Annotated in this window: 45 protein-coding genes (1 of these 45 running past the window's edge); 24 read left to right on the forward strand and 21 right to left on the reverse strand. The window is 44.0% G+C overall.

Annotated elements, in window-relative coordinates; translation table 11 throughout:
- The 4 genes from nagA to asnB all read left to right on the forward strand — a co-directional run.
- Positions 1-480 carry the 3' end of an N-acetylglucosamine-6-phosphate deacetylase gene (gene nagA / locus R7Q39_RS16315; protein ID WP_025766987.1) on the forward strand. Its footprint begins 657 nt before the window's first position, so the window shows 480 of its 1,137 coding nt (coding positions 658-1,137); its start codon lies off the left edge, out of view; it ends in the stop codon at positions 478-480.
- Between the two features lie 2 nt (positions 481-482).
- Entirely contained in the window at positions 483-1,697 is a 1,215-nt protein-coding gene (gene nagC / locus R7Q39_RS16320; protein WP_053307520.1) for a DNA-binding transcriptional regulator NagC, read from the forward strand.
- Positions 1,698-1,778: 81 nt separating this feature from the next.
- On the forward strand, positions 1,779-3,368 hold the full coding sequence (locus R7Q39_RS16325) for a cation:proton antiporter family protein (protein WP_318076451.1): 1,590 nt from the start codon (positions 1,779-1,781) through the stop codon (positions 3,366-3,368).
- 230 nt (positions 3,369-3,598) lie between these two features.
- The gene (asnB, locus tag R7Q39_RS16330; protein ID WP_005384979.1) at positions 3,599-5,263 is read left to right on the forward strand and encodes an asparagine synthase B; all 1,665 of its coding nucleotides are present in this window, start codon (positions 3,599-3,601) and stop codon (positions 5,261-5,263) included.
- Positions 5,264-5,392: 129 nt separating this feature from the next.
- Here the strand turns inward: asnB and rfaH are convergent, their stop codons facing one another.
- The gene (gene rfaH, locus R7Q39_RS16335; protein ID WP_005382098.1) at positions 5,393-5,893 is read right to left on the reverse strand and encodes a transcription/translation regulatory transformer protein RfaH; all 501 of its coding nucleotides are present in this window, start codon (positions 5,891-5,893) and stop codon (positions 5,393-5,395) included.
- A gap of 333 nt (positions 5,894-6,226) precedes the next feature.
- On the opposite strand from rfaH, the gene R7Q39_RS16340 reads away from it, so the two are divergent.
- A complete protein-coding gene (locus R7Q39_RS16340; protein WP_005382097.1) occupies positions 6,227-7,615 on the forward strand; it encodes a peptide MFS transporter in 1,389 nt (462 codons plus the stop codon).
- 49 nt (positions 7,616-7,664) lie between these two features.
- Here R7Q39_RS16340 and hemH read toward each other — a convergent pair whose 3' ends face one another.
- The 3 genes from hemH to htpG form a co-directional block, all read right to left on the reverse strand.
- The gene (hemH, locus tag R7Q39_RS16345) at positions 7,665-8,627 is read right to left on the reverse strand and encodes a ferrochelatase (RefSeq protein WP_005384976.1); all 963 of its coding nucleotides are present in this window, start codon (positions 8,625-8,627) and stop codon (positions 7,665-7,667) included.
- Positions 8,628-8,794: 167 nt separating this feature from the next.
- Positions 8,795-9,439: an adenylate kinase gene (gene adk, locus R7Q39_RS16350; RefSeq protein WP_005382094.1), complete on the reverse strand. Its 645-nt coding sequence runs from the start codon at positions 9,437-9,439 to the stop codon at positions 8,795-8,797.
- A 320-nt stretch (positions 9,440-9,759) separates the two neighbouring features.
- Complete coding sequence (gene htpG, locus R7Q39_RS16355) at positions 9,760-11,664, reverse strand: molecular chaperone HtpG (protein WP_017819957.1); 1,905 nt, start codon at positions 11,662-11,664, stop codon at positions 9,760-9,762.
- Between the two features lie 270 nt (positions 11,665-11,934).
- On the opposite strand from htpG, the gene R7Q39_RS16360 reads away from it, so the two are divergent.
- Genes R7Q39_RS16360 through R7Q39_RS16375 form a run of 4 tightly spaced genes read left to right on the forward strand, consistent with a single transcriptional unit; the run spans position 11,935 to position 14,442 of the window.
- Positions 11,935-12,813, forward strand: a complete 879-nt coding sequence (locus tag R7Q39_RS16360; protein ID WP_064353705.1) for a transcriptional regulator — start codon at positions 11,935-11,937, stop codon at positions 12,811-12,813.
- Between the two features lie 11 nt (positions 12,814-12,824).
- Positions 12,825-13,340, forward strand: coding sequence for a transmembrane regulator ToxS (gene toxS / locus R7Q39_RS16365; RefSeq protein WP_005382091.1), 516 nt, complete (start codon positions 12,825-12,827; stop codon positions 13,338-13,340).
- Between the two features lie 46 nt (positions 13,341-13,386).
- Entirely contained in the window at positions 13,387-14,142 is a 756-nt protein-coding gene (locus R7Q39_RS16370) for a sulfite exporter TauE/SafE family protein (protein WP_031781351.1), read from the forward strand.
- A 21-nt stretch (positions 14,143-14,163) separates the two neighbouring features.
- On the forward strand, positions 14,164-14,442 hold the full coding sequence (locus tag R7Q39_RS16375; RefSeq protein WP_005382088.1) for a SelT/SelW/SelH family protein: 279 nt from the start codon (positions 14,164-14,166) through the stop codon (positions 14,440-14,442).
- A gap of 39 nt (positions 14,443-14,481) precedes the next feature.
- On the opposite strand, the gene yfcE is transcribed toward R7Q39_RS16375, so the two are convergent.
- The 6 genes from yfcE to R7Q39_RS16405 form a co-directional block, all read right to left on the reverse strand.
- Positions 14,482-15,027, reverse strand: coding sequence for a phosphodiesterase (gene yfcE, locus R7Q39_RS16380; protein ID WP_005389637.1), 546 nt, complete (start codon positions 15,025-15,027; stop codon positions 14,482-14,484).
- Positions 15,028-15,102: 75 nt separating this feature from the next.
- Positions 15,103-15,312, reverse strand: a complete 210-nt coding sequence (locus R7Q39_RS16385) for a hypothetical protein (protein ID WP_005382086.1) — start codon at positions 15,310-15,312, stop codon at positions 15,103-15,105.
- Positions 15,313-15,461: 149 nt separating this feature from the next.
- The gene (locus R7Q39_RS16390; RefSeq protein WP_031781352.1) at positions 15,462-15,869 is read right to left on the reverse strand and encodes a CBS domain-containing protein; all 408 of its coding nucleotides are present in this window, start codon (positions 15,867-15,869) and stop codon (positions 15,462-15,464) included.
- A complete protein-coding gene (locus tag R7Q39_RS16395; protein ID WP_005382084.1) occupies positions 15,866-16,216 on the reverse strand; it encodes a P-II family nitrogen regulator in 351 nt (116 codons plus the stop codon). Before R7Q39_RS16395 ends, R7Q39_RS16390 begins: the two co-directional genes overlap by 4 nt.
- Positions 16,206-16,997, reverse strand: a complete 792-nt coding sequence (locus tag R7Q39_RS16400; RefSeq protein ID WP_005389639.1) for a DUF1538 domain-containing protein — start codon at positions 16,995-16,997, stop codon at positions 16,206-16,208. The genes R7Q39_RS16395 and R7Q39_RS16400 overlap by 11 nt, the downstream gene beginning before the upstream one ends.
- Positions 16,994-17,728, reverse strand: a complete 735-nt coding sequence (locus R7Q39_RS16405) for a DUF1538 domain-containing protein (protein WP_005382077.1) — start codon at positions 17,726-17,728, stop codon at positions 16,994-16,996. The genes R7Q39_RS16400 and R7Q39_RS16405 overlap by 4 nt, the downstream gene beginning before the upstream one ends.
- 255 nt (positions 17,729-17,983) lie before the next feature.
- On the opposite strand from R7Q39_RS16405, the gene R7Q39_RS16410 reads away from it, so the two are divergent.
- The 3 genes from R7Q39_RS16410 to R7Q39_RS16420 all read left to right on the forward strand — a co-directional run bounded on the left by R7Q39_RS16410 (position 17,984) and on the right by R7Q39_RS16420 (position 21,097).
- A complete protein-coding gene (locus R7Q39_RS16410) occupies positions 17,984-18,898 on the forward strand; it encodes a TIGR01777 family oxidoreductase (RefSeq protein ID WP_169628603.1) in 915 nt (304 codons plus the stop codon).
- 44 nt (positions 18,899-18,942) lie between these two features.
- A complete protein-coding gene (locus R7Q39_RS16415; RefSeq protein ID WP_171344859.1) occupies positions 18,943-19,770 on the forward strand; it encodes an SDR family oxidoreductase in 828 nt (275 codons plus the stop codon).
- A 472-nt stretch (positions 19,771-20,242) separates the two neighbouring features.
- A complete protein-coding gene (locus R7Q39_RS16420) occupies positions 20,243-21,097 on the forward strand; it encodes a co-chaperone YbbN (RefSeq protein ID WP_318076452.1) in 855 nt (284 codons plus the stop codon).
- 60 nt (positions 21,098-21,157) lie between these two features.
- On the opposite strand, the gene R7Q39_RS16425 is transcribed toward R7Q39_RS16420, so the two are convergent.
- From R7Q39_RS16425 to R7Q39_RS16450, 6 genes are read right to left on the reverse strand one after another with little or no spacing between them, the layout of a single operon-like run.
- Positions 21,158-24,922, reverse strand: a complete 3,765-nt coding sequence (locus tag R7Q39_RS16425; RefSeq protein ID WP_318076453.1) for a cellulose synthase subunit BcsC-related outer membrane protein — start codon at positions 24,920-24,922, stop codon at positions 21,158-21,160.
- On the reverse strand, positions 24,913-26,019 hold the full coding sequence (gene bcsZ / locus R7Q39_RS16430; RefSeq protein WP_054575226.1) for a cellulose synthase complex periplasmic endoglucanase BcsZ: 1,107 nt from the start codon (positions 26,017-26,019) through the stop codon (positions 24,913-24,915). The genes R7Q39_RS16425 and bcsZ overlap by 10 nt, the downstream gene beginning before the upstream one ends.
- Positions 26,019-28,304 (reverse strand): cellulose biosynthesis cyclic di-GMP-binding regulatory protein BcsB, encoded by a 2,286-nt coding sequence (bcsB, locus tag R7Q39_RS16435; RefSeq protein ID WP_318076454.1) that lies wholly within the window; start codon positions 28,302-28,304, stop codon positions 26,019-26,021. Before bcsB ends, bcsZ begins: the two co-directional genes overlap by 1 nt.
- Positions 28,294-30,927 carry a UDP-forming cellulose synthase catalytic subunit gene (gene bcsA, locus R7Q39_RS16440; protein WP_318076455.1) on the reverse strand — a complete coding sequence of 878 codons (2,634 nt, stop codon included), beginning with the start codon at positions 30,925-30,927 and terminating at the stop codon, positions 28,294-28,296. The genes bcsB and bcsA overlap by 11 nt, the downstream gene beginning before the upstream one ends.
- Positions 30,928-30,930: 3 nt before the next feature.
- The gene (gene bcsQ / locus R7Q39_RS16445) at positions 30,931-31,710 is read right to left on the reverse strand and encodes a cellulose biosynthesis protein BcsQ (RefSeq protein WP_025767000.1); all 780 of its coding nucleotides are present in this window, start codon (positions 31,708-31,710) and stop codon (positions 30,931-30,933) included.
- The gene (locus tag R7Q39_RS16450) at positions 31,707-31,904 is read right to left on the reverse strand and encodes a hypothetical protein (protein WP_021034149.1); all 198 of its coding nucleotides are present in this window, start codon (positions 31,902-31,904) and stop codon (positions 31,707-31,709) included. Before R7Q39_RS16450 ends, bcsQ begins: the two co-directional genes overlap by 4 nt.
- A 469-nt stretch (positions 31,905-32,373) precedes the next feature.
- Here R7Q39_RS16450 and bcsE point away from each other — a divergent pair, with 469 nt between their 5' ends.
- The 7 genes from bcsE to R7Q39_RS16485 all read left to right on the forward strand — a co-directional run bounded on the left by bcsE (position 32,374) and on the right by R7Q39_RS16485 (position 38,091).
- Positions 32,374-33,957, forward strand: a complete 1,584-nt coding sequence (gene bcsE / locus R7Q39_RS16455) for a cellulose biosynthesis protein BcsE (protein ID WP_054576691.1) — start codon at positions 32,374-32,376, stop codon at positions 33,955-33,957.
- Entirely contained in the window at positions 33,954-34,130 is a 177-nt protein-coding gene (locus tag R7Q39_RS16460; protein ID WP_172797322.1) for a hypothetical protein, read from the forward strand. Before bcsE ends, R7Q39_RS16460 begins: the two co-directional genes overlap by 4 nt.
- Positions 34,130-35,755 carry a cellulose biosynthesis protein BcsG gene (gene bcsG, locus R7Q39_RS16465; RefSeq protein ID WP_318076456.1) on the forward strand — a complete coding sequence of 542 codons (1,626 nt, stop codon included), beginning with the start codon at positions 34,130-34,132 and terminating at the stop codon, positions 35,753-35,755. Before R7Q39_RS16460 ends, bcsG begins: the two co-directional genes overlap by 1 nt.
- A 153-nt stretch (positions 35,756-35,908) precedes the next feature.
- The gene (locus R7Q39_RS16470) at positions 35,909-36,826 is read left to right on the forward strand and encodes an SPFH domain-containing protein (protein ID WP_005382060.1); all 918 of its coding nucleotides are present in this window, start codon (positions 35,909-35,911) and stop codon (positions 36,824-36,826) included.
- 3 nt (positions 36,827-36,829) lie between these two features.
- Positions 36,830-37,291 carry an NfeD family protein gene (locus R7Q39_RS16475; protein ID WP_017634826.1) on the forward strand — a complete coding sequence of 154 codons (462 nt, stop codon included), beginning with the start codon at positions 36,830-36,832 and terminating at the stop codon, positions 37,289-37,291.
- 324 nt (positions 37,292-37,615) lie between these two features.
- Complete coding sequence (locus R7Q39_RS16480; RefSeq protein WP_086046573.1) at positions 37,616-37,795, forward strand: hypothetical protein; 180 nt, start codon at positions 37,616-37,618, stop codon at positions 37,793-37,795.
- 113 nt (positions 37,796-37,908) lie between these two features.
- Positions 37,909-38,091 (forward strand): hypothetical protein, encoded by a 183-nt coding sequence (locus R7Q39_RS16485; RefSeq protein ID WP_318076457.1) that lies wholly within the window; start codon positions 37,909-37,911, stop codon positions 38,089-38,091.
- Positions 38,092-38,131: 40 nt separating this feature from the next.
- Here the strand turns inward: R7Q39_RS16485 and R7Q39_RS16490 are convergent, their stop codons facing one another.
- The 3 genes from R7Q39_RS16490 to zipA form a co-directional block, all read right to left on the reverse strand.
- A complete protein-coding gene (locus tag R7Q39_RS16490) occupies positions 38,132-39,541 on the reverse strand; it encodes a hypothetical protein (RefSeq protein WP_005382055.1) in 1,410 nt (469 codons plus the stop codon).
- A gap of 510 nt (positions 39,542-40,051) precedes the next feature.
- On the reverse strand, positions 40,052-42,064 hold the full coding sequence (gene ligA, locus R7Q39_RS16495; RefSeq protein ID WP_017819968.1) for an NAD-dependent DNA ligase LigA: 2,013 nt from the start codon (positions 42,062-42,064) through the stop codon (positions 40,052-40,054).
- A 90-nt stretch (positions 42,065-42,154) separates the two neighbouring features.
- Complete coding sequence (gene zipA / locus R7Q39_RS16500; RefSeq protein WP_318076458.1) at positions 42,155-43,111, reverse strand: cell division protein ZipA; 957 nt, start codon at positions 43,109-43,111, stop codon at positions 42,155-42,157.
- Positions 43,112-43,362: 251 nt separating this feature from the next.
- On the opposite strand from zipA, the gene cysZ reads away from it, so the two are divergent.
- The 5 genes from cysZ (at position 43,363) to crr (ending at position 48,293) form a co-directional block, all read left to right on the forward strand.
- Positions 43,363-44,106, forward strand: coding sequence for a sulfate transporter CysZ (gene cysZ / locus R7Q39_RS16505; RefSeq protein ID WP_318076459.1), 744 nt, complete (start codon positions 43,363-43,365; stop codon positions 44,104-44,106).
- Positions 44,107-44,270: 164 nt separating this feature from the next.
- Positions 44,271-45,239 (forward strand): cysteine synthase A, encoded by a 969-nt coding sequence (gene cysK, locus R7Q39_RS16510; RefSeq protein ID WP_005382045.1) that lies wholly within the window; start codon positions 44,271-44,273, stop codon positions 45,237-45,239.
- 300 nt (positions 45,240-45,539) lie between these two features.
- Complete coding sequence (locus R7Q39_RS16515) at positions 45,540-45,797, forward strand: HPr family phosphocarrier protein (RefSeq protein ID WP_005382043.1); 258 nt, start codon at positions 45,540-45,542, stop codon at positions 45,795-45,797.
- A 140-nt stretch (positions 45,798-45,937) separates the two neighbouring features.
- Positions 45,938-47,662, forward strand: coding sequence for a phosphoenolpyruvate-protein phosphotransferase PtsI (ptsI, locus tag R7Q39_RS16520; protein ID WP_005389298.1), 1,725 nt, complete (start codon positions 45,938-45,940; stop codon positions 47,660-47,662).
- Between the two features lie 121 nt (positions 47,663-47,783).
- Positions 47,784-48,293, forward strand: a complete 510-nt coding sequence (crr, locus tag R7Q39_RS16525) for a PTS glucose transporter subunit IIA (RefSeq protein WP_005382041.1) — start codon at positions 47,784-47,786, stop codon at positions 48,291-48,293.
- Positions 48,294-48,389: 96 nt separating this feature from the next.
- Here crr and R7Q39_RS16530 read toward each other — a convergent pair whose 3' ends face one another.
- Both R7Q39_RS16530 and R7Q39_RS16535 read right to left on the reverse strand, forming a co-directional pair.
- Positions 48,390-49,514: a flagellin gene (locus R7Q39_RS16530; RefSeq protein WP_054730132.1), complete on the reverse strand. Its 1,125-nt coding sequence runs from the start codon at positions 49,512-49,514 to the stop codon at positions 48,390-48,392.
- A gap of 116 nt (positions 49,515-49,630) precedes the next feature.
- A partial coding sequence (locus R7Q39_RS16535) for a flagellin (protein WP_318076460.1) occupies positions 49,631-50,488 on the reverse strand: 858 nt, incomplete at its 5' end.

A 50,488-nucleotide genomic window follows, 5' to 3' on the forward strand; every position in this document is an offset into this window, starting at 1 on the left:
CCAATGGTTGGTCGTGAACCAGGAGTTGTTGGTGCAATTTACGATACTCCTGACGTATATGCTGGCATTATTGCTGATGGTTTTCACGTCGACTACGCAAACATCCGAATTGCTCATAAAATCAAAGGTGAAAAGCTTGTTTTGGTGACGGATGCCACAGCTCCAGCAGGTGCTAACATTGATCACTTTATTTTTGTCGGTAAGAAAGTATATTACCGAGATGGTAAGTGTGTTGATGAAAATGGCACGCTAGGCGGCTCAGCTTTGACAATGATTGAAGCAGTTCAGAATTCAGTTGAGCACGCGGGGATCGCTTTAGACGAAGCTCTACGAATGGCCACGTTATACCCAGCAACAGCAATTGGTGTTGAGGATCGCCTTGGCCGAGTTCGAAAAGGGATGGTTGCAAACCTGACTATTTTCGATCGTGACTTTAAAGTAAAAGCGACGGTTGTTAACGGACAATACGAGCAAAATTAAGCATGAATGGCGGACAGATTGGTAATGTAGATTTAGTAAAACAGCTTAACAGCGCTGCGGTATATAGGCTGATTGATCAGCAAGGTCCTATCTCCCGTATTCAAGTCGCGGACGTGAGTCAGCTCGCGCCTGCTAGTGTTACCAAAATAACCCGCCAACTTTTAGAGCGCGGCCTTATTAAGGAGGTCGCCCAACAAGCTTCAACTGGTGGTCGTCGTGCGATCTCTTTGACTACTGAAGTCAAACCTTTTCATTCGATTGCCGTTCGCTTAGGTCGAGATTACGTACAGTTCAGTTTATACGATTTAGGTGGTACCGCGCTGGCAGAAGATCAGCATGAACTGCACTACACTAACCAAGCAGACTTAATCGCAGGACTTATCGATTTATTAAAAGATTTCGTAAGCCGTTGCGAAGACAAAATTGATCAACTCATCGCTATCGGCATCACTTTACCGGGCCTTGTTAACCCAACAACTGGCGTGGTCGAATACATGCCTAATACCGATATCGATAATCTTGCTCTCGGTGAAATTGTTGGAGAGAAGTTTAATACAGCATGCTTTGTTGGCAACGACGTACGTGGCATGGCGTTGGCTGAGCACTACTTTGGAGCAAGCCAAGACTGCCAGGATTCTATTTTGGTTAGCGTCCACCGCGGTACTGGCGCAGGTATTATCGTTAACGGCCAGGTTTTTCTTGGTTTTAACCGCAACGTCGGTGAAATTGGTCATATCCAAATTGACCCGCTTGGTGAGCAATGCCAATGTGGAAACTTTGGCTGTTTAGAAACCGTAGCTGCAAACCCAGCGATTATTCAACGAGTGAAGCAACTGATTACTCAAGGATACGAATCAAGCTTAACCGACCTTGAAAACATCACAATTGAAGCGGTATGTCAGCACGCAATGAATGGTGATGAACTTGCGAAACAGAGTTTAGTGCGAGTGGGCAACCAGCTAGGTAAAGCGATTGCGATTACGGTTAACTTATTTAATCCACAGAAAATTGTAATTGCTGGCGATATTACTGCAGCACAAGATATTCTTTTCCCTGCAATTCAACGCAACGTAGAGAATCAATCTCTTAAAACTTTCCATAACGACCTCCCTATCGTGGCTTCTCACATTGATAAGCAGCCAACGATGGGCGCATTTGCGATGATTAAACGCGCTATGCTGAACGGAGTTTTGTTACAAAAGTTACTGGAAGACTAAGTTTATACAACCAATTGAGTTACAATCTCGGGCTGTGTTTTCACAGCCCGTTTTTGTATATCAGGAATACAGCTTAACAGTATGGAAATTATTCTAATTACAGCCGCTTTTTTAGCTGGTTTTATTGCGCTTAAATGCAGCCTCCCTCCCCTCGTTGGTTTTCTACTAGCTGGATTTGGCTTGCATGCATTTGGTTACCAAAGCAATGACGTTATCGTCACTCTCGCAGATCTTGGTGTTACTCTTCTTCTGTTTACTATTGGACTCAAACTCGATGTAAAAACCCTGCTGTCCAAAGAAATATGGGGAGGGGCAACCGCCCACAACATACTCTCTACCGCTTTTTTTGCCCTAGCGTTATCCGGCTTAAAACTACTGGGCTTGACTTCGCTAGCCAGTATGGACGGCAGCCAAATCCTGCTTTTAGCTTTTGCACTATCGTTCTCTAGTACCGTTTTTGCCGTAAAAGCATTGCAAGAAAAAGGCGAAATGAACGCGACCTACGGCACACTCGCGATCGGTATTTTGGTTATGCAAGATATTTTTGCCGTAGTATTCCTGACTGCTTCAACCGGAAAAGTCCCAGAATGGTATGCCATCGGTTTGTTCGCACTGCCTTTCCTTCGTCCCCTATTTTATAAGCTGCTCGATAAAGTTGGCCACGGCGAAATGCTGGTGCTATTCGGTATTTTCTTCGCGCTTGTTGTCGGTGCTGGGCTATTCGAGTTGGTCGGGATGAAACCAGACTTGGGCGCGCTAATTTTAGGCATGCTACTCGCAGGTCACCCAAAAGCCTCAGAACTATCCAAGTCATTATTCAATATGAAGGAGCTCTTTTTAGTCTGCTTCTTTTTAAACATTGGTTTATCCGCCTCATTGAGCGTGAATGGCGTCGTTCTCGCCCTGCTATTTATCTTACTGCTACCAATCAAAGGACTCTTGTACTTCGTCACTATTAATCATTTTAAGTTTCGAGTACGTACCTCTTTGCTCGCCTCTATATCACTATTTAACTACAGTGAGTTTGGTCTTATTGTTGCAGGGTTGGCCTATAAAATGGGCTGGATGCCAAGTGATATGCTTGCTGCGATTGCGGTTGCGGTGTCGGTATCCTTTGTAATTTCCGCGCCACTTAACCGCCTTAGCCATAAAATTTATCAACATTCAGGTAAGTGGCTGCAAGAGACAGCGGTAGAAAAGCTCAATCAACGCGACCAACTCATCAACCCAGGTCATGCCCAAGTATTGATCTTAGGTATGGGGCGTATTGGAACGGGCGCTTATGATGAGCTACGCTCACGCTATGGCAAAATTTCATTGGGTATAGAAATTCGTGAAGACGCTGCACATCATCATCGTTCAGAAGGAAGAAATGTGATTTCTGGTGATGCCACCGACCCGGATTTCTGGGAGCGAATTTTAGATACAGGTCATGTAAAACTGGTTCTGCTTGCAATGCCACATCATCAAGGTAACCAAACAGCACTTGAGCAGCTTAAACGCAGAAAATATAAGGGGCAAATTGCCGCTATCGCCGAATACCCAGATCAATTGGAAGGCTTACTTGAAAATGGCGTTGACGCAGCATTCAATATTTATAGTGAAGCTGGTAGCGGTTTTGCTCGACACGTCTGTAAACAACTTCAACCTAAATTCACACCAATTAAATAAGCAACAGCACTGATATTTTTCGGAAGGCTTTCTATTGATAGAAAGCCTTTTTTGTATAGTTTTTATACCAAACCTTGATCTCATTCACCAAAACAACGGTTGAGTTAAATATTCTCCATACAACAAGGCCTTTTATCATTTTTTTAATCACAAAACGTTGCTTTTTTTATTAGTAATGGCAAATTTAAACCATACCGATTAGAAATTGTTTAGTTTAGTAAGGATGTAGTATGTGTTCAGTATTTGGCATTTTAGACATTAAAAGCGATGCAGCCGCATTGCGCCCTATCGCATTAGAGATGTCGAAAAAACTTCGTCACCGTGGCCCAGACTGGTCTGGGATTTACTCTTCAGAGCGTGCTATTTTAGCGCACGAGCGCTTGGCGATTGTTGGTCTAAATAGTGGTGCACAGCCGCTATACAGCCCTGATAAGAAGCTCATCCTTGCCGTCAATGGTGAAATCTACAACCATAAAGAAATTCGTGCTCGTTACGAAGGAAAGTACGAATTTCAAACCGATTCAGACTGTGAAGTCATTCTTGCACTTTACCAAGATATGGGTGCAGATCTCCTTGAAGAACTAAACGGTATTTTCGCTTTTGTGCTCTACGACGAAGAAAAAGATGAGTATTTAGTCGGACGTGACCATATTGGTATTATCCCTCTTTATCAAGGTCACGATGAGCATGGTAACTACTATGTGGCATCAGAGATGAAGGCTCTTGTTCCAGTATGTAAAACAGTAAGTGAATTCCCTCCTGGTAGCTATTACAGCTCTAAAGATACTGAGCCAACACGTTACTATGTTCGTGACTGGAACGAGTACGCAGCAGTACAAGGTAACAGCACTAGCAAAGAAGAATTGACTGAAGCGCTAGAAGCGGCTGTTAAACGCCAACTAATGACTGACGTGCCTTACGGTGTACTTCTTTCGGGCGGTCTAGATTCTTCTATTACATCTGCGGTAGCAAAACGCTTTGCAGCGATGCGTATTGAAGATGATGAAAAGTCTGAAGCTTGGTGGCCTCAACTGCACTCTTTTGCTGTTGGCCTAGAAGGCGCGCCTGACCTGAAAGCCGCTCGCGAAGTTGCCGACCAAATTGGTACCGTTCACCACGAAATGACGTACACGATTCAAGAAGGTTTGGACGCGATTCGTGACGTGATTTACCACATTGAAACGTATGACGTGACGACTATCCGCGCATCAACACCTATGTTCTTAATGGGTCGTAAGATCAAAGCGATGGGTATCAAGATGGTATTGTCTGGTGAGGGCGCTGACGAAATCTTTGGTGGCTACCTTTACTTCCACAAAGCGCCAAACGCGAAAGAGTTCCACGAGGAGACTGTGCGTAAACTGCTTGCTCTGAACATGTTCGACTGTGCTCGTGCTAACAAGTCGCTGGCAGCATGGGGAGTTGAAGGACGCGTACCTTTCCTAGATAAAGAGTTCATAGATGTAGCAATGCGCTTGAACCCAGCAGACAAGATGTGTGGCAACGGTAAAATGGAGAAACACATCCTTCGTGAGTGCTTCGAGCACTACCTGCCAGAATCGATCGCATGGCGTCAAAAAGAGCAATTCTCTGATGGCGTTGGCTACAGCTGGATCGATACGCTGAAAGAAGTAGCGGAACAGAAAGTGACAGACCAGCAGATGGAAACAGCTCAATATCGATTCCCATACAACACGCCAACGACAAAAGAAGGCTACGTGTACCGTGAAATCTTTGAAGAGTTATTCCCACTTCCATCAGCAGCAGAGTGTGTACCAGGAGGCCCTTCAGTAGCGTGTTCTTCAGCGAAGGCGATTGAATGGGATGAATCGTTCCAAAACTGTGTTGACCCATCAGGTCGTGCAGTACAGACCGTTCACAACGATTCATACTAATTCTCTACGATACAGATAAGGGTTGGTTCGTCCAACCCTTTTAAAACAGACAAAAAATTAGATACGATCAATTAGATACGATCAAAAAGAGGTGCTTTTGCACCTCTTTTTATGTTTGATGGAATTAGGCTATTTTAAATCTAAATCACTATTGTCTATGCTGACAGGCACACGCTTGGTGATCATCTGAACTAGCATAATTGAGCGTTTCTCACCATCTTGTTCTTGGAAGATGGCATCTATGCCCGCAAATTGACCGCTTTTAACTCTAATTTGATCGCCTGGTTTTGGCATGCATTCAGAAACGGTATTGTCATTACAACACTTTTCTAGCTGCATCAATTCGAAGACCAAGTCACCTTGAACTTCTTTCGGTTGAGCACCAAAACGCACAAAGTCAACAACACCTCGAGTAGAGCGGACTGAGGTGAAGTTTGGCCCTTGCTCATAATCAAAGTAAGCGAATACGTAACAAGGAAACAGCGGTTCCTCGACTTTTTGTCTTTTCCCGCGCAAAATCTTCTCAACTTCTACAGTTGGATAAAAGCACTCTACACCTTGATTTTCAAGGTGTTGTTTCGCCCTAACCTGCTCCCCACGTTTACAATAAAGTAGATACCAACGTTTCATCTTTTTACTAGCCAATTCTATTTTGTTTTTATCCTAGCATTAAGCCAAAGTTGAGTCATTGATATTCAGTTTATCTATAAAAGTATGATTATACATCGCTCGCATTAACGACATTTTTCAGTAACTTACGATAAAGAAGTCCATAGGCAAAAATGGAAATTAAGTTTGTAACACAACCAATACACCATCATATAATCTGCAAATCCAATCAAAAACAGCCACTTAACAAACAAAAATAGTTGAATGGCAAAATTTTATTATTTGTCACTCGTTGAATTGCATTGTATACGTAGAAGTCGTTAAAAAATGTAATAACTATTATTAGAAGAGCTTATGTCAAACCAACATCAATATTTTGGTCATCCACGTGGCCTGTTCTTATTGTTCGGTACAGAACTGTGGGAACGCTTTTCTTACTACGCAATGCGTGCCATTCTCGTGCTTTACCTTACTGATACAACAATGAATGGCGGCCTTGGCTGGTCAACCAAAGACGCATTAGACCTATACGGCATATACACAGGGCTTGTGTATATCACGCCTCTTATCGGTGGTTACCTAGCAGATAACTATTTAGGTCAACGTCGCTCAATTTTGCTTGGTGGCGCGTTAATGGCCATCGGCCAGTTTACTCTTGCACTTCCTGCTGATGCTTTAGGTATTGGTTCGCTACACAGTTTCTATTTAGGTCTTGGCCTACTTATCACTGGTAACGGTCTCTTTAAGCCAAATATCTCAACCATGGTTGGCGACCTTTATCAAGAAGGTGACAACCGTCGTGACGGCGCATTCACTATCTTTTATATGGGTATCAACTTAGGTGCATTACTTGCCGGCGTCGTTTCTGGCTCTGTGACAACCTCTTACGGTTGGAAAGCTGGCTTTGTTGCCGCTGGTGTGGGTATGCTGGTTAGCCTAGTGATGCAAATGGTACTGGCTCAATCATGGCTTGGTGATATTGGTCGCGAACCAGCGGCGAAACGAGATCTAAACAACAAAAACGCCACCACGAAGCAGCCACTCACCAAAGAAGAAGTGAATCGACTAAAAGTAATTCTGGTCATGAGCTTATTCACTATTGTCTTCTGGGCAGGCTTTGAACAAGCTGGTGGTCTGATGAACATCTACACTCAACAATATACTGATCGCATGATTGGTGGTTTCGAAGTTCCTGCTGCGTGGTTCCAATCACTAAACCCATTTTTCATTATTACTCTAGCGCCAGTTCTGGCTGTCCTTTGGGTAAAATTGGGTAAACGTGAACCTACTTCGCCAGTGAAATTTGCGATGGCACTATTTTTCTTGGCGATTGGTTTCCTTTGTATGGTTGGCGCAGTGCTAGAACAAGGTGGAGATACAACAGTAAAAACATCGATGTTATGGTTGGTCGGCGCTTTCTTCTTCCACACATTAGGCGAGCTGTGTTTATCACCAATTGGTCTTTCATTGGTGACTAAATTAGCACCGCTTCGCTTAGCTTCACTTATGATGGGTGCATGGTTTGGCTGTAATGCGATTGCTAACTATGTTGCGGGCTATGTGGGCTCTCACGTAGGCGAGTTAGGCGCTATGGCTATCTTTAGTGGTATTGCGGTCAGCGCAACCGTAAGTGGCGTAATTTTGCTCCTATTCTCTAATACACTCGTTCGCTGGATGCATGGTGCTGAAAATACGCACAGCACGGCAGAGCAAGTAGAAGAGCAGCAAGTACAAGTTGCTTGATCGCTCAACTAAACGTAGAAAGGGTCGCTATTGCGACCCTTTTTTGTATCTAAAGTTTAGATTGAACTAACTCAACCATCATCTCGATATGAAGTTCACTATCGTTCAAACAAGGGATGTAGGTAAAGTTTTCGCCACCAGCTTCAAGGAAAATCTCTTTACACTCTTCCGAGATCTCTTCCAACGTCTCTAAACAATCTGACGAAAATGCAGGGGTCACAACATTAATATTTTTCACACCCTTTGCAGGAAGTGCCTCTAGGGTCTTATCGGTATAAGGTTGAAGCCACTCTTCTCTCCCAAATCGGGACTGATACGTCATGCCAATTTGTTGTTCGCTTAAACCTAACGCTTCCCCAAGCAAGCGAGTCGTCTCTTCACAATGCTGTGGGTAAACATCACCATTGTCAGCATAGCGTTTTGGAATACCATGATAAGAACACAGCAGGTAATCTCCTTGACCATTCTTTTGCCAATGTTCACGAACTGAGTGCGCTAACGCTTCAATATATTTTGGGTGATTGTAATAATCACGAATAAAGATAAAGCCTGGCATCACAGGCAGGTTCTTAAATGCTTTAGTGATTCCGTCAGAAACCGCTGCCGTTGTTGTGCCCGAGTATTGCGGATACAAAGGTAAAACAATGACTTCATCAACGCCTTGCGCCAATAGGGCTTCAAAGCCTGATTGCAAACTTGGGTTACCATACGTCATACCAAGCTCTACAGGTATATCAAGCTTTTGTGCCAACTTTTCCGTTTGGCGTTTAGAGTACACCATCAACGGCGAGCCCTCTTCCATCCATACTGATTGATAGAGTTTGGCAACTTTAGGAGCTCGGATAGGAAGGATAACGCCGTGCAATAGTGGACACCAAAGCCATCGAGTCATGTCTACCACTCGGTGATCATGAAGAAACTGACTTAAAAAGCGCTTTACGGCAGGAGCGGTTGGTGCGTCAGGAGTTCCCAGGTTAACTAGGAGTACACCCTGTTTATTATTCTCTTTCATAACATCCTATTCATGGTAAACGGCTTGGTTCATATATTTAAGTAACCTCGAAGTAACGAATAGCCGAGCTGAAGTTAATTAGATATATGTTTACGAGTAAACTAAAAAAAGCGACCACTTGGGCCGCTTTCAATATATCAAAATATTAAATTTTTGACTTCAGCAAATTAAGATAGTGCTTTCTCGATATCCGCACTAACTTCAGCTACTTGCTTAGTACCATCAAACTTAAGGTACTTAGTCTTTCCTGCTTCAGCTTCTTTGCCGTAGTAGTTGATTAGCGGTGCAGTTTGCTCGTGGTAAACACCTAGACGAGCACGTACTGTTTCTTCTTTGTCGTCATCACGAACAACAAGATCTTCACCAGTTACATCATCTTTACCTTCCACTTTAGGCGGGTTGTAAACCACGTGGTAAGTACGACCAGAAGGAAGGTGAGCACGACGACCAGCCATACGCTCAACAATCACATCGTCTGCAACGTCAAATTCGATAACGTAGTCTACGTCTACGCCCATTTCTTTTAGGCCGTCAGCTTGAGGGATAGTACGTGGGAAACCATCTAGTAGGAAACCGTTTGCACAGTCTTCTTGAGCGATGCGCTCTTTGATAAGACCAAGGATGATTTCATCAGAAACTAGCTGACCAGCGTCAATAACAGCTTTAGCTTGTTTACCAAGCTCTGTACCTGCTTTGATAGCAGCACGAAGCATATCACCAGTAGAGATTTGTGGAATACCGTATTTTTCCATGATGAAGTTTGCTTGTGTGCCTTTACCTGCACCTGGAGCACCTAGAAGAATGATGCGCATGATTTATCCTCTTTAATATTTAAGATTTATACCGAAGCTCACAATAGCTGACCTCTTAGACATCAAACCTGAGAAGCACCTGCAACGATAAGTTTCGGTATAACGTATATAGGCGAGCAAAAATACACGCCTTATTACTCACATTCAAGTCGCAGATTCTATCACAGGTTCTCTGAGCAAAGAGTGTATTAAGACTAAAGAATGTTAACAGTACCCTCTTTCACGCCCTATTGATTATTAACTCAGCACTTGAGATGCAAAATTTTGCGACAACAAACAAAAAGCTCGCGAAATGCGAGCTTTTTGATTTGCAGAGGTTATTACACCTTAGTCAAAAGTTGATTAACGGCTCCTAAGAACTCTGTTGGATCTTCAATAGAGCCTCGCTCCGCTAGCATTGCCTGACCAAGCAGAACTTCAACCCAGCGACCAAACGCTTCTTCATCGGCTTCGTCAGCCATACGCTTAACCAATTCGTGCTCAGGGTTTAGCTCAAAGATGTATTTCACTTCCGGCACAGCTTGACCAGCTGCCGCAAGAAGCTTCGCCATTTGAGTGCCCATTTCGTAATCGTCCGTTACCACAACAGCAGGCGTGGATGCGAGTTTGAAGGTCGTACGAACTTCTTTCACACGATCGCCTAGGTAAGACTTCGTGCGCTCTACAACCGACTTAAACTCTTCTTCGGTTTCTTTTTGCTTCTCTTTTTCTGCTTCATCTTCAAACTGACTTAGATCAAGCCCAGCCTTAGTAATTGACTGGAACTGTTTACCATCAAACTCAGTTAAGTAGTTCATCAGCCACTCATCAATGCGGTCGTACATCAAGATAACTTCAATGCCTTTCGCTTTGAACTGTTCTAAGTGAGGGCTGTTTTTCGCAGCTGCATAGCTGTCTGCCGTCAAGTAGTAGATCTTATCTTGACCTTCTTTCATGCGCTCAACGTAAGACGCCAAGCCCACAGTTTGCTCAGAAGAATCCACTTCAGTTGAAGCAAAGCGCAATAAACCTGCAACTTTCTCTTTGTTTGCAAAGTCCTCCGCAGGGCCCTCTTTCATCACAAGACCAAACTCTTTCCAGAATGATTGGTATTTCTCTTCGTCATTCTTGGCCATACGCTCGAGCATCGTTAGCACGCGCTTAGTACAAGCATTACGTAGAGATTGAGTCACTTTATTGTCTTGTAAGATCTCACGCGATACGTTTAGCGGTAAATCGTTTGAGTCTATTAAACCACGTACGAAGCGTAAGTATGACGGCATAAATTGCTCTGCATCGTCCATAATGAATACGCGCTGTACGTACAGTTTCAAGCCTGATTTGTGGTCGCGGTTCATCATATCCCAAGGTGCTTTCGATGGGATGTATAGTAAGCTCGTGTAGTCGTTTTTACCTTCTACACGGTTATGACTCCAGACCAAGGGATCGGCAAAGTCATGTGATACGTGCTTGTAGAACTCTTGATACTCTTCTTCTGAAATATCAGATTTGTTACGCGTCCACAGTGCTTGGGCTTTGTTGATTTGCTCCCACTTCTTCTCATCTGTTTCCTTGCCTTCGTCATCACGAACGACAGTTTGGATTGAAACAGGAATGCCGATGTGATCAGAGTACTTACTGATAACGTCACGTAGACGCCACTCATTCAAAAACTCTTTACCCTCTTCACGCATATGAAGAATGATGTCGGTACCACGTGACTCTTTGGTAATGTTTTCGATGGTGTACTCACCTTCACCCGCTGAGTGCCATTGTACCGCTTCATCAGCGGCTAGACCCGCAGCGCGAGTGCGCACGGTAACGGCGTCAGCAACGATAAATGCCGAGTAGAAACCAACACCAAACTGACCAATAAGCTGAGAGTCTTTGCTCTGCTCTTCAGATAGCTTTGAGAAAAACTCAGCTGTACCAGATTTTGCGATTGTTCCTAAGTGCTCAATCACATCATCACGGCTCATACCGATACCGTTATCAGAAATGGTTAAGGTATTTGCGCTTTCATCAAACGACAGTTTCACGCAAAGGTCTGCATTACCTTCGTATAGATCTGGGTTAGATAACGCCTGAAAGCGCAGTTTGTCTGATGCATCTGATGCGTTAGAGATCAGCTCGCGCAAAAAGATCTCTTTATTTGAATAAAGAGAATGGATCATTAAATGCAGTAGTTGTTTTACTTCTGATTGAAAACCACGAGTTTCTTTATTTTGAGATACGGTTTCGCTCATGTGTGCTCCATAACATCTAAACTAATTGGCTTTTTATAGGGACAAGTTTGTGACTTTCCCCTTGAAATCACCTTACCGAGATGTCATTTAACATGTGGCTGACAAATGTAAATTCAAGGTCAATATTGCTAAAAACGGTGTTTTTTTAGAAAATTTTAATTATCCTACCCGTCTAAAAGCATCTAAAATGTCGTGCGCACTCCAAGCGCCCCGGTAATTTTGTGACATAAATCACTATAATTACAACATCATCCATCTAAGAAGAACTAAATGACTAACATTGGCACCAAATTTCTACTTGCTCAAAGGTTCACCTTTGATCCAAATAGTAATTCGCTCGCTGACCAACAAAACGGCAACGACGTTGTACGATTAGGAAGCAACGAAAGCCGTATACTTCTGATGTTGGCAGAGAGACCAAACGAAGTTTTAACCCGTAACGAGCTTCACGAGTTTGTTTGGCGTGAGCAAGGTTTTGAGGTGGATGACTCAAGCCTGACTCAAGCGATTTCTACTCTGCGTAAGATGTTGAAGGATTCAACAAAATCTCCAGAGTTTGTTAAAACGGTACCTAAACGTGGCTACCAACTCATTTGTTCAGTGGAACGCTTGAGCCCATTTTCTACTGACTCTAACACTGACGTTGAAGAAACCGCTTCTGAACACGAAGCGCCAGCAGTGGAGTTAGAAGCGAGCGATACACCACCAACAGAGATAGTGACCGATACTACTGCTGATATTGAGCCTCAAGTAGAGCCGACTAAAACTCAGCCGAAGCCAGCATCTAACACGATTAACTGGCTACCGCGTGTCATTATCTTTTTGTCTCTGCTGCTTCCTGTTTGCGTATTGTTATTCACGAACCCTGCGGAATCCCAATTCCGTCAGATTGGTGAGTATCAAAGTGTACCGGTGATGACACCTGTAAATCACCCTCAAATCAACAACTGGTTGCCTTCAATAGAGCAATGCATTGAGCGCTACGTGAAGCACCATGCAGAAGACTCGTTGCCAGTGGAAGTGATTGCCACTGGTGGACAAAATAACCAGCTGATTCTGAACTACATTCATGACAGTAACCACTCTTACGAGAACGTAACACTGCGTATTTTCGCAGGTCAAAACGATCCAACAGACATCTGCAAATAAAGGAGGCCAATATGAAGATTAAATTAGCATCTGCGGTTTTGGCCGTATCCGTTCTTTTCAGTAGTTGGTTGTATTGGGGAAGTGACCTAAAAGTGGAGCAGCTCCTCACAGCAAACGAATGGCAGTCGACCATGGTGACAGTCATTACAGACAGCTTGCCTGACGATACTGTCGGCCCACTACGCCGAGTTAATGTTGAATCAAACGTGAAATATCTCCCTAATGGTGACTATATTCGCGTAGCAAATATCAAACTATTCGCTCAAGGTTCAACCGCAGAATCAACGATAAATATCTCGGAAAAAGGCCGCTGGGAAGTAAGTGACAACTATTTGTTGGTCTCGCCTTCGGAGTTTAAAGATATTTCATCTTCTCAATCAAAAGACTTTTCCGAAGCACAGCTACGTTTGATTACTCAAATTTTTAAGCTAGATGCGGAGCAAAGTCGTCGTATTGACGTCGTGAACGAAAAAACACTATTGCTCACTAGCTTGAACCACGGTTCTTCGGTACTGTTTAAAAACTAATTTTGATTGGATGATAAGGGGGCAAGACGCCCCCTTTGTTTTGCTTATGGATTGGCTAGATACCCTTACCCTTTTTTTCGGTTCACTAATCGCCAACACGCTGGCTTCACTTTCCGGTGGCGGAGCAGGCTTGCTTCAATTCCCTTTACTCATCTTTCTCGGCTTACCGTTCTCCGTTGCGCTAGGCACACATAAAGTGGCTTCGGTCGCTTTAGGCTTAGGCGCAGCAAGCACGCATTTAAGATCAGGCACTATTAAATGGAAAATCGCGCTCTACCTTATCTTGTCCGGTAGTATTGGCGTGATTTTAGGGGCTAACTTAATTGTACAGATCCCTGATGGTATCGCGGAAAAGATGCTCGGTACGATGATCCTAGCGCTAGGTATCTACTCGCGATTTAAGACATCGCTAGGCCAAGCTGAAGTAATACGCAACCGTCATCCTATTGGTTGGGTTATTGGTGGAATTGGCTTACTGTTTATCGGCATCATTAACGGATCTCTTACCGCAGGTTCTGGTTTGCTCGTGACACTATTTTTGGTGCGCTGGTTTGGTTACGACTACAAACAAGCCGTTGCTTACACCATGATTTGTGTCGGCCTGTTTTGGAATGGCATTGGAGGCATTGCCGTCGCACAGGCAGGGACCCCTATTCACTGGGCTTGGCTGCCTGTTTTATTGTTAAGCTCATTTCTAGGCGGCAGTTTAGGCGCATGGGCCGCGACTCGATACAGTAACAGAGTGATTAAAGTTGCATTCGAAATTCTCACGTTTGCCGTGGGCATCAAGTTGCTGGTTTAAAAAGATTAAAAGGAAAGTTTCATGGATAAAGCAATCATTGATATTTATTACTGCCGCCAGTGCAACTGGATGTTGCGTTCAACTTGGCTATCGCAAGAATTACTGCATACTTTTAGCGAAGAAATAGAAACAATCAGCTTACACCCAGACACAGGTGGTCGCTTCGAAATTTTCTGTAATGGCCAACAAATTTGGGAACGGAAAAAAGACAGCGGCTTTCCTGAAGCCAAGGTGCTAAAACAGCGCGTTAGAGACATTATCGACCCAGAACGCGATTTAGGACATTCAGACACAAAATAGGGAGCAATTCGCTCCCTATTTTTTTACTTAGTAAAACCGTTAAATCATGGTTTGTGCTAATACTTCGCCTTCTGGCGTTTTTACCGTTAGCTTATTGTCTTCTAGAGTACCAAAGCTTCTCGGTAAGCCATTACGTGGGAATGTCATCGAGCCTGGGTTGAATATAATGGCTCCATCTTGCATCTCTGCGACGGGAACATGTGTATGACCGTGGGCGATGATATCACCTTCACGCAGTGGCGGCCGTTTTTCAGAGTTGTACAAGTGACCATGAGTCAAAAAGATTCTCTTGCCAGATTCAAGTAGCACCCATGAGTAATCCATCATCATTGGAAACTTCAATAGCATTTGGTCCACTTCACTATCACAGTTGCCACGTACAGAAATAATTTGATCACTGTATTGGTTCAATAAGTCTGCTACCTGTGGAGGGTTGTAGCCTTCTGGAATAGGGTTTCGCGGCCCATGGTTTAGCGTATCTCCTAGCAAAATCAGGTGGTGCGCACCAGAGGCCAAAAATAGATCAATGGTTTCTTTAGTTGCTGGCAAAGAGCCATGCAGGTCTGAGGCAAAAAATAGTTTCACGACATCGTCTCCTCAAAAAGTATGAGGTCATTCTACGGCATTTTTTTAGCAGCTCAACCTACGACGGTTTGAATACTACTGATAGCGCAATGATTCAATGACCATAGGCAAAACATAGAACCATGCTGCATACGCTGTTCCAACCAACACCAGTATCCAAAACACCATCGACATAAATTTTGATTTGGCTAGATGGTGCAGCGGATCGGGCTCTCCGCATCCTGGACATGCATGAGCGCGTTTTGAGATTTGTTTCTCACACACGGGGCAAGAGACTAAAGGCATGATACAGATTCCTCGACATTAGGCTTAGGGCGCAAAGAATAATGGTGAATTAACACATATGCAACCTAACATATATTAAATATTTTAGTTCTTTGTAACAGTCGCTGACTTGAGAAAAAATTCGTTGATTTTTCATTTATATCAACCTATTACACTTCTTCTCGCACCATACCATTGATGACAATATTGTTATAACTCACCATCCCAATGACCTCGCCACTTTCAATGACCGGCGCTCTGCTTATGCCAAATCGCTCAAACAAACGGGCACAATATTTTACGTTCATATCTGGTTCGACACACAAAGCGGGCTTGGTCATGATTTCATAAATATTTGTGCGCTGAGGAGAACGATTATTCGCCAGCACCTTTTTGGCGATATCATTCATCAACACGATGCCATATTCATCATTATCATCTCGCTTTTTCACCACCAGCGCTTTGACTTGGTATTTTTTCGCTAGCGTTATGCCTTCGTATACGGTCATCAGTCCATCAACCATTACATACGTTGCCGCCATAACATCTCGAACTCTAATTATCGTTTGACTGCTCATAATTCATCCTCAACCACTTTGGTCAACGTTTCTACTTGATGCGCGACACCGACTGCATCTTCAATATCGATCTGAATAGCAATCCCCTGTCCCGACTCTCTGTCAAATTCACCAACCTCATTAATGGTTTCTAATATGTGTCGAGAGAGATGTTCCTCGACCACAAACAGCAGCACATCTTTTTGCACTTCTAGCGTTAAACCAAAAAACGTTCGCTTTTGATTTAAACCTTGCCCGCGAGCATTGTTAATCACTGTTGCACCGGTCGCACCAGCATCGCGTGCAGCGTCCAACACCTTGTCTGTTTTGCTGTCTTCAACAAACGCAAGTATCAATTTAAAGCGCATTTTCTTCTTCCTCCGAGATGTTTTTATTCAGCCACTGGGTTATTTGCGCATAGCCCATCACAGAGATCATAGGAAATAGACTGGCAAACGCGATCAAGCCAAAGCCATCAATCATTGGGTTTCTTCCAGGGACGGTCGAAGCAAGCCCTAACCCTAATGCAGTTACAAGTGGGACAGTGACAGTAGAAGTTGTTACGCCTCCAGAATCGTAGGCGAGTGGAACAATAAGCTTGGGAGCGTAAAACGTTTGAATCACAACGACGATGTAACCCGCGATGATGTAATAATGAATGGGATCGCCCACGACAATCCGGTAACTCCCTAATGCAATACCAATTGCCACCCCAAACGCAACGGCTACGCGCAAGCCGTTAATACTGATACTGCCTCCAGAGACTTGGTTTGCTTTTATCGCTACAGCGATTAAAGAAGGCTCTGCAATCGTGGTACTAAAGCCTATAAAAAAGGCGAAGGTGTAAACCCAATAATAGTCGACCCACATTAAGGCTTTCCCTACAGATACTTTGAACTCTTGTAAAAACTCCGGCGCCGTTAATTGCACAGCCATCGTCTCCCCAAGTGGAAACAACGCCATTTCTAATCCAAGTAAAAAAAGAGCTAGCCCGAAAATCACATAAACGAACCCAAGCAAAACTTTCTTAAGGTTGCTAACAGGACGCCTTAACACCGCTAACTGAAAACCAAAAATAATGCTGGCGATGGGAACGACGTCTCGAACGGTCGATAATAAAGTGTCTAGGAAATGATCAATTGAAATCATGTTACGACCATTCCGTAAACCATCACAAACATCATCGGTAACAGCGAGGCAAAAGCGATTAAACCAAAGCCATCCACCATAGGGTTACGCCCTTTAATAGAAGACGCTAAACCGACGCCCAGTGCAGTGACCAGAGGTACTGTTATGGTGGACGTGGTTACACCTCCGGAATCGTAAGCGACACCAATAATGGCTTCAGGTGCAAACCACGTCAGTATTACAACGCCGACGTAGCCACCAATGATCATGTAATGAATCGGCCACCCTTTTAAGATACGCAAAACACCGATAACGATGGCTATCCCCACTGAGAGAGCTACTGTTACTCGAAGTCCTTCTCCGTAATCCTGCATGGACTGCTCTGAGTTAGCGATCATTCCGCCCTCTGCCGCAACTTCTGAGGCTTCTTCCGCTACCGCGGTTAATGCAGGTTCAGCTATCGTGGTGCCAAACCCCAAACAAAACGCAAAGACTAATAACCAAAACACGCTGCCTTTTTTTGCAAAGGCTTGAGCCATACTCTCTCCGATAGGAAAAAGACCAAGTTCTAGGCCAAAGATAAAAAAGGTTAATCCTAAAACGACAAGCAACAAGCCAAAAAGAATGGAGACCAGGTTGGGCAGCGGCTCTTGCAAAACGACTAATTGGAAAAAAGTGATAACAATGATGATGGGTAATAAGTCACGAGCACTATTGAGGAGCGCTCGAAAAAGCGCAACAAATGCTTCCATGCCTATCCTCCTTGATTGTGCAAACTGATTACGCTCGTTCCAATGAGCGATAACTTCTAGTCTGGCATAGATTTCACTCTTCTACCGTGAATGCACTAGCGCCATCTATAACATTTAGTTACATATTTTCTAATATGTGAAGTTAATAGTATCTCTGCCAGCTTGTCACTATCCCAGAAATAATGGTGTTGAGATGATCAAGCTAAGAACAAAACGACTATAATGTTCTAATACGTGTACATTCAAAGAGATAACATGAAGATATTACTCACAGGTGGCACTGGGTTTATTGGCTCGGAGTTGCTCAAGCTGCTATCAACTCACCAGGTTATGCTACTTACACGCTCTCCAGAGCGAGCAAAACAACGCCTACAGCATGCTGATCTGGGTAATATCGAATACCTTGACTCGCTCGAGTCGTTCGCCGATCTCAATCACGTTGATGCCGTCATTAATCTTGCAGGTGAGCCTATTGCGGATAAAAGGTGGACCAGCGAGCAAAAAGAAAAAGTCTGCAAAAGTCGTTGGAAAATTACCGAACAAATTGTTGAGCTGATCCACGCAAGTACCGAACCTCCCTCTGTTTTTATTAGTGGCTCGGCAGTTGGCTACTATGGTGACCAACAAGATCATCCGTTTGATGAGTGCTTACATGTTAATAGCGACGGCTTTCCTCACGAGGTTTGTGCAAAGTGGGAGCAAATAGCTAAGCGCGCAGAGTCGGAACAAACACGGGTTTGTCTACTGAGAACTGGCGTGGTACTCGGCCTTAATGGTGGTGCGTTGGCAAAGATGCTATTACCTTACAAGCTTGGCGTAGGCGGCCCACTTGGGAACGGTAATCAGTACATGCCTTGGATTCACATCCTAGATATGATCCGCGCTATCATGTACTTGCTTGAAACACCACATGCCCACGGTGCATTCAATATGTGCGCCCCCCATCCTGTGACTAATCGTATATTCAGCGGCACACTAGCTAAAACGCTAAAACGTCCGCATATCTTGTTCACGCCTAAATGGGCGATGGAACTCCTAATGGGAGAATCTTCCTGCTTGTTGTTTGATAGCATGAGAGCCAAACCCAAAAAACTCACCGAACTGGGCTTTAAATTTAGCTACTCCAGAATAGAGCCAGCACTCAAGCACTTGCTTCATGACCGGAGCTGATGAATGATGGCTCCAATCAATGTTTCTGAGTCTTAAATTAAATTATGAAAAAGTCGATTCTTATTACGGGTTGTTCAACCGGCATCGGTTACGTGTGCGCTCACGCCCTACAAAACAAGGGATTTAATGTCATTGCATCTTGTAGGAAAGAACAAGATGTCCAGCGCCTAATTAATGAAGGGCTAACCTGCATCAATCTAGACCTAAATAGCCCAGAAAGCATTTCTTCGGGCGTGAAGCAAGCGCTAGAGTTAGCAGAAGGTAAGCTTTACGCAGTGTTCAATAATGGTGCCTATGGTCAGCCCGGAGCACTGGAAGACTTACCCACCGAGGCTCTTCAAGATCAATTTCAGACCAACTTTTTTGGTTGGCACCAGTTGGTCAGAGAGGTGCTTCCTCATATGCGCCAGCAAGGCGAAGGACGCATCATACAAAACAGCTCTGTTCTTGGTTTTGCCGCAATGAAATACCGTGGTGCCTATAATGCATCAAAATTTGCCTTAGAAGGCTGGACAGATACGCTCAGGCTAGAGCTTGCGGATACGAATATCAAAGTGGCATTGATAGAACCAGGACCGATCGAAACTCAATTTAGAAACAATGCATTACGAGCCTTTGAGAAGTGGGTTGATATTGAATCTAGCCCCCATCGTCATGCTTATGAAGGACAAAGAGAGCGACTCAACAACAACAAGTCTAATAATCGATTTGTTTTGCCTGCAGAGTCTTGCATCGCACCAGTTCTTCATGCATTAACTAGCGTTTCACCGAAAATTCGTTATCGAATTACTACACCGACTAAATTATTCGCAGTCTTGAAAAGACTATTACCAACCCGTGTACTTGATAAAATTTTGCGACAGGCTGCATAAAAAAGTTTTGTCGAAATGTAATTTCACCGTAACAATGTGATGTCATTATGAACATGTAGGTTAAAAAAACCTCAACTAAACGAATCAATTTCTACGCAATTCAGCGGGGATTCTTTCGCCCAAAGTGATTGAGTTGCTTAGATTTGGTATCGCCACCCATTACGTTTTGTAGCAATGTTTATACTACTGCGAGGCAACAATGACATTAAATCAGCTTAACTGGCTTAGTGTGGGTGTAGTGTTGACCATGTTCATCCTATTTTGATACCGCACTAACAAATAGCATTAGAATTGCGCTGCTTCGGCAGCGTTTTCTTTTTATCTAACACCTGAGCAGCAATAACCTCACTCTATTACCTCACGTTTTCTCAAAATAGAATGATTCATTATTGATGGTGAATGTCGCTTGAATTTCACCTAAATCAACTCCATATCTAATATCAACGACAAGACACAAGGCAAGGATACTCTGATGCAATCCCCATTTATCGTTGAGATAACAGAACAGAACTTTCGCGAAACGCTTGAAGGATCAATGAACACGCCCGTTTTGATCCACTTTTGGGCCAACGCTCAGCCAGAAAGCGCACAGATACTCCCTGAGTTGCAATCTCTTGCTCAACAGTACAACGGTGCATTTACGCTTGCTCTACTAAATTGTGAAGATCAGCCAGCTTTAGCGTCTCAATTTGGCGTGCAAGTATTGCCAACTATCGCGCTGTTTATAAATGGTCAAGCCGTCGATGGTCTGGGAGGCCCCCAGCCAATTGATGCCATTGCTACCATGCTACAAAAGCATTTGCCAAGCCCAGATGAACAACTATTAAAACAAGTCAGTGAACTTCTTCAGCAAGGTGAGCATGCTCAGGCTTTGAGTATCATCCACACTTTGCCGCCAGAGCTGCAAGAGCGTGGTGATGTGAAACTCGCGATGGCTTATTGTTTGCTAGAAACCAAACAATTTGATATTGCCCAAGAACTACTGAACGCTATCCCTCTCGAGTATCAAGATAACTACTACAAGAGCCTAATAGCCAAGCTCGAGCTGCATTTGCAGGCTGCAGATAGCCCTGAGTTACAGCGACTAGAACAAGCATACGCAGCAGACATGGCAAACTTCGAACTCGCTTGTGAATTGGCGGTACAATACAACCAAGTTGGTCGGGATGAAGAAGCGTTGGAACTGCTGTGGAATATTCTTAAAAAAGACTTGGGCGCCCAAGACGGTGAAGTGAAGAAGACTTTTATGGATATTCTCAGTGCACTAGGTCAAGGTAACGCATTAGCAAGCAAATATCGTCGCCAGCTTTACTCAATTTTGTACTAAGCGCCGCATTCTTCTAGGAATAAGACAACAAAGGCCGGGATTTCCGGCCTTTGTTTTTTGTTAGAAGTCGCTATACAACGCTGGTGCTGCTGGCGGATACTCTATTGGTTGCCAACGATCATTAAAGGTGTACTTGGCATAAAGCATGAAATGGTTTGGTGTATAAAACTCAGAACGTTGTACATCGACTAACGCACCAAGATACCAACGTTTGCTGACTCGCTTTTCCACCGCCGCTTGCAACGACGTACCAAAACCACCACCCTTGTCTGACTCCGCTACTGTCGATAAGTATGGCGCGTCTTCCTTAGTCCAAGAGTTAGAGACGGATGCACTCAATTGATATGACCAAGAACTGTTGTATCGGCCATAAAAGTTGATAGGTAAAGACACCGAGAAGTAACTTTGCGGGCTGTAGTAGCCACCGTGACCTAGCGTGTACTCACCCAGATTTTTGTCGTAATCAAGGTACATTAAGTTCGTACCTATACTTAAACGCTGGTCATCCGTTGCAATTAACTTGTAGTACGCTCCACCTAGCACGCCTAAACGAGTGTTGTCCTCAACCTTTTCACCAGTCAAAACATGATACTGCAAGCTACTCCAAAAACCGTAAGGGCCACCAATGTCCCAACTTGAGCTCAACTTCACACCAGTACGAGCAACTCCGCCCCATTTAGTCCCTTGAGGGTCAGTCGTGCCGTTAGGGACAGACATTCCAGCATAAGAAAGCGCGCTACTGGTCTCAGGGCGACGCGAAGCTTCTGCCGTCCAACCGAACTCACCCAGGTCCCCATTGATGCGCACACCACCAACCCATGTGGTATGGTCGAAACCAATTGGTGTCGTGCCGATATCGACCAACCAATCTTCAGCCTGCCAGCCCACTCCAAATGCCATACCTGATGCGTCATTTTGGAACGAAGTGCTGTCAGAATCGGTGGTTTTTTCATAATAGTCCAACTGACCTGAATCGATAGAAACATAATCGGCTTTTAGCAACAGGTGCCCATCCCAGCTCTCTATCGGGATTCGGGCTTCTATGGGCACTTGATTCGAAGTATTACGGCCATCTCGTGCACTGTAATCCCAGCCAATCATGACATGCCCATCACTCCGATCATGCAGTTTATCGATGTCCGATTTGACGTTACGAGTCAACCAGTAGTCGTCAGCAGTATCATATAGCTCGCGTAAGCTTAGGGGTTCTTTTTTCGCCTCTTCAGGTTCACGATTTTTATCCATTCGGTCACGATTTAAGGCTTGATAGGCGCGTGTTTCAGCTAACGCCCACTGTTGATTTTCCATTGCTATAGACATGCTATTGCGAAATGCTAATGCGTCAGCATCAGGCATCGCATCCAACAACTGATTTAGCGCATTAGCGTCATTTCGATAGCCTTGTTGATTAAACACCGCGGCCACTGTCATCAACTGTGCCGCAGTTAAGCTATCGCGCTTTTTATTCAAAATGAGGTGCATGTCGTGATACGTCGCTTCATACCCAGTCAAAGCACTAGCTTGCAACATGCCAATTTCTGCTTGAGTTTTAAATGGCTCAGGCTTTAAAGAAACTTGTTCATACAAATCCAACGCAAGCTTAGGCTGTTGATTAACCAGCATCAGATCCGCTTGACTCAACAGTCGACGGGTTTTGAGTTCATCAAGCTGTAATGCTTCCGAAGCACTTAAATCTTGTGTTGCGGAATTTAATGCTAAGTCCGCGTACCAACGGTCAAAATCTTCAAAGTGATTCAAGCTTACCATCATGCTGCCGTAAGCCAGTTTGTCATCGGTTGACCAATCTTCTGAAAGCGAAATGTTTTGGAAAATCCTCTCAGCTTCCTTAACTTCATCAATGTCTAACCACGCACTCACTAGACGAGCGAGCGGTTGAATTTGACCTTGATAATCCGACTCTAGCGCACGTAATGTCGCCATTACTGATTCGGGAGAAGCTAAGTAACGCGTTTGAATGTCTCTCAACTGAGCATCAAGCTTCAAGCGGGTTAAATTGCGCTGCATTGCGTCTGTCATGTCATGTTGTGCGATACTCTCTAGCTCAGCGATGGCCTCATTCACGTTGAAGTCCTGCGCGAGATAAAGCGCGTAAGCAAATTTCATTTCAGGGTCATTACTAGATGTAGCCCAATCGGACATCAGCGTATCCGCGCGTACTTTGTCGCCCATTGAATGAACCACGTCAGCAATATCAAGCCTTAACCATGGGGAGGTTGGCTGTAGCGCAATCAATTCCTCTACGGACGCTTTCATCGTTACCTGATCATTTTGAGCGATTGCGATCCGCAGACGAGTCAAAATAACTTCCGACTTGATGCTCGCTATTTTTTCAGCGACCACTTTCTGCTGTGGGGCTGAGTAACTGCGCGCGAGCGCTTCCGCGCCAGACCAATCTTGCTGCTGAATACGAACATCTAAGCGACCACGCAATGCAGAGCTATTGCTGCTATCCAGTTGCAAAGCTTGTTTGAAAACCTTCTCTGCCGCGGCATAATTTTCTTGTACCAGATACAAAGAGCCTAATGATGAATAAGCATAAGGTTGGGATTTATCTACTTGAATCGCTTTTTGATAAGCGCTTTCTGCTTGCTTAAACTGGCCTTTTTCGACCAAGGCATCACCTTGATCAAGATACGCCCAATATTGAGAAGTCTCGATTAGCGCTGCCCATTTTGAGGCCGAGTCAGGATTATGATCTAAGTGCTGAGCCTGTTTAAAGTATCCGAGCGCTTTTTGTTGCTGCCCTCTACGTAGATAAACCTTACCCATAGCACCAAGCAATTCAGGATCTTGCGGACGAGTCGTCAACGCATAACGCAGCTGAGCTTCTGCTTGGTCGGTTTTATCTTCCTCGAGCAACGCTAACCCTTTGAGCTTGGCGAGATAAGTGGGGTCTTTGCGTAGTTCCTTTTCCTTTTTCCAGCGATCTTTCGCGCTTTGATTCGCTCTTTGTATCTCCATGTCAGACGGGTAGTAGCTAGCTAAGATGGCATATTGCTGAACAACTTGATCTGAAATAGGCAATTGATCCAATGCACGCAACCACGACGTTGCCGCATTTGTTCCAACCGAAGGAGCAAGCGCTAACTTTTTATAGGTATCGAGAATCCATGGATCAGCAGGATTCTCTTTGCGAATGTGGTTGGCTAACGCGAGTTGAAAAGACGGAACACTAGGATAATTTGCATTTAAACGTTCCAGTCCCTGTTTTACCGAGCTCCAACTGCCTGGCAAATTACTTTGCAACTGTAGGAATTCCAGTTGTAACGCTGGTGATGGCATTCCATTTGGGAAAAGGGCTTTGTAAGCTTGAATCGCTTCATCGTAACGACCAGATTTTGCAAGCAACTGAGCGCGCTGATAATCCGCTCTTTTCTCTCCCTGAATAGCCATAATCGATGACAAGTTTTTCGCTTGAGTCGAATGAGGCGCCTGTCTGATTAAGCGCTCAAATACCGGTTTTGCTAATTCTGGCTGCTTACGTTTCAGATACATATTCGCTTTATAGAAAAGCCCCGTTGGATTGCTTTCTTCAATCGCGAACAGCCTCTCCAGAGTACTCTCGACAATATCATCTCGGCCAATCGCATCCGCCAGTTTTAGCTGCTCAACCAACCACTCAACCGAGTCAACTCGTGCTAATGATGTGGAAAATTGAACCAGCTCGATAGGCTTGTAGACCTGTGCGAGCTGCGACTTTGTCAGAGGTTTTGAGCTAAAGCTTTCTGCATGCACAGTGCCGACGCCACCAGCCGCCAAAGCAACCAGTGGAATCCACCATAACACGTATCCTGTTACTGACATCTCTCGCTCCATACAGGAAGCAATTCACCTTGCACACCAAAACGGTAACGTTCTTCATGCCAACCAAGCCCAAATAGACTTAATACGTTGTCGTAATAATGATCGTTTTTGTCCACCACAAGTTCATTTTGAGCACGACGAAACTGCGTCTCCAACAGCGCAGATTCACCAGAAGCCGCGAGTAACGGAAGAGCCGCAGCAGAAAAACCTGCGCTTCCTGCTTGGGTATATTTACCCGTTTCAGTATTTACTTCTCTCGCTGGCGCACCAAGGGCTTTGGTTGCCGCGACAAACGGCTGCATTTTTTGTACTAATACTGCTTTTTCTGAAACTTGGTCATTTAGCATACCCGCCCAAAGATAAGTGCGGATCGCGTTGTAACTGCCCATCGGCCCTGTAACCACATCTGAGCTATAACGACCATTTCTCAATACTGCCCAGTCTGGGCTAAAGCCAGCTGGCATCGTTTTCTCTAGCATGTGAACACTTGCCTTATACATTGAGTCCCAGTTGTATTGCGGGTACAGCGACTGCATACGAGCAATCAGTTGTAACGGAACATAACTCGGATTCACACGGTACTGGCCGTCGGCATCAAAGCCCGTTGGAGCTGGCAACAATACCGTTCCAACTCCCGCTATGTTGACGGTTTCTTCACGTAAAATACGACTCGCGATCAGATGTCCAAGGGTCTGATAGTAGTAGTTATTCCATAATCTCCCCGCCTCAACAAGGGAGTAAGCTATCCACAAATCAGAATCTGACGCTGGGTTAGAATCCAAGACTCCGAACTGACCATTTTCTTTTCTTCCCCACAACCAAGCAGGAAGCCTTGCTGTCAAATCCCCACCAGCCAAATGTGATTGAGTCCATTTTAAAACCTGATCGAAGGTTTTAGGGTCATTGGCAACCAAGGCAAAGAACAATGCGTAAGATTGGCCTTCCGAGGTTGTAATCATACGCTCGTCACTGCCATCAACGACTCGGCCTTGCTCCATGTATACCGACTTAAATGTTTCCCATTGTGGCCACTCGCAGGTGTTAGCCCACAAGTAAGGAGACACGAACAACATAAGGAACGAGATGAGTTTTTTCATTATTCCTCTTCCTCAGTTTTTTCTAAACGTCTAGACGCGACTTGACGTAATACGCGCCAAAGCACAATGGTTACGATCACCACTAGCAAGGCGGCAAAGCACGCAACGATGACTGGGTGATTAGAGAAGTGATACCAAACGAGCTGCCACACAGGAAGCTTACCGACATAGTAGTGCGAACCCACGTTGTAGCTTGCTACTTCGTTATTTCTCAACGTCACCACCGAGCCAAACATGTGCTCCACTTTACCGGAGTCAGCCAACGCGCGATCAACCGACGAAAAATCTGACGGGTGAGCCGCCATAATAGAAATGACGCTGCGTTTTTTCGTAAATGGCGATTCTGCACCATAAATAGCAGCAAAAGAGCCTTCTGCCTCGACAGAAACATAATCTGCGGCGGCTTGACGAGCATCACTTGGACTCATCCAGTTCATTCCGAGCTGCTTTTCATTTTTGCTTGGTAGGCGAACTTGTCTCTGACCCTCTTTAACCACTAAGTTAACTTGGTCAGGATTATTAGCGGCTTCTTCTAATGCATCCACAACACCAATCGTCAGGATATCTTTATTTTTTAGTTGCTCAGCATTCCATTTATCTGTCAAAAGCACCTGAATACCTGGGTACCCAGAGTCACGTCCCAATGACCCCATGACGTTTAAGAAGGTTTGCAACACTTCTTTTGGAGCACTCTCTGGAACAACAATAGCAGTTTCTGACAAATCAGCCATGCGAGTGTAAGGAAAACCGGATGTAGCAAAAGCGCGCATGTTCGGCATTTCGATGTAGTGGGGGAAACCACTAAAATCAATAGTAGAATCACCATCAATAACCGCGTATTGCTTACTTGGCTGCGTTACCTGGCACTGCCCATCGGTCACCGAAGCAAAGCCAAATTCAAACTCGATTCGGTTTTGACTACCCACCTTAAAAGCCGGAATGCGAACAAACGTATCACCACTTAGAATGCCATCATCTAACAAAGGAACACGTATACGGTTAGATTCTCCACCTTGACCTTTTGTGGTTAGGTTGAACGCCTCAATGAATTGGTCATTAATACTCAAAGTCAGACGAGAGCCGGAATGATCCGCAGCAGGCGGTGAATAACGATAGTTAAGATCCATCGGTATACCACGGCTTTGCCAAGTAAAGAGATCGGGTGGTAAACGCAAACTCACATTGATTGGTGGAGGCGTTCGGCCTTCCACTTGCAGCATGCTTTTTTGTTCGACTAACTCAGACAATGCAACAGGACGAGCCGTACTCACCCAGTTTGGCGCATCGTACGGGACTCGTGGTTTGATTTGTTTGACTTCATTAATCTTCGCGATTGGTCCAGTAAGAAGTTGGTTTCCCAACGCCAAACCTTGCACCGCAATGTTAAGATCCTTACTGTCACGGCCTGTCACCAGAAGAAGCTTCACGTACGGGTCTGTTGGATGAGTGATGACTTGAAGACGAGGGCCATCCGTGTCTGGAAAATCTCTCAGAAACTCAGGTTTGTTGTCATTGGTAACAAAGACAATGGCGTTGCGCTTAGGTAACGTGTCGACACTAAAAGGGAATTGAGCACCACGCCAACCCGCAAGAGCACCAAAGTAAGAGCTCAAGACACCGGCAGCCTTGACATCATCTAAATCGTATTTGCTACCCATCACGACAGGCAGATTTAACTGGCTGAAATCACGGACATCAAAAAAAGGAGCCGGTAACAAACTCAAGTCACTTTCCAGCACTGTCTTTTGAGCAAGCATCTCAATTCGACTACTTTGGCTAATCTCAGCCCAAATGCTCGAGTCATTGGGGTTAGCACAGTCTTTCTGAGTATTCCCTATTAACTCAAAGCGAATTTGGTTGTAATTACTAAAGTAACGAGTGTCCAGCGGCATAGATAAGCTCAACTTTTTGCCTTGCTGGCCATCGACGATTGACGCTACTCCCATAAGTTCGTTGTTCAAATACACTTTGACGTGAGAAACCAAAGAGAGCAACGCTGGCGAAGGTGTGATATCAAAGTGCAACGTTGCTTTAGATACCACCTCATCGAGTCGCGAACCGAAACCAATATAAGCACTGGCCTCACTACCTTGGATAGCAATTGAACCACTGTAACCTAATTGACTAAATGGGATGACGCGCTTAAACACGGTCGAATCTTCAGCATCTTGCTGTGCCAAAGGCGTTGCTTGTTGCTGACTTACTTCTTGTGCCGCGAGACTGCACGACATACCCATGAGAGTGATAGCCGTTGTCAACGCTGTTAGTTTTTTATTATTTAGCATGACTTGAGGTCCTGATTGGGACATAACGAGGTCTTAGTGACCAAATAAATTCGATACAAAATAAAAGTGCATCCACACTGACCTGAACAAACTTAGGACAATGTTGCAGCAAGCGTTTGTATCCATTAAAGCCGACTTGCAGTACAGCCTGCATACTCGATAGAGGTTTATCTGATTGATAACCTTGTTGCCATTTCGCCCATGTATCTGCACGTGCAAATGTACATTGGACGTATTGGATTCGTTGTTGATGAGACAATTCGTTGAGTTGTAAACCAAATATCCCCTTATGAGCATAGGCAACCGTCATAGGGAACACGAATTCTTGGCCACCTCGATTGAGGATCACTTCTAAGGTTTGACCGAGTAAGTAAGCACAGGTTGGTTCATCGACCCCGTCAATTTCTATGCGCACGCCCCCCAAAGAGAAATCCTTCATCTGCGCTTGTATTAAATGCCCAGAATTAAGCCTAACCGCGACAGGAATCGCCACCTCTACTCGGTGATCTTTTCGCACTTGTTTAGCTTCTACTGCAACCGCAACGGCAGCACCTAAAATCAACAGGTTGTACATCGTCCATACGAGATTCACGATAACTGTACCGATTTCATTTTGAGGCCCCCACCCCATTCGGTAAATCCCTACAGCGAAGCCCAAAATGTTGAGTGCAACCAAAACCAAATATGGTCGAGAGATCACCCAATCGTAGTGAGACTTTTCAACCAAACCGCCTTTTGCCGTTACGTTGAATGTCCCTTTATGGGGCGCAAACAAAGCCACCGTTGTTGGCCTTGCGATATACCAAGCAAGCACGGTTTCGTATACCTCACCCCAAAACGAATAACGGTAGTCACCCTGCATACGAGAGTTGGTCATGCTGGCGTGAATCATGTGGGGTAATACGTACAAAATGATCGCCAGCGCTGGTGCATAAATCACGTAGGAATGCAGCAACAAATAAGCCAAGGGTGCGATCAGGAATACAATCCTCGGGATACCAGATAGAAAGTGCAGCATGGCATTGACGTAACAAAGCCGTTGAGAGAGCTTAAGCCCCTTTCCAGTCAATGGATTATCTACCCTAAATATCTGCGCCATCCCGCGAGCCCAACGAATGCGTTGCCCAACATGTGCAGACAATGTTTCTGTCGCCAAACCAGCAGAAATCGGCTGCTTAAGATATGCAGAACGATAGCCTAAACGGTGCATGCGCAGAGACGTGTGCGCATCTTCCGTCACGGTTTCGACTGCAATACCACCGACTTCCTCTAAAGGCTCTCGACGTAAAATAGCGCACGAGCCACAGAAGAAAGTCGCATCCCATAAGTCGTTACCATTTTGAATCAGGCCGTAAAACAAGTTGCCTTCGTTTGGCACGTTACGAAAGTTCGATAAGTTACGCTCAAAAGGATCCGGTGAGAAAAAATGGTGCGGCGTCTGAATAAGCGCCAACTTTGGATCTTTCAGGAACATCCCCATTGTGAGCTGAAAAAATGCTCGTGTAGGAATATGGTCACAGTCAAAAATCGCAACAAACTCACCGCTGGTCTGCTTCAACGCATAGTTAATGTTACCGGCTTTCGCATGTTCATTCGTTGGGCGGCGGATGTAGTTCACCCCTACACTTTTGGCGAAATCTCGGAAGCTATCACGCTTGCCGTCATCCAGAATGTGGATGTTAAGTTTGTCTTTCGGCCAATCGACACCTAACGAGGCATAAACCGTCGCTTTCACAACATCGAGATCTTCGTTGTAAGTAGGGATCATCAAGTCAATGGTTGGCCAAGTTGACTGATCCGGTGGCATCGATACTGGTTTGCGATTCAATGGCCAGATATTTTGGAAGTAGCCAAGCATCAGCACAATCCAAGAATACGTCTCAGCTAGAAGTAAAACGCCCCCTAGAAACAAAGCAACAGGATCGTCCCAGTTCAGGGTAGACGAATAACGCCACCACAAGTATCGACATGAGGCCGTAACCGACAAGATGATCAAAAGCATGGTAGGAAAACGACCCGGCATGCGACGGACCATCATCGCTAATGCCCAGAGTAACAGCACAAAGACAGTCTGAGCCAGATAACCAAATGGCACCGTAAAACAAAGCAAAGCGATTAACACCACGAAAAACAACAAGGTGTAGTTCAACGCCATCGCTGACTTACTTGCTTTAATACGCTCTCGAACTTGTGGATCTTTGATGTTGTTCGCTGTCTGTTCTAACCAGCGGACGCCTTTTGCAACCAATTCAAATGGCAAGTAGAACGCATTGCGAATTTGCTCGGCTAAAGTCATCGCTAAGCTGCTGGTTTTTTTGGACCATGCTGTATTTACGTTTTGCCTGAAGCAAAGCAACCACACGCTTTGGATAATAAAACGTACAGGATCAAACCATCTTGGCGCAGCAAAATTAACGTTTGGATAGTAAACCAAAGGCAGTTTCCATGAGGGAACACCCGAAATAACCGGCTTTAAAAATACAAAACTCAATGAAAACCAAAAAGACAAAGCACACTCACCAACCCAGTTTGTTTTACAATTCCAGGCTTGCTCGTAAGCGTTCTTCTGCAGTCTGAATTGGTCCACTACCCAACGTTGGAAAATCAGATTAAGACTTCGCATAAATTAGCTTTGGTCCTGAGCGCTTGATAACGCTGATACACACCAAAAAGCAAAAGACTGAAAATCTTTTGCGGCTTGGCTCGATGGCGAATAGTGTTGAACGGTCGTCAGGTTTGCCACACATTCAAGCAATGCCGTATCTCGATGAATCGAAACAGGAATCAAGGATTCGCTAAGTTCCTTTTTCAGCACCAACATGAAATCACGACCAATTTCGGTTTCTGGCTGATATTTATTCACCAAAAAACGTAATTTATCAGAGCGAAGCAATCTCGATAGCTCTTCATGTTGTAGCCAAGATTGAAGAGTGAGATAACTCAAGGCGTCTGCCGTTACCACCACCACAATCATATCCATTGAGTCGACAAAAGATCGCACTTCAGGATCAGTAAGCTCTGCTAAGTCGGCGTGAAAAAGCAGCCACTGTTCACCACGGTTTTCGCTCACTTGCAACGTCGTTTCACCTAACATTGATAGATAGTGAGAACGCTCATTAAAAAACGCTTTTAACTGCTCAGAATTCAGATGGCCAAACGGTAAAAAAAGTGCACCTTGTGGGCTTTCATAACCAGCCTGGGTCCAAGGCTTATCTAAAAGAAGTTGTTTCGCCCAGCCTCCTTGCTCTTCCCTCGGCAAGCCAAGATGAGCTTGCAGTAAACTATTAGGCACCACCTCAATGGCCAGTACCTGTTTATTTATCTTAACTAACGCTTGTGCCAAATTCGCAGCGACGGTCGTTGAGCCACAGCCGCCTTTTAAACTAACAAATAGAAGGCGCTTCATATTGCTTCCGTTTCTGAATTTTTCTGCGTATTACGTACCAAAGATAGAACATTACGAGCACCGTTGGCTTTGAAGACTTGCCACTTATTTTTAACTTGTACGTAAGACTCGTTTTCTGTTGTTTCAATATACGTGTATTGAGTTAAGTTATAAGAAGAGTAGATCGAATTAATATCTTTTGCAGACTCAGTCATAGAATTTTTCACAATGTAACGGAGCTTAAACTGAGATAACAGCAATCCCGCCACTATCATTTTCAGTATAAATTCCATTGTTAAAAAATTGACGCATCGACCTATGCGTCTCATATTTATAGAACGATGATGAATGTGAATAAGTTTATTTATAGCCCATATAAATAACAAAGGCCTAAATAATATTTAACTTCAGAAAAAGGATTACAATAATGAATTGTTACCATCCATTTAATACATATAAGAAATTTAAATATTTTAAATGATAATCATAGACTTAGAGACTATTGATTTTAAACTCATAAACATCATGTGAAGCACATGCTATAACTATTTTAATTTCTGATCAATTTCGTTTAATATCTTAGCGTCATTTTCTTGTCACTAAGAAAATCAAAATTGTAACGATTAGCATACAACGGATTGTGAGCTTCACAAAACACATTAAGTTATTGATTTAAGGCTCTTTATGTCATCACTCTCTGAATCATCTGCTATTAAAAACGAACGAGAGATAAACTCTGTTTATGTAAACTTATTTACTCATAAACAGATGCTTATTGATTATTTGTTCAGTACACTACCGGAAAATGACAACACTTCACTTACAAGCTTTACAGACAAAGAAACTTTTTTGTCCACATTGAATGATGAAGCCTTAATGAAATTCAATGACTTATCTAAAACCTACCTTGAACAGTGTTTTTTTCTTAGTCATAAATTCACAAAAAAAACGCCCAAAGCTATAAATCTTGCTAAAGACATTCACCAAACGAACATAAAGAAGTTTTCTACATGTCTATTAGTTGTTCCAGACTCGCTACTATCATCAACTAATGATGATTTTATAAGTGTCTTTCTACAAAGCTTAAATGAGCTGGCAAATAATAAAAAAATCACTATTAGTGTTTGTATATATGGGCATCTGACGACTTCACTATTAAAGCCCATTCTTATTTCTCACAATAGACACATTGCAGGTTTGGCGACCATGACATCATTAGATGACGCTCGCTACTGCTATCTTGTGGATTTTTGGTCCAATAAACACGGTGTAATTACCCAACACGAATACATTCTCACTAAAACTAAAGATAAAACACTAAAAGCAACGTCTTATGAAACGCATCAATCTCATGTCATGCCAGAAGACAAATCGGATAGCGATAGAATCTATGTCAGCAGAAGAGCTTTCAGAGAAAGCGTGAAAGCCCCAAAAGGGATGCGTGTGGCAGAGAGCAATCAAGGACTCATAGCGATGCTAGACAACCTTCGCTCTTCAACGATTATTTTCAGCTGCGATAACCAAAGCGAAGTTCAACAGATCGCGTTAGATTGCTACCGTTTAAGGTCCGCATATGGCCGTCGACTAAAGATTATTGTCAGGGAGACCCAACAATGTCTGAGATATGCAGATGAAAAGTTCTTGCTTCGCGCGGGGGCAAACTTCATTTCTCACGCGCAAATCCCCCACATGCGCTTTATGACTCAGGTTGAAGCAATTCAAGGCCAAATGCTTACACGCCCAATTCCTGAAAGTTTAGAGGCGCTCTTAAAATATGACTTTGAGTTTGGTAGCAAAGGCTACTTACAAAATCAGGACTTTAGTCAATACTGTATTGACGTCATTTCCCACTCAACACACTCAAGTGTGAACTTTGCACTTATAAAGCTGAACTTATTGCCAGGTATGACTGCAGAGGAATGTTTACGTCTTTGTCATATTCGAAGAGATGGCGACGTTGTGACAGCCTGCAACAAAGCTCTATATGTCGTGTTCAGTGCTATTCGACAAAGCGATATTGATATTGCGCTAAACAATATATTTGAGTTCCCAGTGAGAGACCTATTTCACTCGACCCACACGTTTGATACCCAACTAGATATCGAAACAGAGTTAAAATTCATCGTTCAAGATGCCGCTGTCATATCCGACGACGTTTCAGCTCTGGCGACAGAGAGGAAAATATTCCATACCGCCACTAACTCCATTACTGATGTTCCTCCTTTGTTTGCTGTGAAAAAAACCATTGATCTCAAGGAACGTTCATGAATATTAACGATTTTTTACTGACCGTGTGTATCAGTTCAGGTATTGGCCTACTCCTAGGATACTTTCTACGTGACCTAGTAAACGCTACCCGACGCTTTTACCACAAACACTTAAAACGCTCGCGCTATTTTGAGCTAGATACATCAGCCACTAACACCAAGAAGCTTAAGTAATGACATCGCATTCTCATGACTCTACCCCCCTCACTATAGGATTGGGCTGGTGGAACATTTACTTTATCGCAAAAACAGCGCTCTATTTTCAAGGAATCATCGATTTCCACCCAATGGAAAACTTTGCGCTGTTGATCTTCATCCTGCTTCCTATCTCGATGAAAAGCCTAAATGCGGTGCGCCATATCGTTTCATTTGTCGCCGCAGCGTGGCTCTTGCATTATGATTCTTATCTCCCTCCTCTAGACCGTCTTTGGGCTCAAGCGGGACAGTTAATGCAGTTTGAATTGAGTTATCTGGTCGAGCTTTTGGGACGATTTTTATCATTCCAAGCAATACTCGGATTGCTCGCTTTGTGTGGTGCGTACTTTATTTTGAGCAAGTTTGTTAGGGTTTCAGTCTTTGTGGTTATTGCGATGGTCTATATAAGTATGCCAATGACGACTGAACCTCAGACAACAGTGGCTGCAGAAGTAACTCAACAACAGCCGACAACCGAGGTTACTGCTGGCAAACAACCTCAAATAACGGAAATTAATGATGCCAGTCTCAACACGTTAACTGCAGATTTCTTTGCTAAAGAAGCTTCCCGACGTGTGGCATTCGATACAAACAGCGCAATGGATGCTCCTTTTGATTTGCTGTTCTTGAGTATTTGTTCGGTCGCGTGGGATGACATCGAAATTGCAGGACTGGCTGATCATCCGCTGTTCAAAGAGTTTGACATCATGTTCGACAATTTTAGCTCCGCTACGTCATACAGTGGGCCTGCTGTCATTCGTCTGCTACGAGCCAATTGTGGTCAACAAGAACACAGTCAACTGTTCCAGCCAGCACCATCAAAGCAGTGCTACTTGTTCGAAAGTTTGAAAGAACTAGGCTTCACAGAAAATTTACTGATGAACCACAATGGTGTCTTTGATAGCTTCCTTGAATTGATCAAAAAAGACGGCGACTTACAAGCGGCTCTTATGTCTCAAGAAGACTTAACTCCTTACCAAAAATCTTTTGATGGCTCTTCGATCTTCCGCGATAAGCAAGTATTGGATAACTGGTGGCAGCAAAGACTTAACAGTAGTGATGACAAAGTCGTGGCACTCTACAACTCAATTTCACTACATGATGGCAACAGGATCATCAATGCGAACTCAAGCACATCTATTGCTAGCTACAAAATGCGCCTTAAGAATTTGCTTGATGACCTCCACGCGTTCTTTAAAACCTTAAAGTCCTCAAAACGCAACATCGTTGTCGCTTTGGTACCAGAACATGGTGGTGGTATGCGAGGAGACCGCATGCAAATTTCAGGTATGCGAGAAATTCCTGCACCGACAATCATTCATACACCGGTAGGAATTAAAATCTTCGGAGAAGGAATTCAGCGTCAGGGCGACACCGAACACGTAAGCGAGCCATCTAGCTATCTGGCATTGTCGCAGCTCGTTTCGAATATCCTGGATAAAAACATTTATCAAAGTAAGACGTTTAGCCCTTCAATATTGACAGAGAACCTACCAGAAACACGAGTTGTCGCGCAGAACTCAGGCTCTACTGTGATTGAAGTACAAGGGAAGTATTATGTTTCTCTTGATGGTTCAAGTTGGATTGAATACCCCGCAAAATAGCGAGAGTAAAACCATGCCATGACAAAGGCCGGTGTTTCCGGCCTTTGTCATATAAAAAACCAATAACCTCTCAAAGGTCTCAGAACTTCAATTGTCTATTGTCTATAAATAGGTAAAAATGGATCGAACATTATGCACTTAAGGGAATAACTCATGCCAATTGATTCACTGATCACCATCGGTATTTTCGTCGTTCTTGCTGTCGTTATCTTATCTTCAGCCATTAAAACGGTTCCGCAAGGAAACAACTGGACAGTTGAACGCTTCGGACGCTACACCCACACATTAAAGCCGGGTTTAAACTTGATCATTCCATTCGTTGATAAAGTTGGTCAAAAAGTAAATATGATGGAGCGCGTTCTCGATATTCCTGCGCAAGAGGTCATTTCAAAAGATAACGCTAACGTGGTTATTGACGCTGTCGGATTTGTTCAAGTGATCGATGCTGCCAAAGCGGCTTATGAAGTCAACGATTTAGAACACGCTATTAGAAACTTGACCCTTACCAACATTCGTACCGTTTTAGGTTCAATGGAACTGGACGAAATGCTGAGCCAACGCGACATGATCAACTCTAAGCTGTTGGCGATTGTTGACCAAGCAACAAACCCTTGGGGCGTAAAAGTCACACGAATTGAGATTAAAGATGTCCAGCCACCAGCCGATCTGACCGCTGCAATGAATGCGCAAATGAAAGCCGAGCGTAATAAGCGTGCGGAAATTCTTGAAGCAGAAGGGGTTCGCCAAGCTGAGATATTAAAGGCCGAAGGTCATAAACAATCAGAGATATTAAAAGCTGAAGGCGAAAAGCAGTCTGCTATTCTCCATGCAGAAGCACGTGAGCGTGCCGCGCAAGCAGAAGCAAAAGCGACTTACATGGTTTCCGAAGCCATTGCAAAAGGTGACATGCAAGCCGTCAATTACTTCATTGCACAGGGTTATACCGAAGCGATCAAAAGCATTGGTCAAGCCGAAAATGGTAAAATCATTATGCTTCCATTAGAAGCAACCGGACTAATGGGCTCGGTTGCAGGGATAGCAGAAATGTTTAAACAGCAAGATAAAGAATAATTTATGGACTTTTTTAGTTTGTTGGAAGGTATCTCTTTCTGGCATTGGCTAGCGTTTGGCTTTGCTCTTTTAGCAGTTGAGCTACTTGGTACCGCAGGGTATTTTCTCTGGCTCGGGATGTCTGCACTTATCGTTGGAGCACTCATGACCGTTTTGCCAATGAGCTGGCAATTGCAATGGCTTTGCTTTGCAAGCTTCAGCTTAATCACCACCTGGCTTTGGTGGCGACGACAATGGTCTAAAGACAAGCAAGAAGACCAAGAAAGAGATCTGAACCAAAAGTACAAGCAGTTAATTGGGCGTACTCTTATCCTTGAAGAAGACTTTTCCGTCGGGCTCAATCGCATCAAGGTAGCCGATACCACATGGTCCGCACAATCGGATCAAGCACTTCCAGCCGGTACCCGCGTAAGAATCACCGATGTTGAAGGTATTATTTTAATCATTGAGCCTGATTCAAATTAATTTATGCCAAAGTAATGGGGCAAATCATGCTCCATTACTTTAATCTAAACAACTGCTTTCATTTCATTACCTTAATTAAAATCGAGAAAAAAATAAGTATTAGTAATATTATTAATACCCTACCTACCATTTCCTATTATTTAATTATTCAACACACGACAATCAATAAGATAGAAATATATCTAGGTAAATTATCGATCTAAATTTATTTTAAAAAATAAAACTTTATTGAATTATTTTTTGATCTTTTTATCCTCGGATACATACTTAACGCATAAGCATTTAAGTTGAGTGCTTTTTATTTGGTAAGTAAGAGGATGTACTATGAATAAGCTTCTCTTTTTAATGATGTGCGGTATTTTTTCTTTTTCTTCCTTTGCCTACAACAACGGAAACGGCGGTACAACTAATTTGGGACCTATAGTCGAATGTAAGATGCCAAGTGGCGACGTTACGAATATTCCAAGTGAAATGTGTCGATTTAGAGGTGGGGAATGGGAATAGTAAAGAAGTAAGAGCTTAGTTTGATATAAGAGCCCTTTTCAACCTTACCTTTCTGCGTAGTCACGGTTTATACAAGTACGTAGATATTTAAAGTTTATATTGAGGTGATGATTATGAGATTTTTATCTGGTCTATTAGTAATATCTTTTGCCATAATTCCGTTAACCACTCATGCTAATGGTGCATCCGGTGGTCGTACGATAGGCCCAGAGATAAAGTGTGAGTTGCCAAACGGTAAGGTACATATGTTGCCACCGTTATATTGCAAAATATACGACGGCCGAGAAGTGAAATAGAAAAGGAGCCTAGCGGCTCCTTTTATCATTTCACTAAGTATTAGTGGAAGCTGTAAGGGATAAGAACTTGTAGACGTAAGTCTGTTTCATCCGCATCGCCAGCACCTGCGTACTCATCACGTTCTAGGATTGTACCGTGTAAACGAATGGTAGAACCTTTAAGCGCGCCACTTTGTAGTGAGTAAGATACTGTTGCGTTAACTGCGTATTCGCTTTCGTAATCCCAGTCACCTGATGCTCCGCTTGCTGCAGAGTCAGCGCCAGTACCGTAACCAAAGCCTAGGTAGTAGTTCCAGCCGTTACCTTGGTTGTAAGATAGACGGTTGTACCATGCTAGCTCACCCGCTTTGTTCCAGTCAGATAGCGCGTCCCACCACTGAGACCAAGTACCATTGTTCATACCATATGTATGAATAGTACGAGGAACGAAGTCCGCACGGTTATCTGTGTCTGTGTAGCGCAACTCAGACATCCAAGCTAGCTTGCCGAAAGATTGATTCAAAGATAGACCAGTGTGGAAACCTAGACCATCGTATTTCACATCATCGTCAACACCGTAGAAATCAAATGCTAGAGTTGTACGGTCACTAACAGTGTACTTCAAGTAAGCCTTGTAAGAAGTGTTGTCAGTTTCGTTGTGGTAGCTAGTTACTTGACCTGCACCCCAGTCAACACCATTTGCATATTGAACGCCAGTAGCTTGACCCAAACCAAGTTGCATAAACAGGCTGTCAGTTAGGTTACCATTTAGACCTAGAGAGTGTAGGTAGCTCCATGACGTGTCAGACCAAAGCGCTGGTGCGTAATCATCTTCGTGAAGCAGCCAAGGTGCTGTAAATTGGTCTGCGCCAAAGTAGCTTAGGTTGAAATCACCAAGTTTAGCGTTCAGTTCGAAACCACGGTAAGTACCAGGTACAAAGCTCCAAACGTTACCGATTGTACCGTTACCACCAGCCTGTAACATACCGAAACGAGCATTAAAGTTTTCGTTTGCTTTGAATTTCAGCGCTGCTTTGTAAACTTTAAGCTGCTGACCATCACCTGCACCCCAGTCTAGGTTGTTACAAGTTGAGATTTCGTTACATAGGTAGCCTTCGTTTGAATTGTAAAGACTATCGTTGTAAAGATCGCCAGAGTAGTAAGCCGCAACATCTGCGCCCACCCAACCATCGTGGTAGCCAGAAGTGAAGTCTAAAATTGCGTTGTAAGAAGAGTAGTTTAGACGACTCCAACGGTCACCATTTTCACCGCCGGGCTTACCTGTTGTACGAGTTCGTGAACGAGTATCAACTATGAATAATGCATTCAGACTTGAGTCTTGCATAAATTCGTTCACTTTCTCTACGTACTCGCCACCTGCTGCACTTTCAGTAGACGCTGTAGCTGGAGCGACAGCAACAACACCAAACATTGCTGCGGTTAACGCTGAAACCTTAAAAAATTTGTCCATGGAAAAACTCCTAAAAATGGATATAGCTGTATTTTTCTATCTCACCTTTAGTTGGCCGCCGAAGGAGAGAAGTAAATTCCTGATCAAACCTCATTATTTCTAATTTGGCTTTTTTTAGTTCCTGCATACACACCGTGTATCCACGTGATTAAGACTAACTTCGCAGCTAAAAACATCCAAATGGAACTTATTTTTTTTCTAAAAAAATATGAGCCACTCCAAAGTTCCATATAACTTATTGATCCAGATCTTATTTTTAACAACATCAACACAACACAATAAATTATTATTTAAAATCAAACACTTAAATTAAACTTAAAAGTATCAACTTGAAGTCACTCGCAGACTAAAAAAGCCAAAAAAACCAATAACCCAAGGTTCGATCTTGATCACTGAAAAGAACAAAGGCATCAATTACTCAATAAAAAAACACTTAATTATGAACAAGAAAAAGCCCCACATGCTTACCATACGGGGCTTTTAGTTATTTTTTAGCTTTTTTGAGAAGACTTAATTCATCAGTTCGAGTAAGTCTTGTTCTGTTTTAATTTCGATACCCAGTTCTTGTGCCTTTGCGAGCTTCGAACCTGCATTTTCACCAGCAAACAAAATATCGGTTTTCTTAGAAACACTACCCGTCACTTTAGCCCCCAGTGCTTGGAGGGCTTCTTTGGCTTCTGTACGCCCCAGTTGAGAAAGTGTTCCCGTTAATACTACTGTTTTACCTTCTAATGGTAATTCCCCCACCTGCTCAGTAGTATTAATCTCTGGCCAATGAATTCCTTGTTCAAGCAAATCTTTAACCACCGCTTGGTTCTGTTCTTCACTAAAGAAAGTCGTAATATGTTGAGCAACCACAGCACCGATGTCTTGCACTTCAATCAACTGCTCTTCGGTAGCATTTTGGATCGCTCCCAACGTTTTAAAGTGCATTGCTAAGTTTGCTGCGGTTGCCTCGCCAACTTCACGGATCCCCAGTGAATACAAAAACCGAGGTAACGTTGTCTCTTTGGATTTTTCTAACGCATTCACAATATTCTGCGCAGACTTTGGCCCCATGCGATCTAGTACGGTTAAAATCCCCGCTGATAACTTAAATAAGTCAGCAGGAGTTTTCACCATCTCACGATCAACAAGCTGCTCGATCACTTTATCGCCTAAACCGTCAACGTCTAACGCTTTACGAGAAACAAAGTGTTTTAGCGCTTGTTTGCGTTGGGCTTGGCAAACTAAGCCCCCCATACAACGTGTTACCGCTTCTCCTTCGATCCGCTCAACATGCGAACCACAAACAGGACACTGAGTTGGGAAAACAATATCTCGAGCTGTTTCTGGTCGACGCTCTTTGATGACAGATACGACTTGCGGAATAACATCGCCAGCACGGCGGATCACAACGTGATCACCAATCTTGACCTGCAGACGTTCTATCTCATCTGCGTTATGAAGCGTCGCATTACTTACCGTTACCCCGCCAACAAATACAGGCTCTAGTTTAGCAACAGGTGTAATCGCACCAGTGCGACCGACTTGGAACTCCACTTCATTCAGTGTCGTCATTTCTTCCTGTGCTGGGAATTTGTAGGCAATCGCCCAACGTGGAGCGCGAGCAACAAACCCCAGACGCTCTTGCACGGCAATATCGTCAATTTTAATAACGACACCATCGATCTCATAAGGGAGGGCATCACGACGCTGCAATATATCTTGGTAGTAAGCTTTTACATCCGCCAAGCTTTCAACTCGCTTAGTTTCCGGGCACATCGGCAGTCCCCAAGATTTGATTTGCAAAAAGCGTTCGTAATGACTTGCTGCCAATTCTGCGCCTTGCACCACGCCTACACTGTATGCATAGAAGCTAAGCGGACGAGAAGCCGTAATACGTGAATCCAATTGTCGTAAGCTACCTGCCGCAGCGTTACGTGGATTCACAAAGATTTTCTCGCCTTTCTTCCTTGCTAATTCATTGAGCTTTTCAAACCCAGCTTTCGGCATAAAGACTTCACCACGAACTTCAAGACGATTTGGCCAGTCATTACCCCTGAGTTTTAAAGGAATAGCTTTAATCGTACGCACATTCTCTGTGATGTTTTCACCCGTAGTACCATCGCCTCGAGTGGCCGCCTGAACTAACACGCCATTCTCATATAACAAACTTACGGCGAGTCCATCCAATTTAGGCTCACAACAGTATTCTTTCACACTCTGGCTGCCCACGCGCTCTTGTGCGCGCTTGTGGAAACTATCAAGTTCACTATCATCAAACGCGTTATCAAGCGAAAGCATCGGTACTTCATGTGTCACTTGGCTAAACGCAGAAAGAGGTTGTCCACCGACACGTTGGCTTGGCGAGTCTACGGTTATTAAGTCAGGGTTCTCAGCTTCAATATCCAGTAACTCTCGCATTAAACGGTCGTACTCGGCATCAGGGATCTCTGGGTTATCTTCCACGTAGTAACGCACAGCGTGGTAATGCAACGACTCTTTTAGTTCTTCTAGTCGCTGAAGTACTGATTCAGACATAGTAAAGCCCCGTGTATTTTCAATCGGTGAGGTTGGGAAATCCAAGAAAAAGGGCTCCATCCGGAGCCCTATTATTATTTGCTGTTAAGATTATGCGTTAGCGGCAGTAAACTCAACTATTTGACGTCGATAAGATGCTAAACGATCTGGCGTCATTAAGTTGCGCTGGTCATCAAGTACGTTACCACCTAAGTCATCAGCAATTTGCTGCGCAGTTCGAAGCATTAAGTTGAAGTTCTGTTCAGCCTCGCCATAACAAGGCAATGTCATGAAGAATGAAATACCCTTCGTTGTAAACTCAGCAGGATCAGCATGCTCAAACGTACCAGGGTGCATCATATTGGCGACGCTAAACAGCACTTTGCCGTTACCGGACAAGTCGACATGACGGTGGAAAATATCCATCTCGCCATAAATTAAGCCGTTTTGTTGCATACTCTCAAATAAAGCAGTACCAACAAATGGCTCTTCACCAGCACAGTGCACATTCAATACAATCACTTGCATTTCAGGTTCTGGCTTTGGCTCTTCCTTAGGCTCTGCAACGACAGGCTCACTAACCGTTTCGACTTGCTGTTCTTTCTTCGTAATATCAAACGCGGCGGGAATAACGTCTTCTTCCACAGCAGGCTGGAATGGCTCTTCAGCTACTGTTGCTTGAACAACAGGCTCAACGTCCTCTTCTTTATCTTTTTCTGCAACAAATGAAGGGATGTCATCCGGCTCCTGCTGCGTCTGTTTGACTTCAGATGGACCACCGAATAACGGGTCAGATTCAAACTTGTTGTCGAAAGAGCTCGCCATCCCAAAATCTGGTTCTTTGCGATCTTTGCGAATGATCTCAAAGTCATCTTCAGGAGCGGGAGCGAAGTCTCGTTCTTTTTCAACAAGATCATTTTTGTCTTCTTGGTCAACATCCAGCTTACCAAGTGGCTTGTTACCAAACTTTGCTTTGCCTTCTTTTTTACTGCTCCATAAACCATGAAACAGTAATGCCGCGATGGCTAATGCGCCAACAACAATGAGTACGAATCGCAATTCCTGCATTATTTACTCTCAATATACTTGTTTTTACTACTCGCAGTTCCTTGAGCAGCAACCCAAGTGCAATAAATCTGAATGATACGTTTACTTTACCAAAACTATATGTAGATTTAGAACAACTTAATGCAAGAAGTTCCGTTTTTTGTTGTGATTCTTGCCACGATTCCACTTAACAAGACGTCATTTGTCAGGGCATTGAAAGAAAAGTCCTCACAGGTACAATGAGTTTTCATTTACACGAAGCCAAAATAGACATGAAGCAAAACAATCAGCAGAGAACCGGGTTCGGTTATTTTCTATACGGGATACAATTGGCACTTGCCCCTAAAATCAGGCGCTTTGTCATCTTACCTCTACTTGCAAATATCTTGCTTGTAGGTGGTGCCATCTTCTATCTATTTTCAAACCTTAATATATGGATAGAAGGCTGGATTGGGCAGCTGCCTGAGTTTTTATCCTGGTTAACTTACACTCTTTGGCCTTTACTCGCTCTGACGATACTCGCTACCTTCTCCTATTTTTTCAGCACGCTCGCGAACTTTATCGCCGCGCCATTCAATGGCCTCTTGGCTGAAAAAGTGGAAGAGTACTTAACGGGACAAAAAGTAAATGATGATGGTTTCACTGCCGTCCTGAAAGATGTTCCTCGCGTTTTAGCTCGTGAGTGGAGAAAGCTCCTTTACATTTTACCTAAAGCAATAGGCCTATTCCTGTTATTGCTCATCCCTGCCCTTGGACAAACAGTAGGCCCATTTTTATGGTTTATCTTTACCGCCTGGATGCTCGCGATTCAATATTGTGACTACCCGTTTGATAACCACAAAATCCCATTTAACGACATGCGTTACAAATTGAAACAAAAGCAAGGTAAGGCCTATGGCTTTGGGGTATTGGTGTCTGTATTTACGACGATCCCAATTTTGAACCTCATTGTCATGCCTGTAGCAATATGTGGTGCAACCGCTATGTGGGTCGCGGAGTTTAAGCACCAACGATAGTCGATTAGAGATTAAGGAAAGGGATCAGCGCCAGCTTTTCCCTTTTCTTTTATCAAGTTCTGGGCCAACCTAATAAGATATAACTTTTTAATCCTTTTCCCTTTTTTTCATACCGCATATTCTTCTATCCATATTCACACAACGTGTAATGAAGGAACATCACTATGAGCAAAATCTACGAAGATAACTCTCTTACTATTGGTAATACACCTCTCGTTCGTCTAAACAAAGTAAGTAAAGGCAAAGTTCTCGCGAAAATTGAAGCGCGTAACCCTAGCTTCAGTGTTAAGTGCCGTATCGGTGCAAACATGATTTGGGAAGCAGAGAAAGCGGGGCTTCTTAAGCCAGGTGTAGAGCTTGTAGAACCTACCAGTGGTAACACAGGTGTTGCTCTAGCATTCGTAGCGGCTGCTCGCGGTTACAAGCTAACATTGACCATGCCTGAATCAATGAGCCTAGAACGCCGTAAGCTACTAAAAGCACTAGGCGCGAACCTTGAGCTGACTGAAGCGGCGAAAGGCATGAAAGGGGCGATTGCTAAAGCAGAAGAAATCGTAGCAAGCAACCCTGAGAAGTACCTACTTCTTCAACAATTTGACAACCCAGCGAACCCAGAAATCCACGAAAAGACTACGGGCCCTGAGATTTGGGAAGCGACAGACGGTGAAATCGACGTATTCGTTGCTGGTGTTGGTACGGGCGGTACTATTACAGGTACTAGCCGTTACATCAAAGGTGAAAAAGGCAAAGCCATCACTTCTGTTGCAGTTGAGCCAGCAGAGTCTCCGGTTATTGCACAAGCACTTGCTGGCGAAGAAATCCAACCTGCCCCACACAAAATTCAAGGTATCGGTGCTGGTTTCATCCCTGGTAACCTCGATTTAGACATTATTGACCGTGTTGAGCAAGTTACCTCAGAAGAAGCGATTGAGATGGCTCGTCGCCTAATGGAAGAGGAAGGTATCCTAGCTGGTATCTCATCTGGCGCAGCGGTTGTTGCAGCGAACCGACTTGCGGAACTACCTGAATTTGAAGGAAAAACAATTGTAACTGTCTTGCCAAGTTCCGGTGAGCGTTACCTAAGTACAGCACTCTTTGCAGGTATCTTTACCGAAAAAGAGAACCAACAATAATATGTGTTCAAATCAATTTTTAGTTTAAAAAAGCCCCGTTTAGGGGCTTTTTTGTTGATCCCTGCCCTACCTTTGGTAATATCAGGGTGTTTTATTTCTAGCTTCAAAATAAAGAAGCAGAACACAAAAAGGTTTCAAAGTGATTACGCACGCAAACAGTTGCGTAGTTACCAAACTTTTGACTAGTATCAGAACTGACGCGCTTTGAACTCTTCCCGTGCTAGCGCACAAGATGTAAAGCAGTTAAGCTAAAATCTGGTCACAAACTAACAAAAAAATACATTTATTGGGGTATATCACATGTACGAGAAGCAAGTAGAAATCACAGCAGAAAACGGCCTTCACACTCGTCCAGCTGCACAGTTTGTTAAAGAAGCAAAAGCATTCGACGCAGACATCACTGTGACTTCTAACGGTAAAAGCGCTAGCGCTAAGAGCCTGTTCAAACTACAAACACTAGGCCTAGTAAAAGGTACTCAAGTTACTATTTCTGCTGAAGGCCCACAAGCTCAGCAAGCAGTTGACCACCTAGTTGCTCTAATGGACCAACTACACTAATCCGGTCTCCTACTCCAGAAGCCATTTTGTGAAAGCAAAATGGCTTCGTTGGAAATAGGCTCAAAACTAAGCTAAAACTATTCGTTAGCGCACCCATTATTCTCCCGTTTTATAAAGTTGACCAAACTTAAGGTAAGGCTATGATTTCAGGCATCCTAGCATCTCCTGGTATTGCAATCGGTAAAGCACTACTACTTCAAGAAGATGAAATTGTCCTAAACACAAACACTATTTCTGACGATCAAGTAGAAGCTGAAGTTCAGCGTTTCTTTGACGCTCGTAACAAATCTGCAGCTCAGCTAGAAACTATCAAGCAAAAAGCGCTTGAAACGTTTGGCGAAGAAAAAGAAGCGATCTTTGAAGGTCACATCATGCTTCTTGAAGACGAAGAGCTAGAAGAGGAAATCCTAGCACTTATCAAAAACGACAAAATGACTGCTGATCACGCTATCCACTCAGTGATCGAAGAGCAAGCATGTGCTCTTGAGTCTCTAGACGACGAATACTTAAAAGAGCGTGCAACTGACATCCGCGATATCGGTTCTCGTTTTGTTAAGAACGCACTAGGCATCAACATTGTTTCGCTTAGCGATATCAACGAAGAAGTAATTCTTGTTGCTTACGACCTAACGCCATCTGAAACTGCACAAATCAACCTAGACTACGTGCTTGGTTTTGCTTGTGATATCGGCGGTCGTACTTCTCACACTTCAATCATGGCTCGCTCACTTGAGCTTCCAGCTATCGTTGGTACTAACGACATCACGAAGAAAGTTAAGAATGGCGACATGCTGATTCTTGACGCAATGAACAACAAGATTGTTGTTAACCCATCAGAAGCTGAGCTAGAAGAAGCGAAAGCGGTTAAAGCAGCATTCCTAGCTGAAAAAGAAGAGCTAGCGAAACTGAAAGACCTACACGCAGAAACGACTGACGGTCACCGTGTAGAAGTTTGCGGTAACATCGGTACAGTGAAAGACTGTGACGGTATCCTTCGTAACGGCGGTGAAGGTGTTGGTCTGTACCGTACTGAATTCCTATTTATGGACCGTACTGCGCTACCAACTGAAGAAGAACAGTACCAAGCGTACAAAGAAGTTGCGGAAGCAATGAACGGTCAAGCTGTGATCATCCGTACTATGGATATCGGCGGCGATAAAGATCTCCCATACATGGATCTTCCAAAAGAGATGAACCCATTCCTAGGTTGGCGCGCTGTACGTATCAGTCTGGATCGTCGTGAAATCCTTCGTGATCAGCTACGTGGCATTCTACGTGCTTCTGCACACGGCAAACTGCGTATCATGTTCCCAATGATCATCTCTGTCGAAGAAATCCGTGAGCTTAAGAAAGCGATCGAAGAGTACAAAGAAGAGCTACGCGCTGAAGGCCACGCGTTCGACGAAAACATCGAAATCGGTGTTATGGTTGAAACTCCTGCTGCTGCTGCGATCGCACACCACTTAGCGAAGGAAGTGTCTTTCTTCTCTATCGGTACAAACGACCTAACTCAGTACACACTAGCGGTTGACCGTGGTAACGAGATGATTTCTCACCTATACAACCCACTATCACCTGCTGTACTTACTGTGATCAAGCAAGTTATCGACGCTTCTCACGCAGAAGGTAAATGGACTGGTATGTGTGGTGAACTTGCAGGTGACGAGCGTGCAACACTTCTACTTCTAGGTATGGGTCTGGACGAGTTCTCAATGAGCGGTATCTCTATCCCTAAAGTGAAGAAAGTAGTTCGTAACTCTAACTTCGCAGAAGTGAAAGCAATGGCTGAAGAAGCCCTTTCTCTACCGACAGCAGAAGAAATCGAAGCCGTGGTAGAAAAGTTTATTGCTGAGAAAGCTCAGTAATCGGTAGTACCAAGTAATTCAATACTTAATGGCCATTAGACGGCGAAAAAAGTCGTCTAATGAGCTATATTGGTATACTATAATTCGACAGAATAAAACCAAACCTTAGGAGCATGACACAATGGGTCTGTTTGACAAACTTAAGAAGCTTGTATCTGATGACAGCGCTGACGCTGGTGCTATCGAAATCATCGCGCCACTTTCTGGTGAGATTGTAAACATCGAAGACGTGCCAGATGTTGTTTTCGCTGAGAAAATCGTTGGTGACGGTATTGCTATCAAGCCAGCAGGCAACAAAATGGTAGCTCCTGTAAACGGTACTATCGGTAAGATCTTCGAAACTAACCACGCGTTCTCTATCGAGTCTGACGACGGTGTTGAGCTTTTCGTTCACTTCGGTATCGACACAGTTGAACTAAAAGGCGAAGGCTTCACGCGTATCGCTGAAGAAGGTCAAACTGTTAAAGCTGGCGACACTGTAATTGAATTCGATCTAGCTCTTCTAGAAGAGAAAGCGAAGTCAACGCTAACTCCAGTTGTTATCTCTAACATGGACGAAATCAAAGAGCTAAACAAGCTTTCTGGTTCTGTAACTGTTGGTGAAACTCCAGTTCTACGTGTAACTAAGTAATTTTTACTTAATCGAACACGAAAAAAACGCTGCCATTGGCAGCGTTTTTTATTCCCTGAAATTTTTTTCTGATCGACTTACATCAATGAAACCCGCTCAGCTAAGTAATCCAAGTGCCGAACTCGGCCTTTGCTTTGCCTGAGCCAATAATGCTGTTGTCGCATCTTGGAGGACTTGAGAACGCACCATTTCCGTAGATTCTCTTGCGAAGTCTGTATCTCTTATTCGACTCTTGGACTCTGTAACACTCCGATTCACAGTATTTAAGTTATCCATCGAGCCGTTTACACGGTTCTGAAAGCTGCCAATTTCACTTCGGTGCGAATCAACGTACTTAATTGCTGCATCAATCACCCCAACTGAAAGCTGAGCCTTACCTGCCGTCGACATATCAATGTCATCCATTGTGACTAATTGACCAGCGCTCACATCAAGCTCATCCGCTAAACTCCCTTCGAGAACCACACCCTCTGGCGCCTTCATCGTAGAAGCGAAGAATTGCAGTTCGTTGTTTTCCGTTACTGAAGCATTCACTATCGATTGTTGAGTATTGATGTAAGTGGCGACCTGTTCTATACGGTCACCCAATTTGAGTCCAATGGATTCCGTTTGGGTTTGCCCTTTACTGTCTTGGTATTCGACTTTGAGAGTTTGGTTATCTTTAGTGACTCGCCAATCTTTATCGACCGCATCACCAACATAATGCTGCCCTCCCATCTCTGGGATATGGCTACGCATGTTACGTAACGTCAAAGAGATTGAATTAGCGTTCGCGCCAATATGGAAACTTTGTGAACCGTAAGATCCATCAAACAGGTTTTTATCCGCAAATGTTGTCGTGATCGCGACACGATCAACCTCATCTTGCAGCGCTACGACCTCATATTGAATACTTTGCCGATCACTTGAGTCATAACTGCCGTTTGCTGCTTGAAGCCCCAGAGAGCGTAAGCGTTGCAATATGTCACTGCTTTCGTGCAATGCTCCCTCCGCTGTTTGAGCAACAGAAAAAGCGTCGTGTGCATTTCTTAAGGCGACATCAAGCCCTCTCGTTTGTACATGGAGAGTATTCGATATCTGTAAACCTGCCGCATCATCGCTCGCCGAGTTGATTCGAAACCCCGAAGTTAGGTTGCGTTGTGACTCAACATTTTGCGCAGCTGCTTGACTCAGGTGTCTCTGCGCCACCATCGCAGAAACATTGGAATTTAAAGAGATCATCTAATCGATATGAATGCCTTATCGAACATACTGTCAGGACACATCTGAATCGTTATAGCCAATAAGCAAAAAGCCAGGGATGAGCCTGGCTTTGGTTTCTTGCTTTGTTAAATTGATTAACCTAGCAGACTTAGCGCTGAGTTAGGCGCTTGTTTCGCTTGCGCTAGAATTGAGCTTGACGCTTGCGATAAAATTTGTGATTTGGTCATTGCCGTCGTTTCTTTCGCGAAATCTGTATCTTTGATACGGCTCTTCGACGCATTCACGTTCTCGTTAATGTTGTCCAAGTTGCTGATTGCGTGGTTGAAACGGTTCTGGAAAGCACCCAGCTCTGCGCGGTGGCTATCTACGTATTTCAGTGCCGCATCGATGATAGCAACAGATTCTTGTGCGCCACCAACTGAGGTTACGTCGATAGTATCTACCGTTACTTTTTTGCCTTCGCCCAGACCTAGTTCACCAGATAGACCGCCTGAAAACTCGACCTCGCCCTCAACTTTGTTGTTGCCAGCGAAGATTTGCAGTTTACCATCTTGGTCTACTGATGCTTTCACTAGGTCAGTTTGGCCGTTAATGTAAGTCGCAAGCTCTTCGATATCGTCACCCGCTTTTGCGCTGATGTTGATTTCTTGCTCTTGGCCGTAGCTGTCCGTTAGGTTGATTTTTAGGTCATTCTTGCCTTGGGCAACGTTCCAATCTTTACCTTTACCGCTTTCTGCTTGGTAGCTTACACCGCCCATCATTTTGTTGTCTGAGCGCATGTCTTTTAGCTCAAGCATTACCGCTTCGCCGTTATCCGCACCGATTTGGAACGATTTCGCGCCGTGGGTACCGTTTAGCAGCTTGTTACCACCGAAAGAGGTTGTTTCTGCGATGCGGTTTAGTTCGTCGTTGAGTGCGGTCACTTCTTCTTGAATCGCAACACGTTCTGCTTTCGAGTTTGAACCGTTTGCTGATTGCAGAGACAAGTCACG

This window comes from Vibrio sp. 947 (assembly GCF_033339115.1).
GTDB lineage: Bacteria > Pseudomonadota > Gammaproteobacteria > Enterobacterales > Vibrionaceae > Vibrio > Vibrio alginolyticus.

Excerpts from the sequence above, each read along its gene's own strand:
- bcsZ (WP_054575226.1), bottom strand. The coding sequence starts at position 26,019 with ATGAAAAAACTCATCTCGTTCCTTATGTTGTTCGTGTCTCCTTACTTG.
- R7Q39_RS16415 (WP_171344859.1), top strand. The coding sequence starts at position 18,943 with ATGAAAAAGTCGATTCTTATTACGGGTTGTTCAACCGGCATCGGTTAC.
- R7Q39_RS16405 (WP_005382077.1), bottom strand. The coding sequence starts at position 17,728 with ATGGAAGCATTTGTTGCGCTTTTTCGAGCGCTCCTCAATAGTGCTCGT.
- adk (WP_005382094.1), bottom strand. The coding sequence starts at position 9,439 with ATGCGCATCATTCTTCTAGGTGCTCCAGGTGCAGGTAAAGGCACACAA.
- ligA (WP_017819968.1), bottom strand. The coding sequence starts at position 42,064 with ATGTCTGAATCAGTACTTCAGCGACTAGAAGAACTAAAAGAGTCGTTG.
- R7Q39_RS16470 (WP_005382060.1), top strand. The coding sequence starts at position 35,909 with ATGCCAATTGATTCACTGATCACCATCGGTATTTTCGTCGTTCTTGCT.
- R7Q39_RS16460 (WP_172797322.1), top strand. The coding sequence starts at position 33,954 with ATGAATATTAACGATTTTTTACTGACCGTGTGTATCAGTTCAGGTATT.
- R7Q39_RS16480 (WP_086046573.1), top strand. The coding sequence starts at position 37,616 with ATGAATAAGCTTCTCTTTTTAATGATGTGCGGTATTTTTTCTTTTTCT.
- R7Q39_RS16375 (WP_005382088.1), top strand. The coding sequence starts at position 14,164 with ATGGATAAAGCAATCATTGATATTTATTACTGCCGCCAGTGCAACTGG.
- crr (WP_005382041.1), top strand. The coding sequence starts at position 47,784 with ATGGGTCTGTTTGACAAACTTAAGAAGCTTGTATCTGATGACAGCGCT.
- bcsG (WP_318076456.1), top strand. The coding sequence starts at position 34,130 with ATGACATCGCATTCTCATGACTCTACCCCCCTCACTATAGGATTGGGC.
- R7Q39_RS16360 (WP_064353705.1), top strand. The coding sequence starts at position 11,935 with ATGACTAACATTGGCACCAAATTTCTACTTGCTCAAAGGTTCACCTTT.
- hemH (WP_005384976.1), bottom strand. The coding sequence starts at position 8,627 with ATGAAAGAGAATAATAAACAGGGTGTACTCCTAGTTAACCTGGGAACT.
- R7Q39_RS16485 (WP_318076457.1), top strand. The coding sequence starts at position 37,909 with ATGAGATTTTTATCTGGTCTATTAGTAATATCTTTTGCCATAATTCCG.
- R7Q39_RS16385 (WP_005382086.1), bottom strand. The coding sequence starts at position 15,312 with ATGCCTTTAGTCTCTTGCCCCGTGTGTGAGAAACAAATCTCAAAACGC.
- R7Q39_RS16530 (WP_054730132.1), bottom strand. The coding sequence starts at position 49,514 with ATGATCTCTTTAAATTCCAATGTTTCTGCGATGGTGGCGCAGAGACAC.
- R7Q39_RS16395 (WP_005382084.1), bottom strand. The coding sequence starts at position 16,216 with ATGCGCTTTAAATTGATACTTGCGTTTGTTGAAGACAGCAAAACAGAC.
- htpG (WP_017819957.1), bottom strand. The coding sequence starts at position 11,664 with ATGAGCGAAACCGTATCTCAAAATAAAGAAACTCGTGGTTTTCAATCA.
- R7Q39_RS16340 (WP_005382097.1), top strand. The coding sequence starts at position 6,227 with ATGTCAAACCAACATCAATATTTTGGTCATCCACGTGGCCTGTTCTTA.
- asnB (WP_005384979.1), top strand. The coding sequence starts at position 3,599 with ATGTGTTCAGTATTTGGCATTTTAGACATTAAAAGCGATGCAGCCGCA.
- R7Q39_RS16450 (WP_021034149.1), bottom strand. The coding sequence starts at position 31,904 with ATGACTGAGTCTGCAAAAGATATTAATTCGATCTACTCTTCTTATAAC.
- ptsI (WP_005389298.1), top strand. The coding sequence starts at position 45,938 with ATGATTTCAGGCATCCTAGCATCTCCTGGTATTGCAATCGGTAAAGCA.
- R7Q39_RS16425 (WP_318076453.1), bottom strand. The coding sequence starts at position 24,922 with ATGTCAGTAACAGGATACGTGTTATGGTGGATTCCACTGGTTGCTTTG.
- toxS (WP_005382091.1), top strand. The coding sequence starts at position 12,825 with ATGAAGATTAAATTAGCATCTGCGGTTTTGGCCGTATCCGTTCTTTTC.
- cysZ (WP_318076459.1), top strand. The coding sequence starts at position 43,363 with ATGAAGCAAAACAATCAGCAGAGAACCGGGTTCGGTTATTTTCTATAC.
- R7Q39_RS16420 (WP_318076452.1), top strand. The coding sequence starts at position 20,243 with ATGCAATCCCCATTTATCGTTGAGATAACAGAACAGAACTTTCGCGAA.
- bcsQ (WP_025767000.1), bottom strand. The coding sequence starts at position 31,710 with ATGAAGCGCCTTCTATTTGTTAGTTTAAAAGGCGGCTGTGGCTCAACG.
- zipA (WP_318076458.1), bottom strand. The coding sequence starts at position 43,111 with ATGCAGGAATTGCGATTCGTACTCATTGTTGTTGGCGCATTAGCCATC.
- R7Q39_RS16410 (WP_169628603.1), top strand. The coding sequence starts at position 17,984 with ATGAAGATATTACTCACAGGTGGCACTGGGTTTATTGGCTCGGAGTTG.
- R7Q39_RS16400 (WP_005389639.1), bottom strand. The coding sequence starts at position 16,997 with ATGATTTCAATTGATCATTTCCTAGACACTTTATTATCGACCGTTCGA.
- R7Q39_RS16370 (WP_031781351.1), top strand. The coding sequence starts at position 13,387 with ATGGATTGGCTAGATACCCTTACCCTTTTTTTCGGTTCACTAATCGCC.
- R7Q39_RS16390 (WP_031781352.1), bottom strand. The coding sequence starts at position 15,869 with ATGAGCAGTCAAACGATAATTAGAGTTCGAGATGTTATGGCGGCAACG.
- R7Q39_RS16515 (WP_005382043.1), top strand. The coding sequence starts at position 45,540 with ATGTACGAGAAGCAAGTAGAAATCACAGCAGAAAACGGCCTTCACACT.
- R7Q39_RS16490 (WP_005382055.1), bottom strand. The coding sequence starts at position 39,541 with ATGGACAAATTTTTTAAGGTTTCAGCGTTAACCGCAGCAATGTTTGGT.
- bcsE (WP_054576691.1), top strand. The coding sequence starts at position 32,374 with ATGTCATCACTCTCTGAATCATCTGCTATTAAAAACGAACGAGAGATA.
- rfaH (WP_005382098.1), bottom strand. The coding sequence starts at position 5,893 with ATGAAACGTTGGTATCTACTTTATTGTAAACGTGGGGAGCAGGTTAGG.
- bcsA (WP_318076455.1), bottom strand. The coding sequence starts at position 30,927 with ATGCGAAGTCTTAATCTGATTTTCCAACGTTGGGTAGTGGACCAATTC.
- bcsB (WP_318076454.1), bottom strand. The coding sequence starts at position 28,304 with ATGCTAAATAATAAAAAACTAACAGCGTTGACAACGGCTATCACTCTC.
- R7Q39_RS16475 (WP_017634826.1), top strand. The coding sequence starts at position 36,830 with ATGGACTTTTTTAGTTTGTTGGAAGGTATCTCTTTCTGGCATTGGCTA.
- R7Q39_RS16325 (WP_318076451.1), top strand. The coding sequence starts at position 1,779 with ATGGAAATTATTCTAATTACAGCCGCTTTTTTAGCTGGTTTTATTGCG.
- nagC (WP_053307520.1), top strand. The coding sequence starts at position 483 with ATGAATGGCGGACAGATTGGTAATGTAGATTTAGTAAAACAGCTTAAC.
- cysK (WP_005382045.1), top strand. The coding sequence starts at position 44,271 with ATGAGCAAAATCTACGAAGATAACTCTCTTACTATTGGTAATACACCT.